Origin of the sequence: uncultured Aliiroseovarius sp., from assembly GCF_947492455.1 — a bacterium.
Lineage (GTDB): Bacteria > Pseudomonadota > Alphaproteobacteria > Rhodobacterales > Rhodobacteraceae > Aliiroseovarius.
In genome coordinates, this window is sequence record NZ_CANLNB010000001.1 from 621,443 (window position 1) to 678,111 (window position 56,669).

Below are 56,669 nucleotides of genomic sequence, written 5' to 3' on the forward strand. Positions count from 1 at the left end.
GTCGCTCTCCGTGGATGGTCAAAGGTGTGATGTGTGACAGGGATCATCGGCCCGATTACAGGCGATGAGCAGCCACCCGTGCGGGTGGCAACAGCTTATAGTCGGGCGAGCACAGCGTTCTGGGCGCCGTAAAAGCGCCACGGCAAGAACGCGTGGTCATCCATGTCAAAAATCCGAGTCATGGCGCTGAGATAACCGTTCCCGCCCTTCAGGGCAAGGGGCGAGGCTCTGGACCTTCCGCATGGGACCATGCCATGCTGCCAAAAAAGGAGAGGGAATGGAGCAGGATCCCACAGCAGAGGTCAAACCAGAGACGCCCGCAGAACCCGCGGACGCGGTTGGGCCGTCCCTGACCGAACAGCTTTGGGCGCTGTGGGAAGACGGCGGCGACTTCGTGATCAGCCTTGGCCAGACATGGCGCTTGTATCAGGTTCTGATCATGTTGGGGCTGGCGGCGACGGCCTATATCATCTCTCGGCTTCTGCTTCCCAAGGTCGAAACATGGCTACGCGCCCGCGAAGGGTGGTCCAAACGCAAGCTGCGCTTTGCCATCCACCTGCGTAATCGCATCGCGATGATGGCCTATATCGTGCTGTCATGGGGCACCGTGTCCGTGATGCGCGAGGTCACATGGCCGTCGCGCAGTTACCTGATTGCGCTTGTGGCAACGATGGTCACCGCGTGGCTGCTGGTTGGCCTTGCCGCCTTTGTCATTGAAAACCGCGTGATACGGCGCATCGCCATGTGGGGCATGTGGGTCTATGTGACGCTCTATTTCCTTGGCATCACCGAAGAAACCGCCAGCGTTCTGGACAACCTCGCACTTGAAGTCGGGGACTTCCGCATTTCGCTTTGGACGATCCTGCGTGTGGCGGTCATCCTTGGCATCCTCTTTGCGTTGGCGCGGATGCTCAGCCGCGGGTCTGCCGCGCGCATTCAGGAAAATGACGACATCTCGCCCTCGATGAAGGTGCTGGCGGTCAAGTTCCTGCAGATGGGGCTTTATGGCGCCGCGTTCTTCATCGCGCTGAAAGCAGTGGGCGTAGATCTGACCGGGCTTGCCTTCCTGTCCGGTGCCATTGGTCTGGGCCTTGGTTTTGGTCTGCAAAAGGTCGTGTCGAACCTTGTGTCCGGGGTGATCATCCTGCTGGACAAGTCGATCAAGCCCGGCGACGTGATCAGCCTTGGCGACACGTTCGGTTGGATCGAGCAACTGGGCGCGCGCTATGTCTCGGTCGTCACGCGCGACGGTCGTGAATACCTGATTCCGAACGAAGACCTGATCACCGGGCAGGTGGTGAACTGGTCGCACACCAATGCCTTCGTGCGCTTGGATATCTTCTTTGGTACGGCCTATGGCGACGATCCCCATGAGGTCCGCCGTATCGCGATTGAGGCCGCCCGCAGCGTGGACCGCGTGCTGAGCTTCCGACCTCCGGTCTGTCATATTGTGGGCTTTGGCGACAGTTCAGTCGACTATATCCTGCGCTTCTGGATCGACGATCCATCCGGCGGGCTGACCAACATTCGTGGCAATGTCTATCTGGCGCTGTGGGATGCGTTCCACGAGTACGGCATCTCGATCCCGTTCCCGCAGCGCGAGGTGCGGATGCTCGAGGATGCAGGCCCTAAAATCGATCCGTGACCTGTTTACACACCCTTCACGTCTCCTTGAAACACTGTGGATTGAGCTTATCTGCTCGCGGTGTTACGATTCTTCTATGCCCAGCACCGGGGCGGAACGGTGTGTAATGTTAGGAGGACAATGTCCTGTCTTTGCAAACAGAGGCTGCATCAGGCGCAGCCGCAGGGGATCCCGAAATGACGGCTAACCCCGGAAAAACCGCCAGCGAGCAGATGCTGGCCCTTGTCCTGAAGTCCCTTGAAGATGACAAAGCCGAAGGCGTTGTGGTGATCAGCCTCAACGGCAAGTCGCAGATGGCCGACAACATGGTCGTGTGCTCGGGCCGTTCGACACGTCAGGTGGCCGCCATTTCCGAAAAGCTGACTGATAAGCTGAAAAAGGAAATGGGCGTCTTCTCGAAACTTGAAGGTAAGGGTCAGGGCGACTGGGTTCTGATCGACGCGGGCGACGTGATCGTCCACGTGTTCCGACCGGAAGTGCGCGAGTTCTATCAACTGGAAAAGATGTGGATGGAACCCGGCGCAGCAGACGCCACGACCTGATCAAGGGGGCGATATTATGCGCGTGCATGTCTGCGCGGTCGGACGGCTGCGCAAATCGCCCGAGCTTGAGCTGATCGACGACTATGCCACCCGGTTCGATCGGACCGGGCGGGCACTGGGCCTCGGACCCCTTTCAATCCACGAAGTCGAAGACAAGAAGGGCGGCGGCATGTCTGCCGAAGCGCCCCTGTTGGAACGTGCCATTCCCAAAGGTGCGCTGATCTGCACCATGGATGAGCGCGGCAAGGTCATGTCCTCGCCCGATTTCGCCAAACTTCTGGGTCGTTGGCGGGACGAAGGGCGTCAGGATGTCGCCTTTGTCATCGGTGGGGCGGACGGCATCGACCCATCCCTGCGCGCCAAAGCGGATGCCAGCCTGTCTTTCGGCAAAATGGTCTGGCCCCACATGCTGGTCCGCGTGATGCTGTCTGAACAGCTCTATCGCGCGGCAAGCATTCTGGCGGGCAGCCCGTATCATCGGGTTTGATCTGGTCCGAAATCCCATAAAATGCGCTGAGGGCATCGCCTGTCCGCGGGCGGAAGCGAAGCGCCCGCCCGTTTTGCCAAAGGCAAACCTATGGTTTGACGGGGCGGACGGGCGCTGCCCGGCGGTGCCGCCGGGCGGTCTGTCATCTGTCCTCCGCTCTTCTATTGCAATCACCTTCCAGTGATCCCGCACCCGCGCCCTTGAACCTTCGGCCAATGCCCCGCACCTTCCTTACAAAGAAGGACCGCGCCCATGCCCCGTTTGCCTGAAAAGCCCGACAGCGATTTCGACGCCCAGACCCGCGCCGCATTTGACCAGATGGCCGCCTATGGCGCGTTCGAGAACTGGTCTCGGGTCGCCGCCCATAACCCGCCCGTGCTGGAACAGGTGGGGGCGATGTTGACCGCGTTGCGCGATGGCACGACCTTGCCTGCGCGTCTGTCCGAGCTGGCGATGGTCACCGTGTCCAAGATCAACGCCTGCGACTATTGCACCACGAACCACGGCCCCAAGCTGCAAGTCACCGGCCTGAGCGCCGAGGGGATCGAGCGACTGCCCGACGTCGAAAACCATCCCGAGCTGACCGCGCTTGAACGCCATGTGGTCCTCTATGCCGAAGCGGTCACCACCCGCCATGGAAAGATGCGGGACGCCGAGGTCGAGGCCCTCCGCGCCCATCTGTCCGACGCTCAGATGGTCGAGCTGACATGGCGCATTGCCCTGACCGGCGCCTTCAACCGGTTCAACGACGCACTGCAGATCGCGCCCGAGCAACGCCGGGCCGCGCCTCAACCGTTGCACCTGCCCCCATGACCCCATAGATAGAAGGCGAGCAGACAGAGGACCTTGCCATGACTACCCCGAAACCCGTTGTTTTGTGCATTCTGGATGGATGGGGTCTGCGCGAGGACACCGCCTTTAACGCGCCCGCGTTGGCGAAGACGCCGAACTTTGATCGGCTGATGGCGACCTGCCCGAACAATACCCTGATCACCCACGGCCCCGATGTGGGTCTGCCCACCGGCCAGATGGGCAATTCCGAGGTCGGCCACACCAATATCGGCGCAGGCCGCGTGGTCGCGATGGATCTGGGGCAGATCGATTTGGCGATCGAGGATGGCAGCTTCTTTAAGAACGACGCGCTGCTGGATTTCGCCGCCAAGGTCAAAGCCGCAGGCGGCACCGCCCACATCGCGGGCCTTGTCAGCCCCGGCGGTGTGCACAGCCACCAAGATCACCTTGTCGCAGCCGCGAAAGCACTGACCGAGGCCGGTCTGACCGTCGCTATTCACGCCATCACCGATGGTCGCGACGTCGCCCCGCAATCCGCCCGCGAACAGCTGGCTGCCTTCCAACAAGACCTGCCCGAGGGCGCGCGGATCGTCACCCTGTCGGGCCGCTATTTCGCGATGGACCGCGACAACCGGTGGGAGCGTGTCTCGCTGGCCTACAAGGCCATCGCGCAAGGTGACGGAAAGATCTTCAGCACGGTCGATGCGGCGATCTCGTCTGCGTATAACAACGAAACCACGGACGAATTCATCCGTCCGGTGATCATTGACGAACATGCCGGTCTGCAAGATGGCGATGGCCTCTTCTTCATCAACTTCCGCGCCGACCGCGCCCGCGAAATCCTGCGCGCCATTGGCGAGCCGGGATTCGCAGAATTCGACGTGGGCACCCGCCCGACCTTGTCCGCTCTGCTGGGCATGGTCGAGTATTCCGACGCACATAACGGCTATATGACCACCTGCTTCCCGAAGCGCGACATCGTGAACACGCTGGCCGAATGGGTCGCCAAGCACGGCAAAACCCAGTTCCACACCGCCGAGACCGAGAAATATCCGCATGTCACCTTCTTCCTGAATGGCGGCAAGGAAGACCCGGTCGAGGGCGAAACCCGCTATATGGCCGCGTCGCCCAAGGTCGCGACCTATGACCTTCAGCCCGAGATGTCGGCCCCCGATGTGACCGAGCATTTCGTGCAGGCGATCCATGACGGCTTTGACCTGATCGTCACCAACTTCGCCAACCCCGACATGGTCGGCCATACCGGGGACCTCGACGCGGCCATCGCGGCTTGTGAAGCGGTTGACGATGGCTTGGGGCAGGTGATTGCGGCTTTGGAAGAGGTCGGCGGCGCGATGATCGTCACAGCCGACCACGGCAATTGCGAGACCATGTGGGATGACGCCACCAACGGCCCGCATACTGCGCACACCACCAACCCGGTGCCCGTTGTTCTGATGGGCGGACCGGAAGGGGCGTCGCTGGCACACGGACGTTTGGCCGATCTGGCCCCCACGGTTCTGGAACTGATGGGGCTTGAGCAACCGGCCGAGATGACCGGCGAAAGCCTGATCCGTTCGTGATCTTGCGCCGCGCCCTCCAGCCCCTTCTGGCGGGCCTTGCCTTGGCCTGCGCGGCCGGGCCGCTGGCGGCGCAATCCGATCCGACCCTGACCGCCCGCGCGGCGATGGTTCAGCTTGAGGTCGCCACCCAAGCCCTGCAAGACGCTGAGAAATCCGGGGATCGCATTTCGGCCCTGACACAAACCGTACAAGCGTATGAGGAAGGCCTGTCCGCCCTGCGCGACGGGCTGCGCCGGATTAACCTGCGCGAGGCAGCGCTGGAAGCGGCGTTCGAGGCCGAGCGCGACCGTCTGGGCCAGCTTCTGGGTGTGCTGCAAACCATCGGAAAAGCACCCGAGCCCGCGCTGTTGATCCACCCCTCTGGCCCCCTTGGCACCGCGCGGTCCGGCATGATCCTGTCCGAGGTGACGCCGGCCCTGCAAGCGCAGGCCGAAGACCTGCGCGCCCGTTTGGAAGAGCAACGCACCCTGCGTGCGCTGCAGGAAAACGCGGTGGAGACGCTGCAAACCGGCCTGACCGGCGTGCAGGAAGCACGGTTCGAGCTGAGCCTTGCGCTGGCCCGCCGCACCGAACTGCCCCGCCGTTTCGTCGCGGACAAGGCGCGGATGAAAACCCTTGTGGAAAGCGCCGACACGCTGGCCAGCTTTGCGCAAGGTCTGATGTCCGACCCGAAAGCCACTGCCAGCGCCACCGCTCTGCCTGATTTCGCATCGGCGCGCGGGCGGCTCGCAATGCCGGTTCTGGGCCGTGTTTTGCGTGGATACGGTGAACGCGACGCGGCAGGCATTCAGCGCCCCGGCTTGATTGTCGCCACGCGCCCCTTGTCGATCGTCACGACACCGTGGCCCGCCACGATCCGGTATCTCGGCCCGCTTCTGGACTATGGTAACGTCGCCATTCTGGAACCCGGTGACGGGTACCTTCTGGTGCTGGCCGGGCTGGGACAGCTGTACGGAGACATTGGTGAGGTACTGGCCCAAGGTGCGCCTGTCGGGCTGATGGGCGGGGCCGATCCGGCGGCCAGTTCAGGCGATGATCAAGCGTTTTTGATCGCTGCGGAGGAAGGAACTGGCGCAGAACGCTCGGAAACGCTTTATATAGAGCTAAGATATGACGGAAAGCCCGTGGATCCCACGACTTGGTTCGCGGCAGGCAAGGAATGATGGAATGAAAAAATTCGTGATGGCCGCGCTGGGCGGAACCTTGGCAGGCGCCATTCTGACCACACAGGTTGCCGGCCCCTTGGTCGCGCAGGACGCCAGCGAAAACGCTTCGGTGTACGAGCAGCTTGACCTGTTTGGCGACATTTTCGAACGCATCCGCGCGCAGTATGTGGAAGAGGTTGAACCCGGCGATCTGATCGAGGCTGCCATCGACGGTATGCTGTCCTCGCTTGATCCGCACTCCAGCTATTTGTCGCCCAAGGATGCTGCCGACATGCGCGTGCAGACCCGTGGGTCGTTCGGCGGTTTGGGCATCGAGGTGACGCAGGAAGAGGGCTTCGTGCGTGTCGTCTCGCCGATGGATGGCACCCCTGCCGATGACGCAGGGATGGAGACCGGCGATTATATCACCCATGTGGATGGCGAAAGCCTGCTGGGTCTGACGCTGGACGAGGCGGTGAACAAGCTGCGCGGTCCGGTCGGGTCCGAGATCATCATCACCGTGGTCCGCGAAGGCGTGGACGAACCCTTTGACGTCTCGATCATCCGCGACACCATCAAGCTGACCGCCGCCACGGCACGCACCGTGGGCAACACGGTTGTGCTGCGTGTCACCACCTTCAACGATCAGACCTATCCCAACATGGCGGACGGTCTGGCCCGCGAGGTCGAAGCGCTGGGTGGCTTTGAGAATGTCGAAGGCGTGGTGCTGGATCTGCGTAACAACCCCGGCGGTCTGCTGACCCAAGCCATCGCCGTGTCCGACGCCTTCCTGAACAGCGGCGAGATCGTCTCGACCCGTGGCCGCACCTTGGAAGAAAGCGAGCGTGTGAACGCGCAAGCCGGCGATCTGGCCGAAGGCAAACCCATCGTGGTGCTGATCAATGGCGGCTCGGCCTCGGCGTCCGAGATCGTCGCCGGTGCCCTTCAGGACCATCGCCGCGCCATTGTCGTGGGCACGAAAAGCTTCGGCAAAGGCTCGGTTCAGACAGTGATGCCCGTGGCATCCGAAGGCGCGATGCGCCTGACCACCGCACGCTACTACACCCCTTCGGGCCGTTCCATTCAAGCGCTGGGGGTGTCGCCCGACATTGTGGTCGAACAGCCCCCCCGTCAGCCTGAAAGCGAAGATGCGGACGAGGATAACGGCCGTCAGCGCAGCGAAGCCGACCTGCGCGGCAGCCTGAACAATGACAGCCTGTCCGATGACGAACGCCGTCAGATCGAAGAAGAACGCGAAGCCGCCGAAGAGGCCGCCAAGCTGCGTGATGAGGACTTCCAACTGTCCTACGCCGTCGATCTGATCAAGGGTTTGGCGACGATCAAGACAGACGACTGATCTCTGTCGCATGAACACCAAGGGCCGCCCTCTCGGGTGGCCCTTTTCCTTTTGCGCGCCTCTCGTTAGGGTCGCAAAAAACGACGAGGCCCCGATGACCCCCGAAGAGATTTTAAAACTTCCGTATCGCCCCTGCGTGGGCATCATGATCCTGAACACAGACGGCAAAGCTTTTGTCGGCCAACGTCTGGACGCGCCCAAGCTGGGCACGCAGACCGCGTGGCAGATGCCTCAGGGCGGGGTGGATGATGGCGAAGACCCCCGCGACGCCGCTCTGCGCGAGCTGTGGGAAGAAACCGGCATCACCTCGGATCTTGTGACGATCGAGGCCGAGCTGGACGACTGGCTGCCCTATGACTTGCCCCATGACATCGTGCCCAAGATCTGGAAGGGACGCTATCGCGGTCAAAAACAGCGCTGGTTCCTTCTGCGCTTCCACGGCGACGACGCGCAGGTGAACATCGAAACCGACCATCCCGAATTCAGCCGTTGGCAATGGATGGCCACAAACGAGGTCGTCGATAATATCGTGCCCTTCAAACGCGAAATCTATGCCAAGGTGATGGAAGGATTTCAGGAGTATCTGTGATGCGTGCTTTGTTCCTGGCGATTGTGATGGCGGTGCCGACCACCGCTTCGGCCCTGTCGTGTCGGCCCTACAACGCCATCGCCGCGTTTAACGATGCGGCAGACTCGGATGACGCCTATGTGGTCGCCCACGGCACGCTGCGCTTCGATGAAAGCAAGCTGCCCAAGGTGGATTGGGACCATCAGGAAGACGTCAAACCCGACAACTTCCTGACCGGACGCATCGACGGCCAAGCCCTGACCCGCGCGGGCTTTACCGCGCAGTTCGTCCGCGACATCAACATCAACGTGATGTGCGCGGGCCCGTGGTGTTCGGGGTTGAGCAATGGGGCAGACTATTTGGTCTATCTGAAGAAAGTGGGCGACGGCTATCTGCTGGAGGTCAATCCATGCGGCGGCTTCGCCTTCCAAGACCCCGACGACGACATCCTGTCCAAAGTCACCGCCTGCATTCAAGGCAAGCGCTGCGACCCGGAATTGCCTTTCCGTTGACCATATCGGGCAAGGCGCGCTTTCACCCTTCGCAAACGCGCGAAACCCTCTATAAGGGCGGCAAATCCATGCTGCCCGGAGGCCCCCATGTCCTTTGATCGTTCCATCAAGATCGCCCCGTCGATCCTTTCTGCTGATTTCGCCAACTTTGGCCAGGAAATCCAAGCCATCGAAGCGCAAGGTGCCGACTGGGTACACGTGGACGTGATGGACGGCCATTTCGTGCCGAACCTGACCTTCGGTCCGCCCGCCGTGAAAGCCTTCCGCCCGCATGTGAAAACCTTCATGGACGTGCACCTGATGATCGCCCCCGTCGATCCCTATATTCAGGCCTATGCCAACGCGGGCGCCGACATGATCGTCGCCCATTACGAGGCCGGCCCCCACCCGCACCGCACCCTGCAGGCCATCAAGGCCACTGGCGCCAAGGCGGGCATCAGCCTGAACCCCGGCACCCCGGCATCCGTGATCGAACACCTTCTGCCGCTTTGTGACATGGTGCTGGTGATGAGCGTGAACCCCGGTTTCGGCGGTCAGAAATTCATCCCGTCCTCGGTCGAGAAAGTGCGCCAAGTGCGCGAGATGATTGGTGACCGTAACATCCACATCCAAGTGGACGGCGGCGTTGATCCCACTACCATCGGCCCGCTGGTCGAAGCCGGCGCGGATTGTTTCGTCGCAGGCTCGGCCGTGTTCAAAGGCGGCTCGGTCGACACACCCGAGGTCTATGGCAACAACATTCGCGCCCTGCGTGACGCCGCTGCGGCCGTGCAAGGCTAAGCTCTTTTTCTTGTCGGAAATATCCCCGCCGGAGGCTTAAAATCCCCCGGCGGGACACGTTCTCTTTTTGCTAGAACAACACATGCGAATGTGACAATCTATCCGGAACTGATTTCCGGAGGATCCCATGTTTCGCATCACCACCGCCATCCTGACCTGTCTTGCCCTGCCTGCGCTGGCGGACGAAGACATCGCCGACCAGTACCCGGACTCGGTCCTGTATGAAAAACCGGTCGAGGTGATCCCGAATGTCTGGTCCGCCATCGGTGCGACCGCGCCGCCCACCTATGAAAACGTGGGTCATAACAACAACTTGTCCTTCATCGTAACCGGTGACGGCGTGATCGTCGTGAACGCGGGCGCGAATTATAAACTGGCCGAGGCGCTGCACACCGAAATCAAAGCCATCACCGACCAGCCCGTGAAGCTTGTGATTAACGAGAACGGGCAGGGCCACGCGATGTTGGGCAACAACTATTGGATCAATCAGGGGGTCGAGGTGCTGGCCCATGTGGACGCAGCCCACGAGTTTGAAGAATACGCGGGGCAGCTGTTTGAAGGCATGAAGCGCTATGCGCAGGAAAACTGGGAAGGCACCGAGCCGATGGGCCCGACCCGCACGTTTGAGGAAAAAGAGGTCATCACGATGGGCGATAAAACCATCGAGGTGCTCTACTCCGGCCCCGCCCACAGCCCGGGTGACATTCAGGTCTGGATCCCCGAAGACAGCCTGATGATCGCGGGCGACATGGCGTTCCACAACCGCATCCCGCCGATTTTCGAAGACACCTGCACCAGCTGCTGGATCGAAACGTGGGAGACCGTTTTTGCCCCCATCGGCGCGACCTATGTGATCCCCGGCCACGGCTATCCGACCAACATGGCGCAGGTTGAGGCGCATACGATCGACTATCTGAAACACCTGCGCGGTGAGGTTGGCAAACTGCTGGACGAGGGCGGCACGCTGGACGAAGCTTATTACGTCGACCAATCCCCTTTCGAGCACCACGATACGTTTGAAGAACTGGCCACCAAGAATGCCGGTCAGGTCTATGCCGAGATGGAATTCGAATAAACGATGCAGGTAAGGGGCTCTGCCCCTCGCGCTGCGCGCTCACCCCGGGATATTTCTGACAAGAAAATGCGGCGATGGATCAGGCGTTTTGGATGAGCCCGTTCATTAAGACGAGCGTCGCAAATCCATCCGGCACTTGCCCATTCGCGCTTTGATAGGCACGGAGTGCTGCACGCGTATTGGGGCCGGTAAAGCCGTCTGCCCCTTGCGTGTCATACCCGGCAGCCGTCAGGTGTGTCTGAAGCTCGGCCATTTGGCTGCGTGTCAGGGGCGTCAGGCCCTCGGGGCAGGGGGTGATCTTGTCCCGCGATCCGGCCAGACGGTCGGACAGGTGCCCGACGGCAATGCCATAGGCCTCGGCCCGGTTATAGGTCAGGATCACGTGGAAGTTGTGGTTGACCAGAAACGCCGGACCCGCTGCGCCCGAGGGGCACAGCACCGAGGCATCTCCGTAATCCGGCAGCGCGGTTCCTTCCATCGTGCGCACTCCGAAGCCATTCCAATCGGCAATGGGCAGGCGGTGTTCGGGACCGGTCTGTGTGAAATCAAACCCGTCGGGCAACAGGACCTCGATCCCCCAAGGCTGGCTTTCATGCCAGTCATGCTGGGCAAGGTAATTCGCGATCGAGGCCAGCCCGTCGGTCGGATCGTTCGACCAGATGTCACGCTTGCCGTCCTGATCGTGATCCACTGCGAAGTTCAGGAAGCTTGAGGGCATGAACTGCCCATGCCCCATCGCCCCGGCCCAAGATCCGAGCATCGCATCGGCACCCACATGGCCCCCATCGATGATCGACAGGGCGGTGGTCAGCTCGGTTTCAAAGAAATCTGCGCGATGGCCGTTATGGGCTAGATTGCCCAAGGCGGTCAGAACGGAATGTTCGCCTCGCACGAGGCCATAGTTGGTCTCGACCCCCCAGATCGCCAGAATGACCTGAGGGTCCACGCGGTACGCTTCGGCGATGTCGTTCAAGATTTGCCGCTTGTTGCGGAACGTGGCGCGGCCTTTGCTGACCCGATCCAGAGTGACGACGCGATCAAGATATTGGGTGATGTTCAGCGCGAATTCAGCTTGATTGGATTGTTGTTCGTGAATGCTGGGATCCAACACCAGATAGGGTTTCGCGCGCTCAAGCGTCTCTTGTGAGATCCCCGATTGCGTTGCCTTTACGATGTAGCCATCCCGCCACTGATCAAATCGCTTTTCCGCGTCACCCACTACGTCCGTCACAATCGTCCTCGCCATCCCAACCGGCGTCACCGCCGGGATCGTTTCACCTTTCGATTGAGTTTGGCTTTTTTCCGCGCATTGTTCACGGGTTTTCTGCGTCCAGATTTCCCCCCCTTGCGGGCGGATGTGCGGGGCAGTTTGCGGCCTTCTACTTCCAGCAGTTCCAGTGCCAGCCCGCCGGTGGTGGGGATCGCCTCGGTCAGGCGCACGACGACGCGTTGGCCCAGTCCAAGGGTGAAGTTCGAGCGCTCGCCGGTCAGGGTCTGATCGTCGGCGTTGTAGCGGAAGTATTCGTTGCCCAGCGTGCTGAGAGGTACCAGCCCATCCGCGCCGCTTTCATCCAGCTTCACGAACAGTCCAAACCGCGCAATGCCAGACACGCGGCCAGTGAACTCGCCGCCCACGCGTTCGGACAGATAGGCCGCCAGATAGCGGTCGGTCGTGTCACGTTCCGCCAGCATCGAGCGGCGCTCGGTTTCCGAGATATGCTTGGCCGTGTCTTCCAGCCCGGAAATATCCTGCGGCGACAGTCCGTCATCGCCCCAGCCATGGCCGGACACCAGCGCGCGGTGCACGATCAGGTCGGAATAGCGCCGGATGGGTGATGTGAAATGTGCGTAGGATTTCAGCGACAGCCCGAAATGCCCGAAGTTTTCGGGGTAGTAATAGGCTTGCGTCATCGACCGCAGGGTTGAGATGTTGATCAGTTCGTCAAATTCGCTACCCTCGGCCTGCGCCAGCAGGTTGTTCAGGTGCCGTGTCTGCAAAACCTGCCCCTTGGCCAGCGTAAAGCCGGATGCCTGTGCAACCTCGCGCAGGGCCTCCAGTTTCTCGGGGCTGGGTTCCTCGTGCACACGGAACAAAAGCGGGCGCTGCAGGCGCATCAGCTCTTCCGCGGCCGAGACATTGGCAAGGATCATGAACTCTTCGATCAGCTTATGCGCGTCGAAGCGGTCGGCGAAGTCGATCGAGGCAACCTTGCCGTCCTCGCCCAGCACGATCTTGCGTTCGGGCAAGTCCAGATCCAGCGGCTGCCGTGCCTCGCGGGCCAGCTTGGCGGACCGGTAGGCGGCGTAGAGCGGCGCAATGACGTCGTCCATCAGGGGGGCGCATTTTTCGTTCGGTGCGCCGTCTTGGGCGGCCTGCACCTCGGCATAATTCAAGGACGCATGCGATTGCATCAGCCCGCGAATGAAGCTGTGGCTTTTCTTGTTGCCCTGCGCGTCCAGCACCATACGCACCGCCAGACAAGCGCGCGGGACGCCTTCGTGCAGGCTGCATAGATCGCCTGACAAACGGTCGGGCAGCATCGGCACCACGCGGTCAGGGAAATAGCTGGAGTTGCCACGCTTGCGGGCCTCGTTATCCAGCGCGGAGCCGGGCGTTACATAGTGCGCGACGTCGGCAATGGCGACCCAGACCACGTGCCCACCGGGGTTCTTCGGGTTGTCGTCGGCATGGGCATAGACCGCGTCATCGTGGTCGCGTGCGTCCGCTGGGTCGATGGTGATCAGGGGCAGGCGGCGCAGATCCTCGCGCCCTTTCAGGCCTGCGGGTTTCTGCGCGTCGGCTTCTTCGATCACGCGGTCGGGGAAGGCGTCAGGAATGCCGTGCTGGTGGATCGCGATCAGGCTGACCGCCTTGGGCGCGGTCGGATCACCCAGACGAGCCACAACGCGTGCGCGGGGCAGGCCCATGCGTGCCTTGGGGCCCGAGCGCTGCGCCTCGACCAACTCGCCATCCTTGGCGCCGTCTTCCGCGCCGGGAGCAACGATCCATTCCTTGTCGGCACCTTTGTCGATGGGCACGATGCGCCCCCCTTCCGAGCCTTTGCGGAAGATGCCGAGAATGCGTTGGGGATTGGTGCCGATGCGGCGGATCAGGCGACCCTCATAGGCGTGATGCTCGTCCTTTACCTCGGTCAGGCGAGCGAGGATGCGTTCGCCTTGCGCCAGTGCGGGGTCGCCATCCTTGGCCACCAAAAGTACGCGGGGTGCTGCGCCTTCGCCAGTCCATTCGGTCGGGTAGGCGAACAGATCGCCGTCCGCGTCCGGCCCTTCGACGCGCAAAACAGACACGGGCGGCAGCTTGTCCGCATCGCGATAGGTCTTCTTGCGTTTCTGTAGATGCCCCTCGGCCTCGAGTTCCTTCAGGATGCGCTTCAGGTCGATCCGGGCCGCGCCGCGAATGCCAAACGCCCGCGCGATGTCGCGCTTGGCGGTTTGGGTCGGGTTCTCGGAAATCCAGTCCAGAATGGCCTTCTTGGTGGGCAGTTTGCTCATGCGAAATAGTCCTGGATGATGCGGCTGTAGATGGATTTGAGCTGCGGGATCAGGGCGACTTCGACCCGTTCGTCCACCGCATGCATGGTTTTCCCGACAAGGCCGAACTCGACCACAGGGCAGTGATATTGCACGAAGCGTGCGTCTGACGTGCCGCCCGATGTGGACGCCTCGGGCACCAGCCCCGTTTCGGCTTGTACGGCGTTCGAGATTAAGTCTGACAACTCACCCGGAGGCGTCACGAAGCTTTCGCCCGAGACCTTCACGACCATCTCGATATCCACGCCCGTGTCCTTGCCGACGCGCTCGGCTTCGGCCTGCAACCACTTGGTCAGGCTGTCCGAGCTATGCGCGTCGTTGAAGCGGATGTTCACTGTGGCGCGGCTTTCGGCGGGGATCACGTTGGTGGCTGGGTTGCCAGTGTCGATGGTGGTCACGGCCAGCGTCGAGGCGTCGAAGTGATCGGTGCCTTTGTCCAGCTCATGCGCGGCCAGATCGGCCATCAGGCGGGCCAGCGCGGGCACTGGGTTCAGCGCGCGATGCGGATAGGCCGCGTGGCCTTGCACACCGCGTGCGGTGAAGTACGCAGTCATGGACCCGCGCCGCCCGATCTTCATCATCTCGCCCATCTCATTCGGGCAGGTGGGTTCGCCGACGACGCAATCGGTCATCTTCTCGCCCTGCGCTTCCATCCAGTCCAGAATGGCGACGGTGCCGTCGGTGGCTGGACCTTCCTCGTCCCCGGTGATGGTGATGACGAGCGATGCATCCTCGGGCGCATGGCGGGTGAAATCAACGGCGGCGGCCACCCAAGCGGCCACGCCCGATTTCATGTCGGTTGCCCCCCGGCCATAGAGGTATCCGTCGCGGATCTCGGCCCCAAATGGATCAACACTCCACGCGTCGACATCGCCCACAGGGACCACATCGGTGTGGCCGTTGAAGCCCAGCGTGCGCGCGTTCTTGGACCCCCAACGGGCAAACAGGTTGGACACCTCGCCCCGGTCCACGCGGGTGCAGGTGAAGCCCGCGCCGGTCAGAATGCCCTCTAGCAGCGTCAAAGCTCCGCCTTCGTCCGGCGTGACCGACGCGCAGCGCACAAGTCGTTGGGTCAGGTCCACGGGATCAAGCGGGGCAGGTTGGGTCGTCGTCATCACATTCTCCATTCCACCCACCCTTAACAGGTGCCGCGACCGGTGGAAACGGCCCTTGCCCGCGAAACCCCGCCCGTGAAGGGCCAATGCGCGCTGTCACGCTGGACCCTGCGCCACGTGGCCGCTAACCTGCCTGCATATTGCAACCCCTGATTGGAGCGCCCCATGCGTAAACTCCTGTTCCTTCTATGCCTTTTGCCGCTGTCTGCCTGTGTTGACATGGATTTGACCCTGAAGATCGATGGCGACAACGCGACCGTCTCGTCCACGGTGACGATGGGGCCTGAGGGGTATCAGATGATGGCCTCGAGCGGCGAGGACATGTGCGAGGACGGTGTCGCAACGACGTTGGACAATGGCGACTATCAGTGCACGACCGAGATGACCGGCACGATCGACGAAATGATCGCTGAGTTGGAAGCCGCGGAAGAGGGTATGGACCCCGACCAGACCGCCAAGATCGAGAAGCTGGAGGACGGGAATGTGCGCGTCTCCTTCGATCTGGCCGAGATGAAGGCAAGCGTGGCCGAAGGCGGGATGGATCCCGGCATGCTGCTGATGATGCAGCAGATGTTGGTGGGGCGGAACCTGACCTTTACGATCGAAGGTCAAATCGTCGAAACGAATGGCACGCTGTCGGACAGTGGCGATATGGCGACACTGATCATTCCCTTGGACAAGTTCGCGATGCAGGATCCGTCGATCCCGGACAGCTTTGTCACGATCGTAACGCCCTGAGGCGTTAGCCGATCAGCGACGCAATGACGCCCGGCAATTCGTCGGGCGTTTTCACGTGGGCATCCGCGTCCGACATATCGTCCTGCCCGCCATAGCCCCAATCCACCGCGATGAACGCCATGTTGTTGGCGCGGGCGGCCTTCAGGTCATAGTGCCGGTCCCCGATCATCACGCAGCGCGCAGGGTCGTCGCCGATGATCGTCAGGGCGTGGGCCAGCAGCTCGGCCTTGTCATTGCGCGTGCCGTCCATCTCGGGTCCGAACTCGTGCGCCATGTGTTTGGACAGCCCGAAATGCGCGGTGATCTTGCGGGCATAGGCATGGGGCTTCGCGGTGGCGATGCTCATCTCGTGGCGCGTCGACAGATCGTCCAGCACGGGCAGAATGCCGTCATAGACGGTGCAATCATACATGCCGCCGCCGTGATTATAGTACTTGCGGTAAGCCTCGAGCGCCGCGTCCGGGTCGGGGGCGCCGAGCTTTTCAAAGCTCCACAAAAGCGCGGGGCCAATGACCCATTCCAGATCATCTGCGCTTGGCGCGGGCAGGCCAAGATCCTGCAGCGCCTTGATCACGCTGCCGGTGATGCCCGGCTTGGGATCCGTCAGCGTGCCATCCAGATCCCAAAAGATCATTGCAGGGGCCTTTTCTCGTCATCAAAGAACGGGGTCATCTGGGCGACGATCACGCTGTTCTCAGCCAACGCGCGGCCCATCAGTTTGCGTTCCTCGGCGGGGATGTCGTGGCCCTCGGCCAGACGGTCATCCAGAGATCCGTATCCGCTGACATCCAGCGGGGCCAAATCGGCCTGCTTCAGAATGGCGACGGTCTCGCGTACGGCTTCGGCTTCGTCCACGCCGGAGGCATAGCACACCAGCGCAGCCCCCGTTGCGCCCTCGGGCAGGCCGTCATCGTCTTTCCGTCCCACCTCAACCAGCAGTGTATACACTTTGTGAGGCTTCTTGGTTTTGGTTGTCTTGGTCATGAAAAAAGGGGTGCCAGAACGCCACGGAAAGCACAAGTGTCAAACGCTAACAGTTGGCACGTTGCGCCGGTCGCGGTATGTGGGAAGTATAGTTTTGGGGAAAGCGCGATGATTGCACAAAGGCTCCGCCACTTGGCCGCTGTGTGTCTGGCAACGATCTGTATGGCCACAGTGTCATATGCTCAGGCAACTGATCTTGAATTTGTGACGGTCGAGAGGCCTCCTTTCGCGATGTCCGGAGAGGACGCGCCGACGGGCTTTGCCATCGACCTGATGACCGAGATTGCCGCCGAAATGGGGCAGATCGTGAGCTTCGAGGTCGTCGACAGCTTCCCTAAGATGTTGCAGATGGTCGAAACTGCGCAGGTCGATGGGGCAATTGCCAATATCTCGATCACGCGCGACCGGGAAAGCCGTATGGATTTCTCGCAGCCGATCTATCATGGCGGCCTGCGCATCATGGTGCCGCGCGATCAAGACGGGGTCAGCATCTGGTCGACCCTGATCAGTCTTGATCTGGCGCTGGCCATTCTGGCCGCTTTTGCGCTGCTTCTGGGTGGCGGGATGCTGATGTGGTTCTTTGAACGCGATAAGCAACCCTATTTTGAAGGCAACGCCAAACAGGCCATGTTTCCTGCGTTCTGGTGGGCGCTGAATCTGGTGGTGAATGGCGGCTTTGAAGAGCGTATGCCGCGGTCCATCTTTGGGCGGCTCTTTGGCACGTTCCTTGTGATCTCAAGCCTGTTCGTCGTGTCGGTCTTTGTGGCACATATCACCGCGTCGATCACGGTCAGCGCGATTTCGGGGTCGATCCATTCGGTGACGGATCTGGACGGTAAGCGCGTGGGCACGACCGATGGCTCTACCGCGTCGATCTTCCTTGAGGATCGCGGCATGGTCTATTCGGGCTATGACTCGCTGGACACGCTGCTGGGCGACTTTGAACAGGGCGAGCTGGACGCCGTCATCTTCGACGGTCCCATTCTGGCCCACTACGCCCAGAATGAAGGCGCCCGTTATGGCGAGGTGCTGGACAGCGTGTTCCGTCCGGAAAGCTATGGCATTGCCCTGCCCACAGGCAGCCCGTTGCGCGAAGACATCAACGTCGCGCTGCTGCGCCTGATCGAAACCGGCGTCTATTCGGATCTGTCCGTAAAGTGGTTCGGCGGCCCGCGATAATCATCGCATGACCGCCGAATGAAGCTGTCCGGCCCAGCAAGGTGCGGGCCGGATTATGTGTCAGATCAATCGCGCAGCAGGTCGTTGATCGAGGTCTTCGAGCGGGTCTTGGCATCCACGCGCTTGACGATCACGGCGCAGTAGAGGTTGATGCCGTTCTTCGAGGGCATCGAGCCCGCAACCACAACCGAACCAGCAGGTACTTCGCCATACATCACTTCGCCGGTCTCGCGGTCGACGATCTTGGTCGACTGGCCGATGAACACGCCCATGCCCAGAACCGAGCCTTCGCGCACGATGCAGCCTTCAACGACTTCCGAACGCGCGCCGATAAAGCAGTTGTCTTCGATGATGGTCGGGCCGGCCTGCATGGGCTCCAGCACGCCACCGATGCCAACGCCACCCGACAGGTGCACGTTTTTACCGATCTGAGCACACGAACCAACGGTGGCCCAGGTGTCGACCATGGTGCCTTCGTCAACATAGGCGCCAAGGTTTACGAAGGACGGCATCAGAACCGCGCCGGGGGCGATATAGGCCGACTTACGGACGATACAGTTGGGCACGGCGCGGAAGCCTGCCTCGGTCCATTCAGCGTCACCCCAGCCTTTGAACTTGCTGTCGACCTTGTCCCACCAGTGACCACCCTGCGGGCCGCCATCCTGCTGTTCCATGTCTTTCAGGCGGAAGCCAAGCAGCACGGCTTTCTTCGCCCACTGGTTCACGTGCCAGTCACCGCTGTCCTGCTTCTCAGCAACGCGCAGTTTGCCGCTGTCCAAAGCGTTCAGCGTTGCTTCGATGGCTTCACGAGTTTCACCGCCGGTGGACGGGGTGATGGTATCGCGTGCCTCCCAGGCGGCTTCGATGGCGGCTTCCAATTGGGCGTTCGACATGTCGGTATCTCCGTAGGCGCGTAAATGTTCCACATGGCCTATAAGGCCCACGACCCTTTTTCGCAACGATGATTGGGCCGGGTGCGCTCATCTGCGGCGACAAGCGCCCCCCAAGCGACGTTTTCATCGCGCGAAGGTGACCATCCGGCACTGGTCCTTGCGGCGTAAAGCCGCTACGCCTTGGGGTAGAGACGCAAACTGTGACAGGACCAGTGCCATGAAAGACGACCGCAACCACCCGCTTCGTGACAGTCATCAGGACCGCGAAGCCGCCAGCCATACGCCGGATACGCCGCAGACCCGCGCGCCTGCCTATAAGCTGGCCTATGACGATCTGGATTTCATGTGCCGGGACGAACTGCGCCCGGTGCGCCTTCAGCTGGAGCTTCTGAAGCCCGAGCTGATGATGCAGGAATATGGCGTGGAAAGCACCGTGGTGCTGTTCGGTGGCGCGCGCATTCCCGAGCCTGCGAAGAAGGACGATGCCCGGACCAAAACACTGGCCGACCTGTCCAAGTTCTATGACGAAGCGCGCGAGTTTGCGCGTCTGCTGACTCTGCGCTCGAAGGTGAATAATCACCGCGAGAATGTCGTTGTCACCGGCGGCGGCCCCGGCGTGATGGAGGCCGGCAACCGCGGCGCAGAAGACGCGGGCGGTGTGTCCATCGGTCTGAACATCGTGCTGCCGCATGAACAGGCACCGAACGAATACGTGACGCCCGATCTGTGCTTCAACTTCCACTATTTCGCCATCCGCAAGATGCATTTCCTGATGCGCGCCGAGGCGATTGCCATCTTCCCCGGTGGCTTCGGCACGCTGGACGAGCTGTTCGAAAGCCTGACCCTGATCCAGACCGGGCGCATGAAGAAAGTCCCGATCCTTCTGTTTGGTCGCGAGTTTTGGACCAAGATCGTCAATTGGGAGGCCCTGTCCGACGCCGGCACCATCAGCGCTGAGGATTTGGACCTGTTCAAATTCGTCGAAACAGCGCAGGAAGCCGTGGACGCGATCGACAACTGGCCAAGCCGCGACGCGCGCGAGGAGCTGCCGGGTCGGTAAGTGCAAGCACGAGATGACACATGACGTTCGATAGCTGGACCCTCTATATCGGAACGGTGTTGGCACTGATGATCACGCCGGGTCCTAGTCAGCTGTTGATGATGTCAAACAGCGGCGCGCATGGCTTTCGGCGCGCCTTGTCTACCGCGTCCGGGGACCTCTTTGCCAATGCGCTGCAAATGCTGGCGGCGGGGCTTGGACTGGCGGTCCTGATCGCGGCGTCCGCCACTGCGCTGACCGTCATAAAATGGGCCGGTGTGGCTTATCTTATATGGCTCGGCATGCGCATGATCCTGCGGGCGAAACCGGGCGGGGCGGGGATGCAGGACACGCATAGTTCCGTGTCGCTCTATGCGCTTTGGATGCAAGGGTTCCTGACATCGGCCGCAAATCCGAAAGCCGTTGTGTTCTTTGCGGCGCTGTTTCCGCAGTTCATTTCGGTAGACGGAGCCTTTTGGCCGCAATTCCTGATTCTGTCGGCGACCTATATCATCATGGACGGGATGTTCCTGTCCGCCTATGGGCTGGGTGCAAGCTGGATCGCGTCGCGTTTCAAAGGGTCGGCAAAACTGTGGATCGACCGGATTGGCGGCGGCTTCATGGTTTTGGCGGCTATTCTTCTTGGCTTGAAATCTGTAGTGCAGCAATAGGCACCTCATTAGCAGCGCGCAGTCGTCTTTCCAGCAAATACCAGAGGCTCAGTTCCGATGTCGAATGAAGACCAGAAAGCACATCCCCCATTTAACATTGATGAGGAGCGCCCCTCGGATTGGTTCGAGCCCCTTTATTCCAACGCCGACCAGCAGGGTAACGGTGTGCCTTGGGCCAACATGGCGACCCATCCATCCTTTGCGCGCTGGCTGAAGGGGCAATCAGTTTCTGGGGGTGGTCGGACTGCGCTGGTGGTTGGCTGCGGTATGGGCGACGATGCCATCACGCTTGAGGATCTTGGCTTTGCGGTCACGGCGTTTGATGTCTCGGCCACCGCGATTGAGTACTGCAAGACGCGATTTCCTGAGTCGAATGTGAACTTCTTGCAGGCGGACCTGCTGGAAGATCAGCCCGATTGGCGAGGTGCTTTTGATTTCGTGCTCGAGATTTTCACGGTGCAGGCGTTGCCACCGAAATACGAAGCGCAGCTGATCAAAAGCATCTCGGATTTCGTCGCACCCGGTGGTACGCTGCTTGTGGTCGCCGAAGTCAGCGACGCGCCGCGTGATTTTGCGAAAGGCCCGCCGTGGGTGCTGACCCCCGATCACGTTGAGGCATTTGTCGCTTGCGGGCTGGAACTAGTTGATACGACAACCGAAACCCGCAGCGCGCATGTGGGCAAGGCGACGTATGTGAGTGAGTTTAGAAGGCGGTAAGCCATCGCGGGACTGACCGTGTGGACCGTTAACCGCTGATCAGCTCTTTCGCGTTCTTGATATGCCGTTCGATCATGCGCTTGATCTTTGTGTTGGACGGCACCAAGGCCGCTGGGCCTTGTTGAGCGATCCGTTCCAGCACCTCGGGGAATAGGGTCTCGATTTCCTCGACCGCCTCGGGTGACAGGGATTTCAGCGCCTCCGGCCCGGTAAATAGGCTTTCGGCAGGGGCGCCATTTGCCAGCAGGATCTCGTGCTCATCCAGAAGAATGTGGAAATACTCCAGCGCGCGGGGCTGCTCTTCAACCTCGATGCCCGTGCAGCCGACAAGTTTGATGGCGGGGATCAGCACCTCTTTCGTGCCAAACATGCGCTCGGCGACCTTGGATCGGATCAGGATCCGGTGCTGACGGCTGACCAACAGGTCGCGTTCCGGCAGCTGGTGGCCCAAGGCGCCAGCGCGAATGCGAACCGGGCAAAGCTTAGGCGCAAGGAGCAGTTCAAACTGAGACACCTGACGGCGCCCAATCCAACGGATCGTACGGCTTTCGCCCTTGTCCGTCAGAACCTGATCCCCTTCGTTGAGGGTCTCAATCGGTTGTTGGCCATTGGGTGTTGCTATCAATGTTCCATTCGCAAAGCACACAACCGCCGACACATCCCCTTCGAAATGGTTCGACATGCCCGCGCGAATGTCTGTGACGTTCTGACCAACGGTGAATGTCGTCGTTCCATCCGTGGAGTAAAGGACGCCTGACGTTCCCCCATCTTGATACAAGTAGGTGGTATCGCCGATATCATTGCCGTCCCCAGATACGGCTGCATCCCATTCGTCATTCGAAATAAATCCGTCACCGTCCAAATCATCGACGGTAATGACCACCTCGGTGGTGTTGACAGAATCTACATACCAATCACCGGTTGACTTAGAAACATATGCAACAGTCCCCGGCGGAAACGTAAGCGTTAATAACGCCATGTTTATACCCCGCACACACACACTCTCTCTGGGATTGAGCCCACCTCTCCCCAGCACTCAGAAAGTCGTTATATTTAGCCAATTGGATTTGAGTCTGTCAAATTTCCCTTAAAAATAAGCTAATGTGCGTAGGGAACTCGCGAAACGAGATTGGTTTTGGGTGCGTTCTGTTGGGCGCGACTGCGTACATAACGCACGCCCGAAACGCACAAAGCGCAGGACCTGCCCGCGCTCTGCCATGTGCCTATGATGCTTGATTATCGGTCCTGTCAGCCGGCCAGCTCGATACAGGATCCGTGGTCGGTGTCGTTTACCAGCCCTTTGACAAACATTTCATAGGTCAGTTTCCCGAAGTCGATCGTGAAGGTCAGCACTGTGTCATCGTCGATCACCAGAAAGGTCTCGGCGGCAAGATCGTCGTTCTTGTCGTGCAACCCGTGCAGCACCTGTGCGTCCTTGGATAGGACGGGGGTGTCCAGATGGCCGTGGCGTCCTTCTTCGTCCTGCCACAGCTTGATCACGCTGCCATCTTCAACCGAGGTGCATTCGAACTTGCGGCCCGCGGCAAAGGCGTGGCTGGCGGTCAGAAGGATCAGGCTGCAAAAAACAGAGGTTTTCATCAGATTTTCCATGGGATTGGTGCAGGCATATGGGGTCGGACGCCAAGGGGCGTCGCGACGGGCATGCAGGTGGTGTCAGTTTATGTGTTCGCGTTTCTCAGGCGCATGCGCGCCCGATACTTGAGACCGTTAAATATCCCAAGTCGCGGCAAGTCAACTGCAGGCTGTGTAAAAATTCTGCAAACAACCTTGAGAGGGGAGTTACCCTCTCAGACCGGCCTCGGCCTCGATCTGCTTGCGTGATTTTCGGGCGCGTTCCGTGGCTGATTTCAGCTGACCACAGGCGGCCATGATGTCCTCGCCTCGCGTCTTGCGGATCGGGCTGGCGTAACCGGCCTGATAGATGATGTTCGCGAAGGCGCGGATGCGGTTGTTCGACGAGCGCTTATACGGCGCGCCGGGCCATTCGTTGAACGGGATCAGGTTGATCTTGGCCGGGATGTTGTGGCGCTTGATGTGCTCGATCAAGCGATGCGCGTCTTCGTCACTGTCGTTCACGCCATCCAGCATCACGTACTCAAAGGTGATCCGTTCGCTGTTCGAGGCTTTCGGATATGCGGCCAGTGCGCCCAACAACTCTTCGATATTCCAGCGCTTGTTGATCGGGACCAGCACGTCGCGGGTTTCGTCTGTGGTGGCGTGGAAGCTGATCGCCAGCAAGCAGCCGATTTCCTGCGCCGTGCGGGCGATTTCAGGGACAACGCCAGACGTGGACAGAGTGATCCGGCGGCGTGACAGCTGGATGCCCTCGGCGTCCATCGCGATCTTCATCGCGTCGCGCACGTTGTCGAAGTTATACAGCGGCTCGCCCATGCCCATCAGAACGATGTTGGACAGCAGGCGCGTTTCGTCTTTCGGCGCGCCGGGAACGGGCCATTCGTCGAGATCGTCGCGGGCCATCATGACCTGCCCGATGATTTCACCTGCGGTCAGGTTGCGCACCAGTTTCTGCGTGCCGGTGTGGCAGAAGGAACAGGTCAGGGTGCAGCCAACTTGGCTGGAAATGCACAGCGTGCCACGGCCCTCTTCGGGGATATAGACGACCTCGACCTCATGCCCACCAGCGATGCGGCAGAGGTATTTGCGGGTGCCGTCCTCAGAGACCTGACGCGTCACGACCTCGGGGATTTCAATGACGAAATGCTCGGCCAGTTGGGCGCGATAGGCCTTGGCCAGGTTGGTCATATCCGCGAAGTCGCGTTTGCCCCACTGATAGATCCACTGCCAGATTTGGCCGGTGCGCATCTTGGCTTGCTTTTCGGGCGTTCCCATATCGATCAGCGCGTCGCGCATCTGGTCGCGCGTCAGCCCCACGAGGTTGCGCTTGCCACCTTCGTTGGTCTTGCGGGGGATGGTCATTACATCCTGAGTGATCGGGGCCTTGGGGTCCATGTCGCGTTCCTTACCGTGCAGGGCGGCAGTCTATAGGGCAACATATATAGCTTGTCACGCGAAGGTTTTCACCCCCGCGTGACAGATCGCTTTAATCGGTCGCGATTAGTTGGCGCAGCGCTTGCCCGCTTCATCCACAGCGGCGGTGAAGCCCAGCAGGCTGAACGTGTCTTCGGTTTTGGTCCCGCGCGAGGATTGCGCCGACAGAACAGCCTTCGCGCCACCCTTCATCGACTTGATGATCTTCGCGTCATCGGCGGGGCTGGCGGCCCACGCCCATTCGCCGTCAGTGAACAGCTGATAGCTGTTGCTGCCGATGGTCATATCCACGGTCGAGCCGGGCGCGAACGGGTAGCCGCCGGTGAACGACACTTCGCCCTTCACGTTGCTGCCGGGGCGATAGCTGACGAACAACAGGATATCGCTGCGTTTCACCGCAACGGCACGGCCGTTCTTGGTGTTCACGGTTTCCTTCGGGCTGGAGACGCTCCAGCACTCGGTCGGGTTATTTTCGACGAAAACGCTCCAATCGGTGTTTGCCGACACCCGGTTCGAGCTTTCTTGTGCCATGACACCTGTCGCTGCCATCGACAGGCCAATGGCACCAATTGCACCCAAGATCAAACGGTTCATGTCTAATACAGCCTCCGCTGCCTCTGCCTCGGACCGTTGCGCTGTCCCGGCCATCTTAAGTGGCTCTTGACCAAACCGCTCAGGTCGTTTCCATGTCTGCACGCGCAGTCTAGCGCCAAAGGACAGGGTAATGAAAGCCCCGGTGGCGGATTTCCGCGTGTTTCCCGGGTGAAGGAGAACGATATGAGCAACGCAGAACGTCTGGTCGAGGTCTGGCGCGGCGACATTCTGGAAAGCCAGCACCGGGGACATGCGGTTGTGGTCGATAAAACCGGCGCGATTGTGCATGCGTGGGGCGATCCTGATCAGGTGATTTTGCCGCGCTCGTCTGCCAAGATGTTGCAGGCGCTGCCGCTGGTGGAAAGTGGGGCGGCGGACGCGGCTGGGCTGACGACCGAACAGTTGGCCCTGTCTTGCGCCAGCCACCAAGGTGCCGCTATTCACACCGTCCGCGTATCGCGCTGGTTGGCGGATATGGGGCTGGGCAATGACGACCTGCGCTGCGGCCCGCAATGGCCTGCCGACAAACCTGCCAAGGTGGGGTTGATCAAGACCGATGACAGCCCCTGCCGCATTCACAACAACTGCTCGGGCAAGCACGCGGGGTTCTTGACGCTGAGCCGCCACATGGGTGTAAGCGATCCTGAATATGTCGAGGTCGACCACCCCATTCAGGTGGCGATCAAGCAGGCCTTTGAAGAGGTCACGGGTGAGGTCAGCCCGGGCTATGGCATCGACGGCTGTTCCGCGCCGAACCACGCCAGCACCCTTCTGGGGATGGGTCGTGCGATGGCGGGATTTGCGAGCGCGACCGAGGGTGGCGACGCGCGTCAGAAGGCCTCGGTCCGTCTGCGCGAGGCGATGATGTTGCATCCCGAGCTTGTGGCTGGCGAAACCCGCGCCTGTACCGAGCTGATGCGTTCTGCCCCCGGCAAGGTGGCCCTGAAAACCGGGGCCGAGGCGTTCTTTGTCGCAATCATCCCCGAGCTTGAGATGGGCGTTGCGTTGAAGATCGAGGACGGCTCGACCCGTGCGTCCGAATGCGCGATTGCGGCGATCTTGGTGAAACTGGGCGTGCTCGATCCGGCGCATCCGGATGTGAAGAAGCGTCTGAACCCGGATGTGCTGAACTTCGCAGGATTGAACACGGGCTTCATCCGGCCGAGTGCGGCTGTCTTGGCTGTGTAAGGGGCTTTGCCCCCGCGTGAAGCCCGTGCGGGCTTCACGCTCCCCCAGGATATTTGGGACAAGAAAAAGCTAGAGAAGGTCGGTGATCAGCTTCAACGCCATGGCGGATGAGGCGATCACCAGAAGCGGCTTGATCAGGCGCGCGCCGATGCGGGACGCCAGGGAGGAGCCTACGTAAGCGCCTGCCATCTGTGCCGCGCCCATGGCTAATCCGATCATCCAAAGCGGTGACAGCACCAGCAGGAACCCGGCCAGCCCGCCCACGTTCGAGGCGAAGTTAAGCAGTTTCGTATGCGCCGTCGCTTTCAGGATCCCGTGGCCCGCCATGGCCACAAAGGCCAGCATGTAGAAGGCACCTGCGCCCGGTCCCAGCAGGCCGTCATAAAAGGCGACAAGCGGAACGAAAGTCAGCGCGAACAGAGCTGGTGTCAGCCTTTGGTGACGATCCACGTCGTCCAAGCCGGGCTTTAGCGCGAAGAAGAGTGCGATTGCCACCAGCAAAACGGGCAGTACCATGCGGATCAGCTCGGTCGGCAGGGCGTTGACGGACAGTGCGCCCAGAAGGGCGGCGACAAAGGCAATGAGGGCGGATTTCGCCTGCCTGCGCAGGTTCACATGGCCTTTGCGGGCATAGGTCACCGCTGCCATGCCCGCGCCGAACAGCCCCTGCACTTTGTTGGTGGCCAGCGCCGTCACAGGCGGTACGCCAGCGATCAAAAGGGCAGGGAGGGTGATCAGGCCGCCTCCGCCTGCGATGCTGTCTATGAACCCGGCCACGAATCCAGCGGCCAGAAGGAAGAGCAAGATTTCCGTTGAAAACTCAGCCATCTACGAAGTCTGACTGCGCGTATCCTTGGATATACAGAAGCGCGGTCAGGTCGCCGTGGTTGATGCGAATATCGCATTCTGCCGCGACTGACGGTTTGGCGTGCAGCGCCACGCCCGCGCCCGCCAGACCCAGCATGCCGAGGTCATTGGCGCCGTCACCCACGGCCATCACGTCGTCATGGGACAGGCCAAGGCGGGCGGTGATCTCTTTCAACGCCTGCACTTTGGCTTCGCGACCCAGAATGGGCATGCCTACGGTGCCGGTCAGTGCGCCACCCTCGACGTTCAGCGTGTTGGCGCGGTTTTCGTCAAAGCCCAGCGTGGCGGCGACATGGGCGGTGAAGGCAGTGAAGCCGCCGGACACCAACGCCGCATAGGCGCCATTTGCTTTCATCGTCGCCAGCAACGCCTTACCACCGGGCATCAAGGTGATGCGATTGGCCAGCACGTCGCCGATGACGCTTTCCGGCAGACCTTTCAGAAGGCCGACGCGTTCGGTCAGGGCACCTTCGAAGTCCAGCTCGCCATTCATGGCGCGGGCGGTGATGTCTTTCACGCGCTCGCCGACGCCTGCTTCGTCTGCCAGTTCGTCGATGCATTCCTGCTGGATCATGGTCGAGTCCATATCCGCCAGCAGCATCTTCTTTTTGCGCCCTTCGGCAGGCAGCACGATCAGGTCGACGCCCATTTTCTGCAGATCATCCCACACGTCCCACTGATTGTCGGGCAGCGCGTCCAGCGAAAATTCGGCCGCTTCGTCCGGGGCCAGCCACTCGGCGTCCCCACCACCCCACGCGTTGCGCAGGTTTTCGACCAAAGCGGGCTCGAGGTTGCGGGCAGAGGGCGATGCGATCAGCGTGGCGATGTACATGGGCGGGCCTTTGTTGGGCAAATTGAAGCTGTCCGTTTCATGCGGCAGATCGCGCCTGTTTCACAAGGCCGAATCCATAAAATTGGCGATCTGATGGCGCGAATTCCCAGTCTCCGGACGCGACGCAAGTTTCCGATAGTGGTCATTTTGCGCCCGTTTTCGACCCATCGAATGTCAATTCCGACGCTTTTTTGCTTGTGCAGCATCAAAACGCGCCTTACTTCGGTCAGTGGGACACCCCTCCCCAACGAGGGGCGATTTATCTGGAAGGGTAGCATCGATGGCTATTTCGAAACCGGCAACGCGGCCGGCTAACCCGCGTTTTTCCTCTGGCCCCTGCGCCAAACCCCCCACATGGAACCTTGATGCCCTGGCCGACGCCGCCTTGGGTCGCTCGCACCGTGCCGCCATCGGCAAGGACAAGCTGAAAGCGGCCATTGAAGGCACGCGCGAAGTGCTGGGCATCCCCGCTGACTACAAGATCGGCATCGTTCCCGCGTCGGACACTGGCGCGGTTGAAATGGCACTGTGGTCGCTTCTGGGCGCCCGCGGGGTCGAGATGCTGGCTTGGGAATCCTTTGGATCTGGCTGGGTCACCGATGTTGTGAAACAGCTGAAGCTGGACGCCGTCGCCAAGACCGCTGATTACGGCCAACTGCCTGATCTGGCATCCGTCGATTTCACCAATGACGTTGTCTTTACCTGGAACGGCACCACCTCGGGCGTGCGCGTTCCGAACGGTGACTGGATTGCCGATGACCGTGAAGGTTTGACCATCTGTGATGCGACTTCGGCCGCGTTTGCGATGGACCTGCCGTGGGACAAGCTGGATGTGACCACCTTCTCTTGGCAGAAAGTTCTGGGCGGTGAAGCCGCGCACGGCATTCTGATCCTGAGCCCGCGTGCCGTTGAGCGTCTGGAAAGCTACACCCCCACATGGCCGCTGCCGAAGATCTTCCGCCTGACCAAAGGCGGCAAGCTGATCGAGGGCATCTTCACCGGCGCGACGATCAACACGCCGTCGATGCTGGCGGTTGAGGACTATCTGTTCGCCCTCGATTGGGCGCGTTCGGTTGGCGGGCTGGAAGGTCTGATCCACCGTGCAGACGCCAACACCAAGGCCGTCGCTGATTTCGTCGAGATGCGTGACTGGGTCGACTTCCTTGCCGAGGACGCGACCACGCTGTCGAACACCTCGGTCTGCCTGAAGTTCACCGACGACCGCATCAAAGATGGCGCAAGTTTCGCCAAGGCCGTGGCCAAGCGTCTGGAAGCCGAAGGCGTGGCACTGGATGTTGGCGCCTATCGTGACGCCCCTGCCGGTCTGCGCATCTGGTGTGGCGGCACGGTCGAGACGTCGGACGTCGAGGCCCTGATGCCGTGGCTGGATTGGGCGTTCAACTCCGAAATCGAAGCTCAAGCCTAAGAGACTGTATCGCCCGGCGGACACGCCGGGCAGCGCCCGACCCTCCCCACGGGAGGGCGCTTCGCACCCACCCAGGGTCAGGCGCAGCCCTATCCAATCTTCGGCCCCTCGTGGCCCCCGACATAAAGGACCAAACACATGGCCCCCAAAGTACTCGTATCCGACAAGCTTTCGGAAACCGCCGTTCAGATCTTCCGCGACCGTGGCATCGAAGTCGATTTTGAGCCCAACCTTGGTAAAGACAAGGACGCTCTGGCTGCCAAGATCGGCGACTATGACGGTCTGGCAATCCGCTCGGCCACCAAAGTGACCGAGAAAATCCTTGAAGCTGCGACCAACCTGAAGGTTGTTGCGCGCGCCGGCATCGGTACCGACAACGTCGACAAAGTTGCTGCCTCGAAAGCCGGTGTGATCGTGATGAACACGCCGTTTGGCAACATGATCACCACCGCCGAGCACGCCATCGCGATGATGTTCGCTGTGGCGCGCCAGATCCCCGAAGCATCGGCCTCGACCCACGCGGGTAAGTGGGAAAAGTCGAAATTCATGGGTGTTGAACTGACCAACAAGACGCTGGGCGTCATTGGCGCAGGCAACATCGGTGGCATCGTCTGCGACCGTGCGCTGGGTCTGAAGATGAAAGTGGTCGCCTATGACCCCTTCCTGTCGGAAGAGAAAGCCGCCAGCATGGGCGTTGAAAAGGTCGAGCTGGACGAGCTTCTGGCCCGCGCTGATTTCATCACCCTGCACGTGCCGCTGATCGACGCGACCCGCAACATTCTGAGCCGCGAGAACCTGCTGAAAACCAAAGCTGGCGTGCGCATTATCAACTGTGCCCGCGGTGGTCTGGTGGATGAAGAGGCTCTGGCCGACCTGCTGAAATCGGGTCACGTGGCCGGGGCTGCCTTCGACGTGTTCGCCGAAGAGCCCGCAACTGAGAACCCGCTCTTCAACTTGCCCAACGTCGTCTGCACCCCGCACCTTGGCGCGGCAACGACCGAAGCACAGGAAAACGTGGCGCTGCAGGTGGCGGAACAGATGTCGGATTACCTGCTGACCGGTGCCGTTCAGAACGCCCTGAACATGCCGTCCGTCACCGCTGAAGAAGCCAAAGTTATGGGCCCGTGGATCAAACTGGCCGAGCATCTGGGTGCGTTCGTGGGTCAGATGACTGACGAGCCGATCAAGGCCGTGAACATCCTTTATGATGGTGTTGCGTCGGAAATGAACCTGAAGGCGCTGGACTGTGCCGTCATTGCTGGCCTGATGAAGCCGCAGACCCCGGACGTGAACATGGTGTCGGCACCTGTTGTTGCGGCAGATCGCGGCATCAAGACCTCGACCACCACGCAAGCCAAGGGTGGTGCGTTTGACGGTTACATCAAGGTGACCGTTGTGACCGAAAACCGCGAGCGTTCGATCGCTGGTACGGTCTTCTCGGACGGCAAGCCGCGCTTCATCCAGATCAAAGGCATCAACATCGACGCCGAGATCGGCAGCCACATGCTCTATACCACCAACGAAGACGTGCCGGGCATCATTGGTACACTGGGTAAAACCATGGGCGAAAACGGCGTGAACATCGCGAACTTTACCCTGGGCCGTAAGGAAACCGGTGGTGACGCCATTGCGCTTCTGTACGTGGATCACCGCATCTCGGACGACGTGCTGAACACGCTGCGTGATACTGGCCTGTTCAACTCGGTCAGCCCGCTTGAGTTCGACGTTTAAGCGTCAATCAGACAACGGAAAGCCCCGGTCCTTCGCCGGGGCTTTTCTTTTTGGGCCATATGCCTAGGGTGGCCGCAGAAGAAGGAGCACCCGCCATGCGCGCCTATGCGATCGGAGACATTCACGGCCATCTGGACAAACTGGGAGCCGCCCACGCGCTGATCGCCGAAGACCGCGCGCGCTGTGGCGATACGGATGCGCCCGTTGTGCATATCGGAGACCTCGTCGACCGTGGCCCCAACAGCCCCGGCGTGATCCAGTTCCTGATCGACGGACGGGCGCGTGGGGAAAACTGGGTGGTGCTGAAGGGCAATCACGACCGCATGATGGAGATGTTCCTGCGCGAACAGCCCATGGTCGATACCCAGCTTTTGTATGACTACAACTGGCTACACGCGCGGATCGGCGGGATCGAGACGCTCGCCAGCTATGGGGTCGAGGTGCCAGATGGCATCCGCACCTATCAACTGCACCCCAAGGCACGCGTAGCTGTGCCGGAAAGCCATCGGAACTATTTGGCGAACCTACCGTCACACTACCGTCTGGGCGACCTGTATTTTGCCCATGCAGGCATCCGTCCGGGCGTGCCCTTGGATCAACAGACCGAGGACGACCTGTGCTGGATTCGCAAGGAGTTCCATCAGTCCACCGCCGACCACGGCCCACTCATCGTGCATGGCCACACGCCAGTGGACGCGGTCACGCATTACGGCAACCGCCTGAACATCGACACCGGCGCCGGACACGGCAAAGCCATCTCGGCCGTGGTGATCGAGGGGCGGGATGCGTGGGTGTTGACGGGTGAGGGGCGGGACAAGGCCGTGCGCGAGGCGCCCTTGTTCCGGTTTTAGGTGGAATTTCTGACCAGTTCTAACAGGGGCTCAAACGCATACATTGCGGGTCGCCGCCCCGCAGATGGGACAATCGTTCTAAGCAATCCGTGCTCTACCAAACTGCGCGTGAAACGGTTTGCAGTCGGCGCGGGAATACCGCTGGTGCTGGTGAAGACGTTGTTGCGGAAATACGGGTTTGCGAAGGCGAAATCCAACGCATGGTTGGACCATTGGGATTTCAGAACTTCTCGGAATTCTTCCCGCATTTTCTCGTACAGCGCCTGAATTGCTTCAGCCGTTTCCAAGTTCTCAAGCGCCTGCGCGTTCAGTGCTTTCAGGAAGAACACCGCCCATTCGGTCCAATCTCCATCAGCGGAAACGGCGCGCATGCGTTCTATGTACTCATCCTTGTTTTGTTCGAAGTAGCCACTGACATAGAAATGGGGTTGGCTGATCAGGCCGAGCTTCCAGAGCATCAGGGTGATGAGCATTCTTCCGACACGGCCATTCCCATCCTCGAACGGGTGCAGGGCTTCGAACTCGACATGTGCAAGTGCAGTGCGCAGAAGTGGGATCTGTTTGTCGGAGGCAATGAACGAGATAAGTGCTTCCATCCCGCCGGGAAGGCTTTGCGGACTGATCGGGATGAATTGAATCCTCCGCGTGCCTCGGTCCCCGATATAGTTTTGTTCGGTTTTGTAGGATCCGGGATGCTTTGAGGCCCCACGCCCGAACGCAAGCAAAGTTTGATGCGCCGTCCGAAGCAGGTGTTCAGAGATGGGCCTGCCTTCGCTAAGCGCTTGCTGCGATTGCCTGAGCGCACGCGCGTATAGAGAGACTTCAATGGTCTCACTGCGTGCCAGCCTATGGGCATCGGCCTCTCCTGATTGGGCGTCCGCTTCAAGCTGCATCACCTCGTCAATGGTCGAGATAGTTCCTTCCATGCGTGACGAAACAACAGCATCTCTGGTACGCAATGGTGCGAGGAGGATTTCTGAATTCAGCATTCCGGCCAACATTTGATCGTATCTGGCGAGGGATGCTGTGGCTTCGGTGAGTGGTTGAAGAAGCTTCTGCAGATCTAAGTCCTGAGGGGGGAACTGATCATAGTGGTATTCGACTGCGTCGCTTAGTTCGATTGCGGCTTTGTCGATCATTTTCTAAATTCCATGACGCTCAATCTGCTTTGATGTAAACGTATGAGGCGAAATTGGCTTAGTCAATCAATATTCGCACTCTGTGATCGGCAAGATGTGTTGTCGCGCACAAACGATGTTCAAATAAGTTTGTTCGTCACTAAGCGGGAAAAATGACTCACAAAAAAGCCCCGGTGTTTACACCGGGGCTTTCTGTGTCGAAAGACGAAAATTTACTCTTCGTCTTTTTTCTTTTTCGGCTCAGGAGCAACCTCTTCGCCGGTTTCCTGATCGACAACTTTCATCGACAGGCGAACTTTGCCGCGGTCATCGAAGCCAAGCAGTTTGACTTTGACTTCCTGGCCTTCCTTCAGAACGTCCGACGGATGGTTCAGGCGGCGGTTTTCGATCTGGCTGACGTGCACCAGGCCGTCGCGCTTACCGAAGAAGTTCACGAAGGCGCCGAAGTCGACGATCTTCACAACTTTACCGGTGTAGATCGCGCCTTCTTCCGGCTCGGCGACGATCGCGTGGATCATCTCGTACGCCTTGGCGATGGCGTCGCCGTTCGGCGATGCGATCTTGATCACGCCGTCGTCGTTGATGTCGACCTTGGCGCCCGACACTTCAACGATCTCGCGGATGACCTTACCGCCCGAGCCGATCACTTCACGGATCTTGTCGGTCGGGATGTTCATGGTCTCGATGCGCGGAGCGTGAGCCGAGAATTCCTGACGGCCTTCGGTCAGGGCTTTGCCCATCTCGTTTAGGATGTGCATACGGCCATCCTTGGCTTGTGCCAGGGCTTTCTCCATGATCTCGGGCGTGATGCCTGCGACCTTGATGTCCATCTGCAGCGAGGTGATGCCGTTTTCGGTACCAGCCACTTTGAAGTCCATGTCACCCAGGTGATCTTCGTCACCCAGAATGTCGGTCAGAACAGCATACGAACCGTCATCTTCCAGGATCAGACCCATGGCCACACCTGCAACCGGCGCTTTCAGCGGAACAGCGGCGTCCATCATGGACAGCGAGCCACCACAAACCGACGCCATCGAGGACGAGCCGTTCGATTCAGTGATCTCTGACACCAGACGGATGGTGTAGGGGAAGTCGGTTGCCGACGGCAGAACAGCCTGCAGCGCACGCCATGCCAGCTTGCCGTGACCGATTTCACGACGGCCCGGAGGGCCAAAGCGGCCAACTTCACCAACCGAATACGGAGGGAAGTTGTAGTGCAGCAGGAAGTTCGACTTGTAGGTGCCGGTCAGCGCGTCGATCATCTGTTCGTCGTCGCCGGTGCCCAGAGTGGTCACAACCAGACCTTGGGTCTCGCCGCGGGTGAACAGGGCCGAACCGTGCGTACGCGGTAGGATGCCAACCGAGCTGTCGATGGCGCGGACAGTGTCCAGTGCGCGACCGTCGATACGCTTGCCGGTTTTCACAACGTCGCCACGCACAACAGCCGATTCCAGCTTCTTCAGAGCGGTGCCGAGGTTTGCGTCCTCTTGCTGCTCTTCGGTCAGCGATGCGATGATTTCTTCCTTGGCGGCAGCAACAGCAGCAACGCGTTCCTGCTTGTCGGTGTTGCCATATGCAGCGCGGATCTTGTCTTCGCCAGCGGCTTTGACAGCCTCGTACAGCTCCGAGTAGTCAGCAGGCTGGAAGTCGAACGGTTCGTTCGCGGCTTCTTCGGCCAGTTCGATGATCAGGTCGATCACCGGCTGGATCTGCTCGTGGGCGAACTTCACGGCGCCCAGCATTTCGGCTTCCGACAGTTCGTAGGCTTCCGATTCCACCATCATCACGGCGTCTTTGGTGCCGGCGACAACAAGGTCCAGACGCTGGTCCGGGTTGTTGCGCAGATCGTGCATGTCGTCGCAGGTCGGGTTCAGGATGTATTCGCCATCTTCGAAACCAACGCGGCAAGCGCCGATCGGGCCCATGAACGGAGCGCCCGAAATGGTCAGAGCAGCCGAGGCAGCGATCATCGCAACCATGTCGGGGTCGTTAACCAGGTCGTGCGACAGCACGGTGCAGATCACCAGAACTTCGTTTTTGAAGCCGGGAACGAACAGCGGGCGGATCGGACGGTCGATCAGGCGCGAGGTCAGCGTCTCTTTTTCGGTCGGACGGGCTTCACGCTTGAAGAAACCACCGGGGATTTTACCAGCAGCATAGTATTTTTCGTTGTAGTGAACCGTCAGCGGGAAGAAGTCCTGACCGGGCTTCTGCTGGCGCGCGAAGGTCACGTTGGCCATAACGGAAGTCTCGCCCAGAGTGGCGATGACCGAACCGTCGGCCTGACGGGCAACCTTACCCGTTTCCAGAGTGAGGGTTTCTTCGCCCCACTCCATCGATTTTTTAGTTACGTCAAACATCATGTTTTCCTAGTTGGAAGCACTCCCGGCCCTCCGGGTCTTCCGTTTTCATGGTGGCCCCATTGCCACCGACCCCTCTACCTTTTTCATGCGCCGGGGTCGAAGCGTCACGTCTCAGATGCGTGCGCCTTACAGGAAAACAAGGGGTTTGGAAAGCAAAACCGTTAGCGCTGCTGCGCCCTAGCTGTGGCGGCGGCGCGGGTGCTTGGTGATGCCAAAGGCCTTGCGGGCGGTGACAAGGCGCAGATCCTCGGGGTCCATGCCCATCGACAGGATGGTTTCACGGTCAAAGCGTTCGCGCGCGACCTGCGCGTCGTGCTTGGTGCCGAACAACCGGTCGATCCAGTTCATGCCAAAGCTGACATGGAAGGTGGCCTCGTGATCTTGAAAGTGATGCGCCAGATGGGTGCGCGTCACGCGTTGTCCGAACCAGCCTTTCGGCACGTTCAGATGCGCCAGCGTGTGACAGTATTCATAGAAGGTGAAAGCGCTGACCGAGCCGACAAACAGCGCCACATAGGCAAACAGCGCCGCCGGTCCCAGCCCCAGAACGGGCCACAGGACAAGCGTGTGCAGAACGAACGAGATCGTGCCGAAGCGCAGGGGGTACCAGTGATCGCCGCCGGTGAAGAACTCGGGATCGTTCGGGAACTCGTGGTGGCCGATATGGCTGCGGTAAAGCTCATTGAACACGCCCTGATCGGTGGGCGGCTCGCGATGCAGCAGAAAACGGTGCATGGCGTATTCGACAAAGAACTGCGCCAGAACGCCATAGGCGATGGCCAGCAGAAGCCATGGCGTGAACCAGATCCCCAGCACAATCAGGCCCGAAAGCCAGAACGGAAACAGCCGTTGCAAGCTTCCCATGTTCATCAGGACGCGGATGGTTTCTTTCATCGTTTTCTCCTCACCTGACATAAGGTGAGCGATGACCGCCGGTCATTTCAAGCCAGACCACACGTAAAGCAGGAAGTGTGTTTGGGGCGGACCCTCAAAAGAAAACGCCCGCCTTTTGCAAGACGGGCGCTTCTGTCCAAATGGATCCGGTCTTAGCGACGCAGACCCAGACGCTTGATCAGGTCCTGATAGCGTGCTTCGTCTTTCGCACGGGTGTAGTCCAGCAGCTTACGACGCTGGGCAACCATTTTCAGAAGACCACGGCGACCGTGGTTGTCTTTCTTGTGCGTTTTGAAGTGCTCGGTCAGGGTCGCGATGCGCGACGACAGGATGGCAACCTGAACTTCGGGCGAACCGGTGTCGCCTTCTTTGGTGCCGAATTCCTTGATCAGGCGGTTCTTTTCTTCAGCAGTAATCGACATCGGGGTCTCCTTCATAGGTTAGAGTGGATGGCGCAGGCCGGGATGTCGTCCAGCAAGGCCCATGGAGATACCCGCCATTTTCAGGCGGATGGGGGCGTATAGAAGGATTCTGCCCTAAACGCAAAGGAAATCGCCAAGACCCTTATTCTGCGGGTGGGGCGACCTGAATTTCTTCGATGATCTGGCTAGCCCAGTCGCCCAGAACGGGGATGAAGTCGATCGAGCCCAGCATATAGATCACCCAAGACACAAGGATCGTGGCGCCCAGCACGGACCCCAGGCCAAAGGCCAGTCCGCGATACAGTTGAAACATGCCCAGTTTGAACAGGCTGTCATGCAGGCGAATGAAGCGGTGGTTGTTCATGCGCTCGACCTCGGCCCGAAGCGCGCGCACCTCAAGCGAGAGCTGTTCCTCACGCTGGGTCAGCGGGTCGGTCGCGTCACTGTCCTTTTCTTGCATCACTAGTTCCTTGTTTTGCGCAGCGGCGCAGTCGTTAACACTTTGTTAACTTTGGGTTTGAATAAACTTGTCCGCAAATACCCGCCAAAGAATGCGTGGTGTTTCATACATTCGCAAGCGGTGATCGTCATGATTGTGATGATTGTTAAGCGGGCAAGGAAAAACGGGCGGCGTATCGAATGCTATTTGGGTTATTGTTTCTCAGCCTCCTACCGGTGGTAGTTCTGGCGGACAGCTTCACCGATGACATAAACAACGATCCCGAAGGAAACGGGGGCGGTGATGACCTCGTGGGCGAAGTGGGGGGTGCAATGTCATCTGCGGCCAGCGACGCTCTGACACCCAATGACGGTTTGGGGGATGGCGACAGCCCCGACAAAGATCAGACCTTATTGGATCAACTTCTTGGCTCTGAGACTGATGCCCATTACGGGCGCGAGAATCTGGACAGCTTTGTGTCCGAAACGACCGAGCATATGCTGACCGCCGGGGACGATGACGTGACCCTTGGCACATCTGGTGCCGGGGCCGATCCAGGCGCAATCACAACCTTCCGCGGCACGCCTGTCATAACCGGCGATGGCCCGGTCGACGTGGTTGATGCGGGTGCGGGCGATGACACGGTCCGGGCGGGCGATGACGCGGCCTATGTGTTTGGCAATGACGGGGACGATACGATCATTGCGGGTGGCGGTGCGCTTGCAGCCTTTGGCGGGCAGGGTAACGACACTCTGGACGGATCAGGCAGTATCGACAGCTATCTGGATGGCGGGTCGGGCGACGATGTTCTGACTGGTGGCACCGGGGATGACCAGCTGTTTGGTGGCGGTCATGAACATGAGCTATTGGGCGATCTGGACACCACGGATAACGACATTCTGGATGGCGGTGACGGAGATGACGTCCTGAAGGGCGGGCTTGGCGCCGATTGGCTGATCGGTGATGACGGCGACGACGTGATTGATCACTTCGGCCACGCGATGGAAGAAAGCGGTGCCGAGCAGCACGACTATGCTTGGCACAATGACCATGCATCTGATGTGTTGGACGGAGGCGACGGGAACGACACCTTGATCTTCGGGGCCTCGGATGTGGCAACCGGCGGTGACGGCAACGATATCTTTTGGCTGTATCCCGATGGTGAAGATGGAATGCCGGTGGCTCAGGTGACCGATTTCGAAACGGGACGCGATTTCCTGCGCATCTCATTGGACGAAGAAGAGGGACACGCGGATCTGACCTGCGAGGTGCGCCCGTCGGATGATGGAAATGACGGCGTGGTCACGGTTGGTGGTCAGGTGGTTGCCATCCTTCAAGGCGCTCCGGATGCGACCGTGCACGACGTCTATGTCGAAGTCCGCGAAAATATTTTCGCTTAAGCTGCGCGGTTAGAACCAGCGTTCCGGTTTTTGGGCATAGGCGATGTAGAGCGGGTGCTTCGGGTGCCCATCCTTGGTTAGACCCAAATGAAATGTCGGTTGGCTGGCTTGCCGAAGAAGCGCCTCAACTTCCGGCCCGCGCGACAGATGTGCGCCATGGGTGCCCCAGCCACAGATAACCTGATCGGCCCAGGGGCAACTGTTCAGAATGGCGGCGTCATTCGCCGGACCTATAGGATCCGCTGCCGCCCGCATCTTGCGCGGATCTGTGTCACGCCATGCGAAAATATTGGTCACCCGAAACGCCCCAAATCCCAGTGTGCGGGCACGGCGTTCGCAGCGCTCGACCGTCGGGTCGTTCTGCACTTCGGTTGCGGTTGATGGGTTCAACATGATGAACAGCGCCTTGCGCCCGGCGGGCTCCCACACACGCGTCAGCGTATAGCGGTATTTTTCGCAATCCGAGTAAACGGCCGTGGAATGGGCGTCGCCCTTTTGAAATTCGCGCGTGATCATAGATGCTTTCTGCGGTCATAGCTGACCCTTGGCAACCCCTTGCGTCGCCGCAAATTTGGGCGGAAGGTGAAAGAAAACGGAGCAGACCATGCTGATATCCGAAGTGATCCGTAAGAAACGCGACGGCCAGATCCTGAGCGACGCCGACATCACCGCGATGGTCGACGGTATCGCCGGGGGCGGGGCCAGCGACGCGCAAGTTGCAGCCTTCGCGATGGCCTCTTGGCTGAAGGGCTTGTCACCGGACGAAACCGCCGCACTGACCTTGGCGATGCGCGACAGTGGTGATGTGTTCAGCTGGCCAGATATGCCCGGTCCGGTGGTGGATAAGCATTCGACCGGGGGCGTCGGCGACAATGTCAGCTTGATGCTTGCCCCGATACTGGCCGCCTGCGGGGCCTACGTGCCAATGATTTCGGGTCGCGGGTTGGGGCACACGGGCGGCACGCTCGACAAGATGGACGCCATCCCCGGCTATACCTCGCAGCCGGACAATGCGTTGTTTGATCGGGTGGTGCGTGATGTGGGCTGTGCCATTATTGGCCAAACCGGAGACCTCGCCCCCGCCGACAAACGCCTTTATGCAATCCGGGATGTGACGGCGACGGTGGAAAGCATTCCGCTGATCACCGCCTCGATCCTATCGAAGAAACTGGCGGCGGGGCTGGAATCGCTGGTGATGGATGTGAAATTCGGCAACGGCGCGTTTATGTCGAATTTCGACGATGCGCGCGATCTGGCCGCGTCCATCCAGCGTGTGGCGCAATTGGCGGGGCTCAAATGCCATGCGCTATTGACCGATATGAACGAACCGCTGGCGGACGCCGCGGGCAATGCCGTCGAGACCTTGAATGCGATTGACTTCCTGACCGGGGCACGTCGCACCCCTCGGCTGGAAGACGCCGTTACCGCCCTGTGTGCGCAGATGCTGGTTGCGTCTGGTGCCGAAACGGACGGGGCTACAGCCAAGAAACGCGTGCGCGATGCGCTTGAAAGCGGTCGTGCCGCCGAGAAATTCGGGCAGATGGTGGCCGCGCTGGGTGGTCCTTCGGATATTATCAAACGCCCCGAAGCGCATCTGGCAACAGCGCCGGTGATCACCGAGCTAAGTGCGACGGAAGCGGGATATGTCAGCGTCATCGATACTCGTGAGGTTGGTTTGTGTGTGGTCGAACTTGGCGGGGGCCGCCGCCGCGCAGCTGACAAGATTGACCCGGCAGTGGGCCTGACGCGGTTGGCACCTCTTGGGGCGAAACTGGAAAAAGGCGATCCGATTGCAGTGATCCATGCGGCCTCGGACACGGATGCCGAGGCAGCGAAGGCGCAACTGTTGGCGGCCTATAACATCGGCGACGCGCCGACGCCCGGACCTGTGGTGGCCGAGATCCTGACCTAAGCGCCGCCCGTGCCGCAGGCACGGGCCACCCCCAACCAGCACGGCCCGACAGGGCTGGTGCTGGGCGGGAGTGCTATGTCACGAAGCTACAGGCCCAGAACGTCCAACATATTGTATTCACCGGGCTTTTTGTCTTGCCCCCACAGGGCAGCTTTCACGGCACCACGGGCAAAAATGGCGCGGTCGGTGGCCAGATGGCGCAGCACGATGCGCTCGCCGGGGGCGGCAAACATTACGTCATGTTCGCCTACGATGTCGCCACCGCGCACCGCGTGAAAGCCAATGTCGCCGCGTTTGCGGGCGCCGGTGATCCCGTCACGGCCACGGTCCGAGACCTCGGCCAGATCCACACCGCGCCCTTCGGCGGCAGCTTCACCCAACATCAAAGCAGTACCCGAGGGCGCGTCGACCTTGTGGTGATGGTGGGCCTCGATGATCTCGATGTCGAAATCCTCGTCCAATGCGGCGGCAACCTTTTTGGTCAGCAGTGTCAGAAGGTTTACACCAAGGCTCATATTGCCAGCGCGCACGATGGTGGCATGACGTCCGGCCAGAGCGACCTTTTCCAAATCTTCGTCGGTCAGGCCAGTGGTGCCGATCACGTGGACGGCGCGGGCTTGGGCGGCGATTTCGGCCATGTCCACGGTCGCCGCAGGTGCAGTGAAGTCGATCACCGCCTGCGCCTTGGCCATGGTTTCCAGCGCATCATCTGTGACGGCGACACCCACGGGCTGGCCGCCCATGCATTCGCCCACGTCGCGTCCGACCCAGTCATGGCCGGGGCGTTCCAGTGCGCCCACAAGGCGTGCCTTGTCATTGGCCAGCACCTCTTTGATCAGCATTTGGCCCATGCGGCCTGATGCGCCCATCACTACAATGCCCGGCAAATCGCTCATGTCTGGTCTCCGAATTTCGTTTGGGGCTGTCTAACCCGAGTGCGCCCGCTTGGCAAAGCCCTGTTGCGCCCAAGCGCATCAAGGAATACATGGCGGATATGGCAAAGAACCGTTTTGAAGACCAACGTGGCCCCAACCAGCGCCAGCTGCGCGTGGCTGAACTGATCCGCCGGACCCTGTCCGAAGCCCTGATGCGTGGCGATGTGCACGACCCTGACCTGTCGCGCATGTCCATCACCATCGGCGAGGTGCGGGTGACTGCGGACCTGTCGATTGCGACCGTCTATGCGCTGCCTTTGGGTGGCAAAGGTGGGGACGAGGCTGTGAAGGCTTTGGCCCGCAACAAAGGCGAACTGCGCCGCATCGTCGGTCGCGCGATCAAGATCAAGCACACGCCGGAACTGCGCTTCATGGTGGACGAGACCTTCGACCAGATGGATCACACCCACCGCCTGTTGCAGCAGGAAGATGTGCAGCGTGATCTGCGCAAATCAGACGATGAGGCCGGAGAAGACTGATGGGACGCCGCAAGAAGGGGCGCGATATCCACGGCTGGCTGGTCGTGGACAAGCCCGCTGGTTTCAGCTCGAACGCTGTTGTGAACAAGGTGCGCTGGGCGATGGATGCCAAAAAGGCGGGCCATGCGGGCACGCTTGACCCGGAAGCGACCGGCGTGCTGGCCGTGGCTTTGGGCGAGGCGACGAAGACCGTCCCCTATATCACCGACGCGCTGAAGGCGTATGAGTTCACCGTGCGTTTGGGCCAAGCGACCAACACCGATGACGCCGAGGGCGAGGTGATTGCCGAAAGCGACGCGCGCCCCTCGGACGAGGATATTCAGGCCGCGCTGGATCAGTTCACCGGCGACATCATGCAAGTGCCGCCGAAGTTTTCCGCCGTAAAGATTGATGGCGAGCGGGCCTATAAGCTGGCCCGCGATGGCGAGGATGTGGAAATTGCTGCGCGCCCGTTGTGGGTCGAAGAGCTGGTGATGGTGTCTCGCCCGGATGCCGATCACGTCACGCTGGAAATGACCTGCGGTAAGGGCGGATACGTCCGCTCGATCGCCCGTGATCTGGGCGAGGCGCTGGGCTGTCATGGGCACGTGCGCAATCTGCGCCGGATCTGGTCGGGGCCGTTTGACGCGGAAGATGGTGTGAGTATCGAGCTGATCGAAGAGCTGGCCAAAACCGGAGAGTTGGACGCCTATCTGCGCCCGCTTGAGGAAGGTTTGCAGGATCTGCCCGAGCTGAAAGCCAGCGCCGAGGGTGCGACGCGTTTGAAGCATGGCAATCCCGGCATGGTTCTGGCGTCAGACGTGGAGTATGGCGACGAAGCCTGGGCGTCTTACGAAGGCAAAGCGGTTGCCGTCGGCACCTATCGGTCTGGCGAGTTGCACCCCAGCCGCGTATTCAACCAGTAGCGCTCCCGCGCCTTTGTGACCTGACGGTCAACAGGCTTGGGGGTGGCCGCGCTGACGCGCGGCGGATTTCATGCCTTCGGCGAGGATATTTCTGACAAGAAAATGCGGGCGAGAGGCCATCGATCAAAAGTCGATGGCGATGCCTTTCTTTTCCCAATCTCCGAAACGGACGGGTTCGGGGCCGTCACGGCCTCCGTATTCCTTGGGTTGGGCTTTGGCCTCGGCTTCCGCTTTCTTGCGGCGCTCTTCAGCTTCGGCCAGCGCGCGGATGGCGGCGGGGGGAAGCTCGCGCTTTGGGGTCTCGGGCGCAGCTTCTTTCGATTGGTCGGCCTTGGGGCTATCGTCTGACATGCGGCGCTCCTTGTTTCGGTGTTGGGGATGATATAGGGCGCATTGCAGCGAAACGCAAAGGACGTGAGATGAGCAACCCGAAAGACGTGCGGCATGTGGTGGTGGACCTTCTGGATGATGTTGCCGTGGAAAAGCGGCTGTTGTCCGAGGCCTTGCCGAAGCGTCTGGCGAAGCTTCCTGCCGAAGATCGCGCACGTGCGCAGCGTCTGGTGATGCAGACCCTGCGGGGCATGGATCGCTGCGACCGGATGCTTGGGCCGTTTTTGCGCCAACGTCCTGTGCCACGTGTGTTGAACATTCTGCGGTTGGGTGTGTCTGAGATTTGCAATGGCGGCGCTGCGCATGGGGTGGTGAATGCCTGTGTGGAGATCGCAAAGGCGCAGTCCGAGACGGAGCATGCACGCGGTTTGGTGAACGCTGTTCTGCGCAAGATTGATCGCGAGAAGGCCAAGTGGGACACGCTGCCCATTCCGCGTCTGCCCAAGTGGCTGCGTAAGCCGTTGTTGGCAGATTTCGGGAAAGAGGCGGTGGCCGCGATGGAGGCTGCGCAGTTTGCAGGCGCTCCGGTAGATTTGACGGCGAAGGGTGATGCTGCCGCGCTGGCTGGGGCCGTGACGGGCGAGATGTTGCCAATGGGGTCGGTGCGTTTGGCGGAGGCCGGGCAGATCACCAACCTTCCGGGCTATGCCAAAGGCGATTGGTGGGTGCAGGACGTTGCCGCCACCTTGCCCGCCAAGGTGTTGGCTGCGCAGACAGGCGAAACGGTTTTGGACATGTGCGCCGCGCCTGGTGGTAAAACCATGCAACTGGCGGCGGCGGGAGCGAATGTCACCGCCTTGGATGTGTCCGAAGGCCGGATGAAGCGGGTGGAAGAGAACTTGGCCCGTACCAAGCTGGCGGCGGAACTTGTCACCGGGGACGCGCTGGAATTCGAAGGTGGGCCGTTTGATGCGATCCTGCTGGATGCACCCTGTACCGCCACCGGCACCATTCGCCGTCACCCCGATTTGCCTTACGCCAAGGATGGCAGCGAGTTTCCGGGGCTGTTCGAGCTTCAGGAATACATGATCGACCGGGCGCTGGGGCTTTTAAAGCCGGGCGGACGTTTGGTCTATTGCACCTGTAGTCTGCTGATTGATGAAGGCGAGGAACAGGTGCGCGACGCTTTGGCCCGCCACGAGGGGTTGGAGGTCGATCTGGAGGCGTTGCGTCTGCCGGGCGTGGACCCCGACTGGATCGGCCCCGAAGGGCTGCGCCTGTTCCCGCATTACATGGCGGATCAGGGCGGCATGGATGGGTTCTTTATCACCTGCCTGCGCCGGAAATAATCACACGCCCATGATTTCGTCATGACAGGCGCGGGTCGCCTTGGTATGCTTTGCCAAAGCCCACTTAGAGGGGCAGGTCGAAACGACCACGAGCAAATGACATGAGGCGAGGCGCGCTGTGGCTCCACAGATCGGTTCTTCCGGGTTAGGCACCCGATTTTCAAATCGTTGGCACGCAAAACGGGCGGCGCGGGCGCGGCCTGCGGCGGGATTTGTGTCGCAACCCGAACCGCGCACGATCGGATCGTTTGCGCGCGGTAAGCAGCTTTTGGCGGGGAATTTCTTGTTCGCGGGGCATCTGGTGAATGCGCCGGATCACATGTTGTGGGACATTCCTCCGCCCAATCCTGCCTTCATCGAAGAAACTCAAGGCTTTGCGTGGCTGGATGATCTGGCCAGCGTGGGCGACGCCGAAGCGCGGGAGCGCGCGCAAGAGTGGGTGTTTGGCTGGATTGACGCCTATGGCAATGGACGCGGTGAAGGGTGGACACCGGATCTGACCGGGCGGCGTCTGATCCGCTGGATCAACCACGCACTGTTTCTGATGCGGGGCATGACGTCCGAGCAAAGCAAGTGGTTCTTCCGATCCCTTGGACAACAAACCCTGTTTCTGGCGCGCCGTTGGCATGGTGCCACACCCGGTCTGCCCCGGTTCGAGGCGCTGACAGGTTTGATCTATGCCGGGTTCAGTCTGACCGGCGTCGATGTCCATGTGGATGGTGCCATTCGCGCTTTGGCGAAGGAGTGCGCCGATCAGATTGATGATCAGGGCGGTATCCCGACCCGGAACCCTGAAGAACTGCTGGAAGTCTTCACCCTTCTGAACTGGGCCGCGCTGGCCTTGCGCGAAAGTGATCGCGAACCTGAACCCGCCCATCTGGAAGCGATCAACAGGATTGCCCCCACCTTGCGCGCGCTGCGGCATGCGGATGGCGGGCTGGCGCGCTTTCACGGCGGTGGGCGCGGGCTGGACGGCCGTTTGGATCACGCGCTGGCGAGTTCAGGCGTGCGGGCTGGCGTGAACGAGGGGTTGGCGATGGGCTATGCCCGTCTATCCGCCGGGCGTACCAGTGTAATCATGGACGGCGCGCCGCCGCCTGCCGGGAATGCCTCGGCCAATGGCCACGCGTCGACCTTGGCGTTCGAGATGACCTCGGGTCGGCGCCCGGTGATTGTGAACTGCGGAACCGGTGTGCAATTTGGGCCGGAATGGCACAAGGCGGGGCGCGCCACGCCGTCGCATTCTGTGTTGGGTGTGACGGGCATGTCGTCCTCGCGGCTGTCTGCGCCACAAGTTCTGGACGGGATCGAGCGGACCTTCCTGGCGCAAACCCCAAAGCAAGTGCCGCTGGAACCTGTGGTCGGTGTCGGAACGAATGGCGTTGTTGCCGCGCATGACGGCTATGTCGCGTCTCACGGCCTGACCCATATGCGCACGTTGGAGCTGAACGTGTCAGGGCGCGAGCTGTCGGGCGAAGACACGCTGGCTGCGGTCACGGATGCGGATCAGGAGGCCTTCGACACCGCATTGGACGATACCTCGCTGCAAGGTGTGCCGTTCACGGTGCGATTCCACCTGCATCCCGAGGTTGACGCGACCCTTGATATGGGCGGTACGGCGGTGTCCTTGGCGCTGCGATCCGGCGAGATTTGGGTGTTCCGCTTCGAAGGGCGGGGTGAACTGATGCTGCAAAGCAGCATTTATTTGGAAAAGTCGCGCCTGAAGCCCCGAAAAACAAAACAAGTGGTTCTCTCGGGCGTCGCAATGGACTATGCGACACGCATCCGCTGGACGCTAGCCAAGGCGCAAGACACCCCAACGGTTTTGCGTGACCTTGAAACGGGCGACCGGGCGGAGCTGCCAAGTTAACAGACTTCAGGCCTTGGGGGGCCAACTGACATGACTGACCTTCATCCGGTGCGCCGTGCGCTGATTTCCGTATCCGACAAGACCGGCCTGATCGAATTGGGCCAGGCGCTGGAAGCCCGCGGGGTCGAGATCCTGTCGACCGGCGGCTCTGCCAAAGCCCTGCGCGACGCTGGCGTCGCCGTGAAAGACGTGGCCGAGGTCACCGGCTTCCCCGAGATGATGGACGGTCGTGTAAAGACGCTGCACCCGATGGTACATGGTGGCCTGCTGGCGCTGCGTGACAACGACGCGCATGTCGCCTCGATGCAGGAACACGGCATCGGTGCGATCGACCTGTTGGTGGTGAACCTCTATCCGTTCGAGGAAACCGTCGCCAAGGGTGCTGACTATGACACCTGCATCGAGAACATCGACATTGGTGGCCCGGCGATGATCCGCGCAGCGGCCAAGAACCATGCGTTTGTGAACGTGGTTGTAGATGTGCAGGACTATGACAAACTGCTGGGCGACATGGATCAGCACGGTGGTGCAACCTGCCCGAAATTCCGCCGCAAGCTGGCTCAGACCGCTTACGCCCGTACTGCTGCCTATGACGCAGCCGTCTCGACTTGGCTGGCTGGCGCGCTGGAACTGGAAGCCCCGCGTCGCCGCGCCTTTGCGGGCGAGCTGAAGCAGACCCTGCGCTATGGCGAAAACAGCCACCAGAAAGCGGCCTTCTATACCGACGGGTCAAACCGTCCCGGTGTTGCGACTGCAACCCAGCTGCAGGGCAAGGAACTGTCCTACAACAACATCAACGACACCGACGCCGCGTTTGAACTCGTCGCCGAGTTTGACCCTGCTGTCAGCCCCGCCGTTGCCATCATCAAGCACGCGAACCCCTGTGGTGTGGCCCAGGGTGCGACGCTGGTCGAGGCCTATCAGAAGGCATTTGACTGCGACCGCACCTCGGCCTTTGGCGGCATCGTTGCGCTGAATCAGCCGCTGGACGCCGAAACCGCCACCAAGATTGTCGAGATCTTTACCGAGGTCGTGATCGCCCCCGGTGCGTCTGATGAAGCCAAGGAAATCTTCGCGGCCAAAAAGAACCTGCGTCTCTTGCTGACCGACGGACTGCCCGACACCCGTGCGCCTCTGACCGCTTATAAACAGGTCGCTGGCGGTGTTCTGGTGCAGGACAAAGACGTGGGCTATGTCGGCATGGACGACCTGAAAGTGGTGACCGAGAAAGCGCCGAGCGACGAACAGATGAAAGACCTTCTGTTCGCGTGGAAAGTTGCCAAACACGTCAAGTCGAACGCCATCGTTTACGTGAAGGACCAAGCCACCGTGGGTGTCGGTGCGGGCCAGATGAGCCGTCTGGACAGTGCCAACGTCGCCGCCTCGAAGGCCGAGCGTATGGCAGCCGAACTGGGTCTGGACGAAAGCCTTGCGAAAGGCTCGGCCGTCGCATCGGATGCGTTCTTCCCGTTCCCCGACGGTTTGTTGGAAGCGGCTGCCGCAGGTGGCACCTGCGTGATCCAGCCCGGTGGCTCGATGCGCGATCAGGAAGTGATCGACGCGGCGAACGAAGCTGGTTTGGCCATGGTCTTCACCGGCATGCGCCACTTCCGGCACTAAGCCCATGATGCGCGTGATTGGCATATCCGCACTGGTTGCGTTCCTGCTGGATCAGCTGACCAAGTATCACGCGTTGTATGTTTTGGATCTGGACCGCGTTGGCGTGGTCCAGATCTGGCCGCCTTATCTGGTCTATCAAATGGGCTGGAACACCGGCATTAACTTTGGCCTCTTTGGCGGTTCGGACCCAAGCGTCACCCGCTGGATCCTGATCGCAATCGCTGTGATCATCGCAGTTTGGGTCGTCTGGTGGGTCGTGAAAGAGCAGGTCGGCAAACTGGGCCAGATCTCGGCCGGGTTGTTGGTGGGCGGCGCGCTGGGTAATGTTTTGGACCGCATCTATTACGGCGCGGTCGTCGACTTTCTGAACACGTCGTGCTGCGGAATCCAGAACCCCTATTCCTTTAATGTCGCGGATATTTTCGTCTTCGCGGGCGCCATCGGACTGGTTCTTTTCGCCTCGTCTAACAAGACCCCGTGACGCGGCTTTCCGAATGGGCTAATAAACCCATAGATTACCTTGGGGATTGGACGTGGAATGCGTGTTTCGTCTGTTAAATTTCTGACTATTGGCGCCATGATTGTTGGGCTGGCCGCCTGTTCCAAAGGCGAACCGTCGCTGATGAACCTGCGTGCAACGCAAGATGGCCCGGACGAGTTCGCGATTCTGCCGACGAAACCCTTGGAAGAACCGAAGAACTATACCGATCTGCCCACGCCCACTCCGGGTCAGTCGAACCTGACCGATCCGACACCGCAGGCAGATGCGATTGCAGCGCTGGGCGGCAATCTGGGGTCGGGTAAGTTGCGCCGCGGAGAAGGCGCGCTAGTTAGCGCGGCCAGCCGTTACGGCGTGTCGGCAAATATCCGCGAGGTTCTGGCTGCAGCAGATCTGGAATGGCGCAAGGACAACAAGGGCCGCGTGCTTGAACGTCTGTTCAACGTGAACGTCTATTATCGTGCCTATGAGGCGATGCATTTGAACCAGCATCTGGAGCTTGAGCGCCTGCGCCGTCTGGGCATCTGGACCCCGGCCGCCCCGCCCGAGGTGGTGACCGATCGCTAATCCACGACAGAATGGGGCCTTCGGGCCCTTTTTTTGTTCTGGACCGGTCGCTGGGTTAACCTTGATCACATGTTCGTTGCCAAGGCTTGAAGCAGGGGCTGGGGTGGATCATTTTAATCCGACATGGAAGGAGCATTACATGCGTTTCATTCTTGCAGGATTGCTGGCGATTGGGCTGGTTGCGCCGGCGTCGGCGAAAGATGATGTCAGCCATTTCACACTGGATAACGGGCTTGAGGTCGTCGTGATCGAAGACCACCGCGCGCCAGTTGTGGTCCACATGCTGTGGTATCGCGCAGGTGCTGCAGACGAGGCGCCCGGCGTCTCGGGCGTGGCGCATTTTCTGGAACACCTTCTGTTCAAAGAGACCAAGAACTTCGAGGCCGGCGCGCTCAGCCGAGCGGTGGCCGAAAACGGCGGGTCGGACAATGCGTTTACCTCGCAGGATTATACGGCTTATTTCCAACGCGTCGCCGCGGACCGTCTGGGCCTGATGATGGAGATGGAATCAGATCGCGTACGCAACCTGATCCTGTCCGAAGATGACATCGCCACCGAGCGTGACGTGATTTTGGAAGAACGCGCGCAGCGGACCGATAGCGATCCAAGCGCCCTGTTTCGAGAGCAGCTGAATGCCGCCGCCCATCTGAACCACCCCTATGGCATCCCGGTCATTGGCTGGCGCCACGAGATGGAGAGCCTGTCGCGAGCCGATGCTCTGGCCTTCTATGAAAAGTTTTATGCGCCCAACAATGCCATACTGGTCGTCGCTGGTGATGTCGTGCCAGAAGAAGTTCTGGAACTGGCCAAGACACACTACGGCCCGTTGGCACCTACGCGTGATCTGGGCGAACGCGTGCGCGTACAGGAACCCCCGCAACTGGCCGAACGCCGTATTCGCTTTGCCGATCCGCGTGTCGCGCAACCCTATGTCCTGCGCCGCTATCAGGCGCCCGAGCGTGACCCTGGTGCGCAGGAAGAGGCCGCCGCGCTGGTCTATCTGGCCGAGATCCTTGGCGGCAATGGCGCGACCTCGGTCCTTGGACGGGCGCTGCAGTTTGATGAACAGATCGCAGTTTATGCAGGGGCGGGATATCGCTCGGTCTCGTTGGATGACACCAGTTTCTCGTTGATCGTCGTGCCCACCCCGGATGTGTCTTTGAAAGACGCCGAAGCCGCCTTGGATCGCGAGATCGCCGCGTTTCTTGATAACGGCATCGACCTCGAGCAATTTGAGCGGGTGAAGTTCCAGATTCGCGCTGATGATGTCTATTCGCAGGATGATGTGTACGCACGGGCAGAGCGGTACGGCGAGGCGCTGACCTCGGGGCTGACGATTGAAGATGTGCAGGCGTGGCCCGACGTGCTTCAAGCGGTCACGCCGGAAGACGTGATGGCCGCTGCGCGCGCGGTGTTTGATGATCGCAGGGCTGTCACCGGATGGCTGGTTCCCGAAGGCGGAGAGGACATGTAATGAAACGGATTGTTCTTGTTTTAGCAGGGTTGATTGCCCTGACCTTTCCCGCCCGCGCCGAGGTCGCCATTCAGGAAGTCACCTCGGATAACGGCCATGTGGCGTGGCTGGTCAACGAACCGGCCCTTCCCTTCACTGCGCTGGAAATCCGCTTTCGTGGCGGAACGGTATTGGATCGCCCGGGCAAACGTGGGGCCGTGAATTTGATGGTCGGCCTTTTGGAAGAAGGGGCTGGTGATATGGACGCGCAGGGCTTCGCCGAAGCGCGTGAAGCTTTGGCGGCGTCGTATGGATTCGATGCTGGGGAAGACAGCATCGGGATCTCGGCACAGTTTCTGACCGAAAACCGCGATCAGGCCGTTGCATTGCTGCACGAGGCGCTGACTGCCCCACGGTTTGATGACACGGCGGTTGACCGGGTGCGTGGGCAGGTTCTGTCGCATCTCGCGTCCCGTGCGACCGAGCCGCGCTCGCTTGCCGCAGATGCGTTTGATGCAGCGGCGTATGGGGATCATCCCTATGGCAGCTATGATGGCGGAACGGTCGATAGCGTCACGGCGTTGACGCGCGAGGACATCGTGAACGCCTATCGCGACACGATTGCGCTGGACCGCATCTATGTGGCCGCTGTGGGCGACATCACCGCAGAAGAACTTGGCCCGCTTCTTGATCAGCTGTTTGACGGCTTGCCCCAAATGGGTGCCACCATGCCGGATCGGGTCGCGTTTGGCCTGCCCGGCGGTACCACTGTCGTGCCCTTTGACACGCCGCAATCCGTCGCATTGTTCGGCCATACTGGTATCAAACGCGACGATCCCGATTTCTTCGCTGCCTATATCGTGAACACGCTTCTAGGCGGGCCAAGTTCTCTGTCCCGCTTGATGCATCAGGTCCGGGAAGAGCGCGGGCTGACCTATGGGATCGGCTCGTATCTGGTGCCCGTCGACTGGACCGAAAGCGTGCTTGGGCAGTTTTCCAGCCAGAACGCCGTCATAGGAGAGGCCATCGACGTGGTGCGTGATGAATGGGCGAAGATCGCCCGCGACGGCATCACACAAGAAGAGCTGACCGCCGCCCAGACCTATCTGACCGGATCGTATCCGTTGCGGTTTGACGGCAATGCCAACATCGCCAACATCATGGTGGCGATGCAGATGGAAGGGCTGCCAATCGACTATATCGCGACCCGGAATGACCAGGTCATGGCCGTCACGTTGGACGAGGCAAACCGCGTCGCATCCGAGCTGTATCAGCCCGATGCGCTGCACTTTGTGGTAGTCGGTCAGCCCGAAGGTGTCGTGTCGAATTAAGCCGATTTGCGCAATGGTCGAATCGGGCGCGCATATGCTAGTTCTTGTGGTATGCCCGGAGATAGCCCCCATATAAGCTCGGATCAGCCGGTCCGCCGCCCCGTTATCCGCCAGCTGGATGACGCTGCAATCAACCGGATTGCGGCGGGCGAAGTGGTGGAACGTCCGGCCTCGGCGGTAAAGGAACTGGTGGAAAACGCCATCGATGCAGGCGCCACACGGATCGAGGTCGCCTATGCCGATGGCGGCAAGACGCTGATCCGTGTGACAGATGATGGCTGTGGCATCGCGCCCGATGATCTGGCGCTGGCCATGTCGCGCCATGCGACCTCGAAAATCGACGGGTCGGACCTGTTGGACATCCACACCTTTGGCTTCCGGGGCGAGGCGCTGCCTTCGCTTGGTGCCGTTGGTCGCCTGACCATCACCTCGCGCGCGCAGGGCTTTGACGCGGCGGTGATCCGCGTGGCGGGCGGGCAGATGGACCCGGTGAAACCGGCGGCCCTGTCCGGTGGCACGGTGGTCGAGCTACGCGACCTGTTCTACGCCACGCCCGCGCGTCTGAAGTTCCTGCGTACCGACCGGGCCGAGGCGCAGGCGATCTCCGACGTGGTCAAGCGCCTTGCGATGGCCGAGCCGCAGATCGGCTTCATCTTGCGAGACGTGTCCGGTGGCGGCGAAGGTCGTGTCACCTTCCGCGCGGACCCGGAAACCGGTGATATGTTTGATGCGCTGTCGGGCCGTTTGGCGACCATTCTGGGCCGCGATTTCGCCGAGAACGCCATCCCGATAGATGCCGAGCGCGACGGGCTACGGCTGGCTGGTTTCGCCGCCCTGCCAACCTATTCTCGCGGCGCTGCCGTGGCGCAGTTCCTGTTCGTGAATGGCCGCCCGGTGAAAGACAAATTGCTGACGGGTGCGCTTCGGGCAGCCTATTTCGATTTCCTGTCGCGTGACCGCCACCCGGCGGCGGCGCTCTTTGTCAGTTGCGATCCGCATCTGGTCGACGTGAACGTCCACCCCGCAAAATCCGAGGTCCGTTTCCGCGAACCCGGCACTGCGCGCGGGCTGATCGTGTCGGGCTTGCGACATGCTTTGGCCAACGCCGGCCACCGCGCGTCCACGACTGTGGCCGGCGCGACCTTGGGTGCCATGCGCCCCGAGCCGACCGAACCCCGTGTCTATCAGATGGACCGCCCCAGCCTTGGCGCGATGCGGTCCTCCTATCAAGCGCAGATGCCCGCGCCGGACACGCCGGGCTTTGCCGAGATGTCCGCGCCCTCGGCCCGGTTCGATCCGGTGGTCGAGCCCGAACAAGACGCCCCGCAAGAGGCGCTGCCCTTGGGGGCTGCCCGCGCGCAGGTGCACGAAAACTACATCATCGCCCAGACAGAAACGGGCATGGTGATCGTCGACCAGCACGCGGCGCATGAACGTTTGGTTTATGAGAAACTCAAACGCCAGATGGCGGAAAACGGCGTCGCCCGTCAGGCCCTTCTGATCCCCGAGATCGTCGAACTGTCGGCGGGCGATGTAGCGCGTTTGCTTGAGGTCGCAGACAACCTCGCAACCATGGGTCTGGTCATCGAACCCTTCGGCGGGGACGCCGTCGCCGTGCGCGAAACCCCCGCCATTCTGGGCGAAATCAATGCCACCGCGATGATCAAGGACGTGCTGGATGAACTCACCGATCTGGGCGACAGCAACATGGTGCAGGCCAAGATCGAGGCTGTGCTGTCTCGCGTCGCCTGCCACGGCTCGATCCGGTCCGGCCGCTGGATGCGCCCCGAAGAAATGAACGCCCTGCTGCGCGAGATGGAGGCCACGCCCCATTCCGGCCAGTGCAACCACGGGCGCCCCACTTATGTCGAGCTGAAGCTCGCTGATATCGAAAGGCTGTTTGGACGCACATGATCCAGATCGGTGACACGACATATGACCTCTCTGACCCGCTGGTGTTGTTGACGCTGGGCGGCATCGCGCTTGCGGTTCTGATGTTCATCCTGCTGGTGGTGGTCTTGCGCCGCGCTGGCCGTTCGACCCGCGTGGCCGAGGATCTGGCGCTGCAGATGGGCGGTCTGGGGCAGGCCGTGCAGGTGCTGGGCGCCGGGCAGGATCAGCTGTCTGGTGGGCTGCGCACCGTGTCGGACGCGCAGGCCTCGGGCCAAGCGCAGGTGCTGCAAGCGATGGAGGCCCGCTTGGCCCATGTGCAGCAGCAGATGAATGATCGGCTGCATGACAACGCGATGAAATCTGCGCGCGCGATGTCCGAGTTGCAAGACCGGATGAAGGAAAGCTTGCAGGGCAATACGGTGAAGACCACCGAAAGCCTGACGCAGCTGCAGGAACGGCTGAAAGTGATCGATAAGGCGCAGGACAACATCACCCGCTTGTCGGGCGACGTGTTAAGCCTTCAGGACATCCTGTCAAACAAGCAAACCCGCGGCGCGTTTGGGGAAATCCAACTGACCGACATCGTGTCGAAGGCGCTACCGAAGGACAGCTATGACCTGCAGGCCACGCTGTCGAACGGCAAACGGGCAGACTGTCTGATCCACCTGCCGAACCCGCCCGGTCCCATCGTGATCGACTCGAAATTCCCGCTGGAAGCCTACGAGGCGCTGCGCCGAGCAGAAACGCAGGAGGCGCTGACGCTCGCTGCCCGCGCGATGAAAACCGCCGTGCGCGCGCATATCAAAGCGATCTCGGAAAAGTACATCATCGAGGGCGAAACCGCCGACGGCGCGCTGATGTTCCTGCCGTCCGAGGCCGTCTATGCCGAGCTACACGCCAATTTCTCGGAGGTGGTTCGCGAAGGTTTCGAGGCCCGCGTCTGGATCGTCTCGCCCACCACCTGCATGGCGACCCTGAACACCATGCGCGCGATCCTGAAAGACGCGCGGATGCGCGAACAGGCCGGCGCGATCCGCAAAGAGCTGCACCTGCTGTCTGCCGATGTCGGGCGACTGGGCGACCGTGTCGCGAACCTCGACCGGCATTTCCACCAAGCCGCGAAAGACATCTCCGAGATCAAGATCTCGGCCGAGAAAGCAGGCAACCGCGCCAAACGGCTGGATAATTTCGATTTCGAAGAGGTCACCGACGAGGACCAGAATGTGGTGCCGATTGGGAAGGGATAGTGACTTAGCATTGCAAAAAAGACAAAACCCGCCGCATTGCGACGGGTTTATCTTTCTTTATGCGATGAGGGGAGGCATAGTGCCCGCAATCTCAAAGCTCATGCTGTATATACAGCTGCGTATATTAACTGTCAATGTATCCACCGTTCACACCTGACGAAGAACATCACCTGCCGAATGTGCTTTCAGCTCCTAGATTTGCCACCTATCTGAGAGCAACTGGGAATGACAGAACGCAGGCCTTAAGCTTATACCACTGGAATTTACAGATTTCTGCTGCGTTTCTAGTACCTTTGCATGTTCTGGAGGTCACATTGCGTAATGCAATAGTTGAGGCCATCGAGAACGTTCACGGCGGAACTTGGCCGTGGACGCAAGGTTTCATCCGCTCACTTAAGAGCCCTCCTCCTCCCGCATATAGTCCGAAACGTGATCTCTTATTATGTGCGGAGCATCAGCAAACAGCAGGCAAAGTCGTGGCTGAACTCAAGTTCGTTTTCTGGGAGAGGATGCTAACGAAGAGTCATCAAAGTAGGATATGGGAAACGCAGTTTTTCCATGTATTTCCCGATGCGCCGCGGGGAGTCGCTTCGGCAAGGCGACGATCAGAACTCAGAACCGATATAGAAGAAATAAGGAAGCTCAGAAATCGTATAGCTCACCATGAGCCAATATTCCCGCGTGCGCTTAACGAAGATTTTGGGCGCATCATGCGTTGTATTCACTGGAGGTGCGAAACAACTGCTCGTTGGGTCAAAGAGGTGCAAAACGTGAGCTCCTTTTTGAGTATAAGACCCGAGTTCTAACTATCGGGAAGTTCTCCTATACAACGCGCCAGCCACACCAACCTTGACGGATCACTAAACAGATGCTGGTCTACTCCCAACGGATAGGACACGGACCGCATGACTGACCGCCCCTCTTTTGACGCCTACAAACCCGCCGAGATTGCCGAGTTGATCGAGACGGCTGGGGTGGCGAAAGCTCATCTTCCGTGGAAGCAGATGTTGGTTCTGGCGATGCTGGCCGGGGCGTTTATTGGGTTCGGGGCCGCGGCTTACACGATGGTGATGACTGGGGTGGACGCGAGTTATGGTCCGGCGCGGTTCTTAGGCGGGGTGGTGTTTTGCCTTGGGCTGATCCTTGTGATCGTCGGCGGGGCTGAGCTGTTTACCGGCAATGCGTTGATGATCATGGCGACGGTGGACGGCAAGATCTCGGTCCATGAACTGTTGCGGAACTGGGGCGTGGTCTATGTCGGCAACCTAATCGGGGCCGTGGGGTTGGCGGTCGCATTCGGCCTGTCGGGGCTGCTGGATGCGCCGATGGGCGCGACGGCGGTTAAACTGGCCGAGGCGAAGGCGAATCTGCCGTTTTTCGAGGGCATCATGCGCGGCGCGTTGTGTAATGCGCTGGTCTGTTTGGCGGTTTGGCTGACCTTTGCCGCGCGTACCGCGGCAGGGAAGATCCTTGCAATTATCTGGCCCATTTCCGGTTTCGTCCTGCTGGGGCTCGAGCATTCGGTCGCCAACATGTACTTCTTCCCGCAAGGCTGGGCGGCAGGGGCCGAGGTGAATATCGGCGGCGCCTTGTCCAACATGATCAGCGTGACGATCGGGAATATCCTGGGCGGCGGCGCGGGTGTCGCGCTGGCCTATCAGTTCGCGTTCCACGGGCCGAAGTCGGGCTGAAAACCAAGCAGCTACTTGTCCTTGGAGTCCAGCGGATCGGC

55 protein-coding genes (1 of these 55 cut by a window edge) are annotated in these 56,669 nt (G+C 60.5%); 34 read left to right on the top strand and 21 right to left on the bottom strand.

Translation table 11 applies throughout. The features are described 5' to 3' along the window. The first annotated feature begins 439 nt into the window (after positions 1–439). The 11 genes from Q0677_RS02975 to Q0677_RS03025 all read left to right on the top strand — a co-directional run bounded on the left by Q0677_RS02975 (position 440) and on the right by Q0677_RS03025 (position 10,483). A complete protein-coding gene (locus tag Q0677_RS02975; RefSeq protein ID WP_298905802.1) occupies positions 440–1,645 on the top strand; it encodes a mechanosensitive ion channel domain-containing protein in 1,206 nt (401 codons plus the stop codon). A gap of 176 nt (positions 1,646–1,821) precedes the next feature. Beyond that, positions 1,822–2,187: a ribosome silencing factor gene (rsfS, locus tag Q0677_RS02980; RefSeq protein ID WP_298905636.1), complete on the top strand. Its 366-nt coding sequence runs from the start codon at positions 1,822–1,824 to the stop codon at positions 2,185–2,187. 16 nt (positions 2,188–2,203) lie between these two features. After that, entirely contained in the window at positions 2,204–2,674 is a 471-nt protein-coding gene (gene rlmH, locus Q0677_RS02985) for a 23S rRNA (pseudouridine(1915)-N(3))-methyltransferase RlmH (RefSeq protein ID WP_282181864.1), read from the top strand. Between the two features lie 252 nt (positions 2,675–2,926). Then, positions 2,927–3,487 carry a carboxymuconolactone decarboxylase family protein gene (locus tag Q0677_RS02990; protein ID WP_298905637.1) on the top strand — a complete coding sequence of 187 codons (561 nt, stop codon included), beginning with the start codon at positions 2,927–2,929 and terminating at the stop codon, positions 3,485–3,487. A 38-nt stretch (positions 3,488–3,525) separates the two neighbouring features. Then, positions 3,526–5,046 carry a 2,3-bisphosphoglycerate-independent phosphoglycerate mutase gene (gpmI, locus tag Q0677_RS02995; protein ID WP_298905638.1) on the top strand — a complete coding sequence of 507 codons (1,521 nt, stop codon included), beginning with the start codon at positions 3,526–3,528 and terminating at the stop codon, positions 5,044–5,046. After that, positions 5,046–6,209 (top strand): peptidase M23, encoded by a 1,164-nt coding sequence (locus tag Q0677_RS03000; RefSeq protein WP_298905805.1) that lies wholly within the window; start codon positions 5,046–5,048, stop codon positions 6,207–6,209. Before gpmI ends, Q0677_RS03000 begins: the two co-directional genes overlap by 1 nt. A gap of 4 nt (positions 6,210–6,213) precedes the next feature. After that, positions 6,214–7,548 carry a S41 family peptidase gene (locus tag Q0677_RS03005; RefSeq protein WP_298905639.1) on the top strand — a complete coding sequence of 445 codons (1,335 nt, stop codon included), beginning with the start codon at positions 6,214–6,216 and terminating at the stop codon, positions 7,546–7,548. 94 nt (positions 7,549–7,642) lie between these two features. Continuing rightward, positions 7,643–8,137, top strand: a complete 495-nt coding sequence (locus Q0677_RS03010) for an RNA pyrophosphohydrolase (RefSeq protein ID WP_298905640.1) — start codon at positions 7,643–7,645, stop codon at positions 8,135–8,137. Then, positions 8,137–8,628, top strand: a complete 492-nt coding sequence (locus Q0677_RS03015) for a hypothetical protein (RefSeq protein ID WP_298905641.1) — start codon at positions 8,137–8,139, stop codon at positions 8,626–8,628. Before Q0677_RS03010 ends, Q0677_RS03015 begins: the two co-directional genes overlap by 1 nt. A gap of 87 nt (positions 8,629–8,715) precedes the next feature. After that, positions 8,716–9,408: a ribulose-phosphate 3-epimerase gene (rpe, locus tag Q0677_RS03020; RefSeq protein WP_298905642.1), complete on the top strand. Its 693-nt coding sequence runs from the start codon at positions 8,716–8,718 to the stop codon at positions 9,406–9,408. Positions 9,409–9,535: 127 nt separating this feature from the next. Beyond that, positions 9,536–10,483 carry an MBL fold metallo-hydrolase gene (locus tag Q0677_RS03025; RefSeq protein WP_298905643.1) on the top strand — a complete coding sequence of 316 codons (948 nt, stop codon included), beginning with the start codon at positions 9,536–9,538 and terminating at the stop codon, positions 10,481–10,483. Positions 10,484–10,562: 79 nt separating this feature from the next. Here Q0677_RS03025 and Q0677_RS03030 read toward each other — a convergent pair whose 3' ends face one another. The 3 genes from Q0677_RS03030 to dapE are packed head-to-tail and all read right to left on the bottom strand — an operon-like array spanning position 10,563 to position 15,150. Next, positions 10,563–11,714 carry a lytic murein transglycosylase gene (locus Q0677_RS03030; protein WP_298905644.1) on the bottom strand — a complete coding sequence of 384 codons (1,152 nt, stop codon included), beginning with the start codon at positions 11,712–11,714 and terminating at the stop codon, positions 10,563–10,565. 26 nt (positions 11,715–11,740) lie between these two features. Continuing rightward, positions 11,741–13,996, bottom strand: a complete 2,256-nt coding sequence (rnr, locus tag Q0677_RS03035) for a ribonuclease R (RefSeq protein ID WP_298905645.1) — start codon at positions 13,994–13,996, stop codon at positions 11,741–11,743. Continuing rightward, positions 13,993–15,150 carry a succinyl-diaminopimelate desuccinylase gene (gene dapE, locus Q0677_RS03040; RefSeq protein ID WP_298905646.1) on the bottom strand — a complete coding sequence of 386 codons (1,158 nt, stop codon included), beginning with the start codon at positions 15,148–15,150 and terminating at the stop codon, positions 13,993–13,995. Before dapE ends, rnr begins: the two co-directional genes overlap by 4 nt. Positions 15,151–15,315: 165 nt before the next feature. Here dapE and Q0677_RS03045 point away from each other — a divergent pair, with 165 nt between their 5' ends. Continuing rightward, a complete protein-coding gene (locus Q0677_RS03045) occupies positions 15,316–15,888 on the top strand; it encodes a hypothetical protein (RefSeq protein WP_298905647.1) in 573 nt (190 codons plus the stop codon). A 4-nt stretch (positions 15,889–15,892) separates the two neighbouring features. Here Q0677_RS03045 and Q0677_RS03050 read toward each other — a convergent pair whose 3' ends face one another. Both Q0677_RS03050 and Q0677_RS03055 read right to left on the bottom strand, forming a co-directional pair. Continuing rightward, on the bottom strand, positions 15,893–16,522 hold the full coding sequence (locus Q0677_RS03050) for an HAD hydrolase-like protein (protein WP_298905648.1): 630 nt from the start codon (positions 16,520–16,522) through the stop codon (positions 15,893–15,895). Beyond that, positions 16,519–16,872, bottom strand: coding sequence for a hypothetical protein (locus tag Q0677_RS03055; protein ID WP_133485042.1), 354 nt, complete (start codon positions 16,870–16,872; stop codon positions 16,519–16,521). The genes Q0677_RS03050 and Q0677_RS03055 overlap by 4 nt, the downstream gene beginning before the upstream one ends. 162 nt (positions 16,873–17,034) lie before the next feature. Between Q0677_RS03055 and Q0677_RS03060 the strand changes: the two genes are divergently transcribed. Continuing rightward, positions 17,035–18,051, top strand: a complete 1,017-nt coding sequence (locus Q0677_RS03060) for a transporter substrate-binding domain-containing protein (protein WP_298905649.1) — start codon at positions 17,035–17,037, stop codon at positions 18,049–18,051. 65 nt (positions 18,052–18,116) lie between these two features. On the opposite strand, the gene dapD is transcribed toward Q0677_RS03060, so the two are convergent. Continuing rightward, positions 18,117–18,944 carry a 2,3,4,5-tetrahydropyridine-2,6-dicarboxylate N-succinyltransferase gene (gene dapD, locus Q0677_RS03065; RefSeq protein WP_133485039.1) on the bottom strand — a complete coding sequence of 276 codons (828 nt, stop codon included), beginning with the start codon at positions 18,942–18,944 and terminating at the stop codon, positions 18,117–18,119. Positions 18,945–19,161: 217 nt separating this feature from the next. Between dapD and Q0677_RS03070 the strand changes: the two genes are divergently transcribed. From Q0677_RS03070 to Q0677_RS03080, 3 genes are read left to right on the top strand one after another with little or no spacing between them, the layout of a single operon-like run. Further along, entirely contained in the window at positions 19,162–20,004 is an 843-nt protein-coding gene (locus tag Q0677_RS03070) for a TIGR00730 family Rossman fold protein (protein ID WP_298905650.1), read from the top strand. 20 nt (positions 20,005–20,024) lie between these two features. After that, complete coding sequence (locus Q0677_RS03075; protein WP_298905651.1) at positions 20,025–20,654, top strand: LysE family translocator; 630 nt, start codon at positions 20,025–20,027, stop codon at positions 20,652–20,654. 57 nt (positions 20,655–20,711) lie between these two features. After that, the gene (locus Q0677_RS03080) at positions 20,712–21,371 is read left to right on the top strand and encodes a bifunctional 2-polyprenyl-6-hydroxyphenol methylase/3-demethylubiquinol 3-O-methyltransferase UbiG (RefSeq protein WP_298905652.1); all 660 of its coding nucleotides are present in this window, start codon (positions 20,712–20,714) and stop codon (positions 21,369–21,371) included. Between the two features lie 28 nt (positions 21,372–21,399). On the opposite strand, the gene Q0677_RS03085 is transcribed toward Q0677_RS03080, so the two are convergent. The 4 genes from Q0677_RS03085 to Q0677_RS03100 form a co-directional block, all read right to left on the bottom strand. After that, positions 21,400–22,254 carry a Hint domain-containing protein gene (locus Q0677_RS03085; protein WP_298905653.1) on the bottom strand — a complete coding sequence of 285 codons (855 nt, stop codon included), beginning with the start codon at positions 22,252–22,254 and terminating at the stop codon, positions 21,400–21,402. A 365-nt stretch (positions 22,255–22,619) separates the two neighbouring features. After that, positions 22,620–22,970, bottom strand: coding sequence for a hypothetical protein (locus Q0677_RS03090; RefSeq protein WP_298905654.1), 351 nt, complete (start codon positions 22,968–22,970; stop codon positions 22,620–22,622). A gap of 201 nt (positions 22,971–23,171) precedes the next feature. Then, a complete protein-coding gene (rlmN, locus tag Q0677_RS03095; protein ID WP_298905655.1) occupies positions 23,172–24,362 on the bottom strand; it encodes a 23S rRNA (adenine(2503)-C(2))-methyltransferase RlmN in 1,191 nt (396 codons plus the stop codon). 105 nt (positions 24,363–24,467) lie between these two features. Next, the gene (locus Q0677_RS03100) at positions 24,468–24,995 is read right to left on the bottom strand and encodes an invasion associated locus B family protein (protein ID WP_298905656.1); all 528 of its coding nucleotides are present in this window, start codon (positions 24,993–24,995) and stop codon (positions 24,468–24,470) included. A 183-nt stretch (positions 24,996–25,178) separates the two neighbouring features. Here Q0677_RS03100 and Q0677_RS03105 point away from each other — a divergent pair, with 183 nt between their 5' ends. Further along, positions 25,179–26,183 carry an asparaginase gene (locus Q0677_RS03105; protein WP_298905657.1) on the top strand — a complete coding sequence of 335 codons (1,005 nt, stop codon included), beginning with the start codon at positions 25,179–25,181 and terminating at the stop codon, positions 26,181–26,183. A gap of 69 nt (positions 26,184–26,252) precedes the next feature. On the opposite strand, the gene Q0677_RS03110 is transcribed toward Q0677_RS03105, so the two are convergent. Beyond that, complete coding sequence (locus tag Q0677_RS03110; RefSeq protein WP_298905658.1) at positions 26,253–27,011, bottom strand: TSUP family transporter; 759 nt, start codon at positions 27,009–27,011, stop codon at positions 26,253–26,255. Beyond that, entirely contained in the window at positions 27,004–27,882 is an 879-nt protein-coding gene (gene serB / locus Q0677_RS03115; RefSeq protein WP_298905659.1) for a phosphoserine phosphatase SerB, read from the bottom strand. Before serB ends, Q0677_RS03110 begins: the two co-directional genes overlap by 8 nt. A 280-nt stretch (positions 27,883–28,162) precedes the next feature. On the opposite strand from serB, the gene Q0677_RS03120 reads away from it, so the two are divergent. The 3 genes from Q0677_RS03120 to Q0677_RS03130 all read left to right on the top strand — a co-directional run bounded on the left by Q0677_RS03120 (position 28,163) and on the right by Q0677_RS03130 (position 31,890). Beyond that, on the top strand, positions 28,163–29,308 hold the full coding sequence (locus Q0677_RS03120) for a phosphoserine transaminase (RefSeq protein ID WP_298905660.1): 1,146 nt from the start codon (positions 28,163–28,165) through the stop codon (positions 29,306–29,308). A 138-nt stretch (positions 29,309–29,446) separates the two neighbouring features. Continuing rightward, positions 29,447–31,039, top strand: coding sequence for a phosphoglycerate dehydrogenase (serA, locus tag Q0677_RS03125; RefSeq protein WP_298905661.1), 1,593 nt, complete (start codon positions 29,447–29,449; stop codon positions 31,037–31,039). A gap of 95 nt (positions 31,040–31,134) precedes the next feature. Beyond that, positions 31,135–31,890: a metallophosphoesterase gene (locus Q0677_RS03130; protein ID WP_298905662.1), complete on the top strand. Its 756-nt coding sequence runs from the start codon at positions 31,135–31,137 to the stop codon at positions 31,888–31,890. On the opposite strand, the gene Q0677_RS03135 is transcribed toward Q0677_RS03130, so the two are convergent. The 5 genes from Q0677_RS03135 to Q0677_RS03155 form a co-directional block, all read right to left on the bottom strand. Then, positions 31,887–33,029 carry a Fic family protein gene (locus tag Q0677_RS03135; RefSeq protein ID WP_298905663.1) on the bottom strand — a complete coding sequence of 381 codons (1,143 nt, stop codon included), beginning with the start codon at positions 33,027–33,029 and terminating at the stop codon, positions 31,887–31,889. The two genes, Q0677_RS03130 and Q0677_RS03135, sit on opposite strands and share 4 nt — an antisense overlap. Positions 33,030–33,241: 212 nt before the next feature. Next, a complete protein-coding gene (pnp, locus tag Q0677_RS03140) occupies positions 33,242–35,389 on the bottom strand; it encodes a polyribonucleotide nucleotidyltransferase (protein ID WP_298905664.1) in 2,148 nt (715 codons plus the stop codon). Between the two features lie 180 nt (positions 35,390–35,569). Next, positions 35,570–36,286: a sterol desaturase family protein gene (locus tag Q0677_RS03145; protein WP_298905665.1), complete on the bottom strand. Its 717-nt coding sequence runs from the start codon at positions 36,284–36,286 to the stop codon at positions 35,570–35,572. 152 nt (positions 36,287–36,438) lie between these two features. Next, entirely contained in the window at positions 36,439–36,708 is a 270-nt protein-coding gene (rpsO, locus tag Q0677_RS03150) for a 30S ribosomal protein S15 (RefSeq protein WP_133485011.1), read from the bottom strand. Positions 36,709–36,850: 142 nt separating this feature from the next. After that, entirely contained in the window at positions 36,851–37,168 is a 318-nt protein-coding gene (locus Q0677_RS03155) for a DUF5665 domain-containing protein (protein ID WP_298905669.1), read from the bottom strand. Positions 37,169–37,383: 215 nt separating this feature from the next. On the opposite strand from Q0677_RS03155, the gene Q0677_RS03160 reads away from it, so the two are divergent. Continuing rightward, complete coding sequence (locus tag Q0677_RS03160; RefSeq protein ID WP_298905670.1) at positions 37,384–38,547, top strand: hypothetical protein; 1,164 nt, start codon at positions 37,384–37,386, stop codon at positions 38,545–38,547. Between the two features lie 9 nt (positions 38,548–38,556). Here Q0677_RS03160 and Q0677_RS03165 read toward each other — a convergent pair whose 3' ends face one another. Then, positions 38,557–39,063 carry a DUF1643 domain-containing protein gene (locus Q0677_RS03165; protein WP_298905671.1) on the bottom strand — a complete coding sequence of 169 codons (507 nt, stop codon included), beginning with the start codon at positions 39,061–39,063 and terminating at the stop codon, positions 38,557–38,559. Between the two features lie 88 nt (positions 39,064–39,151). On the opposite strand from Q0677_RS03165, the gene deoA reads away from it, so the two are divergent. Further along, on the top strand, positions 39,152–40,459 hold the full coding sequence (gene deoA, locus Q0677_RS03170) for a thymidine phosphorylase (protein ID WP_298905672.1): 1,308 nt from the start codon (positions 39,152–39,154) through the stop codon (positions 40,457–40,459). Between the two features lie 86 nt (positions 40,460–40,545). On the opposite strand, the gene dapB is transcribed toward deoA, so the two are convergent. After that, positions 40,546–41,355: a 4-hydroxy-tetrahydrodipicolinate reductase gene (gene dapB / locus Q0677_RS03175; RefSeq protein WP_298905673.1), complete on the bottom strand. Its 810-nt coding sequence runs from the start codon at positions 41,353–41,355 to the stop codon at positions 40,546–40,548. Between the two features lie 98 nt (positions 41,356–41,453). Between dapB and rbfA the strand changes: the two genes are divergently transcribed. Both rbfA and truB read left to right on the top strand, forming a co-directional pair. Beyond that, positions 41,454–41,873: a 30S ribosome-binding factor RbfA gene (gene rbfA / locus Q0677_RS03180; RefSeq protein WP_133485006.1), complete on the top strand. Its 420-nt coding sequence runs from the start codon at positions 41,454–41,456 to the stop codon at positions 41,871–41,873. Next, a complete protein-coding gene (gene truB / locus Q0677_RS03185) occupies positions 41,873–42,778 on the top strand; it encodes a tRNA pseudouridine(55) synthase TruB (protein WP_298905674.1) in 906 nt (301 codons plus the stop codon). Before rbfA ends, truB begins: the two co-directional genes overlap by 1 nt. 123 nt (positions 42,779–42,901) lie before the next feature. Here the strand turns inward: truB and Q0677_RS03190 are convergent, their stop codons facing one another. Next, positions 42,902–43,129 (bottom strand): DUF1674 domain-containing protein, encoded by a 228-nt coding sequence (locus tag Q0677_RS03190; RefSeq protein WP_133485004.1) that lies wholly within the window; start codon positions 43,127–43,129, stop codon positions 42,902–42,904. A gap of 68 nt (positions 43,130–43,197) precedes the next feature. On the opposite strand from Q0677_RS03190, the gene Q0677_RS03195 reads away from it, so the two are divergent. The 10 genes from Q0677_RS03195 to Q0677_RS03240 all read left to right on the top strand — a co-directional run bounded on the left by Q0677_RS03195 (position 43,198) and on the right by Q0677_RS03240 (position 56,628). Continuing rightward, positions 43,198–44,457 (top strand): RsmB/NOP family class I SAM-dependent RNA methyltransferase, encoded by a 1,260-nt coding sequence (locus tag Q0677_RS03195; protein ID WP_298905675.1) that lies wholly within the window; start codon positions 43,198–43,200, stop codon positions 44,455–44,457. 118 nt (positions 44,458–44,575) lie between these two features. Then, positions 44,576–46,327 (top strand): heparinase II/III family protein, encoded by a 1,752-nt coding sequence (locus Q0677_RS03200; protein ID WP_298905676.1) that lies wholly within the window; start codon positions 44,576–44,578, stop codon positions 46,325–46,327. A 30-nt stretch (positions 46,328–46,357) separates the two neighbouring features. Further along, positions 46,358–47,947, top strand: coding sequence for a bifunctional phosphoribosylaminoimidazolecarboxamide formyltransferase/IMP cyclohydrolase (purH, locus tag Q0677_RS03205; protein WP_298905678.1), 1,590 nt, complete (start codon positions 46,358–46,360; stop codon positions 47,945–47,947). A 4-nt stretch (positions 47,948–47,951) separates the two neighbouring features. Continuing rightward, complete coding sequence (gene lspA, locus Q0677_RS03210) at positions 47,952–48,428, top strand: signal peptidase II (RefSeq protein ID WP_366940941.1); 477 nt, start codon at positions 47,952–47,954, stop codon at positions 48,426–48,428. A gap of 96 nt (positions 48,429–48,524) precedes the next feature. Continuing rightward, positions 48,525–49,013 carry a DUF3035 domain-containing protein gene (locus tag Q0677_RS03215; RefSeq protein WP_298905679.1) on the top strand — a complete coding sequence of 163 codons (489 nt, stop codon included), beginning with the start codon at positions 48,525–48,527 and terminating at the stop codon, positions 49,011–49,013. A 139-nt stretch (positions 49,014–49,152) separates the two neighbouring features. Next, entirely contained in the window at positions 49,153–50,487 is a 1,335-nt protein-coding gene (locus Q0677_RS03220; RefSeq protein WP_298905680.1) for a pitrilysin family protein, read from the top strand. Beyond that, entirely contained in the window at positions 50,487–51,797 is a 1,311-nt protein-coding gene (locus Q0677_RS03225; RefSeq protein WP_298905681.1) for a pitrilysin family protein, read from the top strand. The genes Q0677_RS03220 and Q0677_RS03225 overlap by 1 nt, the downstream gene beginning before the upstream one ends. 51 nt (positions 51,798–51,848) lie before the next feature. Beyond that, positions 51,849–53,711, top strand: a complete 1,863-nt coding sequence (mutL, locus tag Q0677_RS03230; protein WP_298905682.1) for a DNA mismatch repair endonuclease MutL — start codon at positions 51,849–51,851, stop codon at positions 53,709–53,711. After that, on the top strand, positions 53,708–54,937 hold the full coding sequence (rmuC, locus tag Q0677_RS03235; RefSeq protein WP_298905684.1) for a DNA recombination protein RmuC: 1,230 nt from the start codon (positions 53,708–53,710) through the stop codon (positions 54,935–54,937). Before mutL ends, rmuC begins: the two co-directional genes overlap by 4 nt. 905 nt (positions 54,938–55,842) lie before the next feature. Beyond that, positions 55,843–56,628, top strand: coding sequence for a formate/nitrite transporter family protein (locus tag Q0677_RS03240; protein WP_298905685.1), 786 nt, complete (start codon positions 55,843–55,845; stop codon positions 56,626–56,628). Between the two features lie 11 nt (positions 56,629–56,639). Here the strand turns inward: Q0677_RS03240 and Q0677_RS03245 are convergent, their stop codons facing one another. Beyond that, positions 56,640–56,669 carry the final stretch of a DUF6782 family putative metallopeptidase gene (locus Q0677_RS03245; protein ID WP_298905686.1) on the bottom strand. The gene runs 747 nt beyond the window's last position, so 30 of the gene's 777 nt are visible here — the last part of the coding sequence; the start codon falls outside the window, past its right edge; it ends in the stop codon at positions 56,640–56,642.

Coding starts and splice junctions, on each gene's coding strand:
- rlmN (WP_298905655.1), bottom strand. CDS start 24,362: ATGGACCCCAAGGCCCCGATCACTCAGGATGTAATGACCATCCCCCGC.
- deoA (WP_298905672.1), top strand. CDS start 39,152: ATGCTGATATCCGAAGTGATCCGTAAGAAACGCGACGGCCAGATCCTG.
- dapD (WP_133485039.1), bottom strand. CDS start 18,944: ATGTCGAACGCCCAATTGGAAGCCGCCATCGAAGCCGCCTGGGAGGCA.
- serB (WP_298905659.1), bottom strand. CDS start 27,882: ATGTACATCGCCACGCTGATCGCATCGCCCTCTGCCCGCAACCTCGAG.
- truB (WP_298905674.1), top strand. CDS start 41,873: ATGGGACGCCGCAAGAAGGGGCGCGATATCCACGGCTGGCTGGTCGTG.
- rpe (WP_298905642.1), top strand. CDS start 8,716: ATGTCCTTTGATCGTTCCATCAAGATCGCCCCGTCGATCCTTTCTGCT.
- Q0677_RS03215 (WP_298905679.1), top strand. CDS start 48,525: ATGATTGTTGGGCTGGCCGCCTGTTCCAAAGGCGAACCGTCGCTGATG.
- rpsO (WP_133485011.1), bottom strand. CDS start 36,708: ATGTCGATTACTGCTGAAGAAAAGAACCGCCTGATCAAGGAATTCGGC.
- Q0677_RS03225 (WP_298905681.1), top strand. CDS start 50,487: ATGAAACGGATTGTTCTTGTTTTAGCAGGGTTGATTGCCCTGACCTTT.
- gpmI (WP_298905638.1), top strand. CDS start 3,526: ATGACTACCCCGAAACCCGTTGTTTTGTGCATTCTGGATGGATGGGGT.
- Q0677_RS03220 (WP_298905680.1), top strand. CDS start 49,153: ATGCGTTTCATTCTTGCAGGATTGCTGGCGATTGGGCTGGTTGCGCCG.
- dapB (WP_298905673.1), bottom strand. CDS start 41,355: ATGAGCGATTTGCCGGGCATTGTAGTGATGGGCGCATCAGGCCGCATG.
- Q0677_RS02975 (WP_298905802.1), top strand. CDS start 440: ATGTTGGGGCTGGCGGCGACGGCCTATATCATCTCTCGGCTTCTGCTT.
- Q0677_RS03135 (WP_298905663.1), bottom strand. CDS start 33,029: ATGATCGACAAAGCCGCAATCGAACTAAGCGACGCAGTCGAATACCAC.
- Q0677_RS03110 (WP_298905658.1), bottom strand. CDS start 27,011: ATGGCTGAGTTTTCAACGGAAATCTTGCTCTTCCTTCTGGCCGCTGGA.
- Q0677_RS03240 (WP_298905685.1), top strand. CDS start 55,843: ATGACTGACCGCCCCTCTTTTGACGCCTACAAACCCGCCGAGATTGCC.
- dapE (WP_298905646.1), bottom strand. CDS start 15,150: ATGACGACGACCCAACCTGCCCCGCTTGATCCCGTGGACCTGACCCAA.
- Q0677_RS02990 (WP_298905637.1), top strand. CDS start 2,927: ATGCCCCGTTTGCCTGAAAAGCCCGACAGCGATTTCGACGCCCAGACC.
- Q0677_RS03010 (WP_298905640.1), top strand. CDS start 7,643: ATGACCCCCGAAGAGATTTTAAAACTTCCGTATCGCCCCTGCGTGGGC.
- rlmH (WP_282181864.1), top strand. CDS start 2,204: ATGCGCGTGCATGTCTGCGCGGTCGGACGGCTGCGCAAATCGCCCGAG.
- rnr (WP_298905645.1), bottom strand. CDS start 13,996: ATGAGCAAACTGCCCACCAAGAAGGCCATTCTGGACTGGATTTCCGAG.
- Q0677_RS03025 (WP_298905643.1), top strand. CDS start 9,536: ATGTTTCGCATCACCACCGCCATCCTGACCTGTCTTGCCCTGCCTGCG.
- Q0677_RS03060 (WP_298905649.1), top strand. CDS start 17,035: ATGGCCACAGTGTCATATGCTCAGGCAACTGATCTTGAATTTGTGACG.
- Q0677_RS03045 (WP_298905647.1), top strand. CDS start 15,316: ATGCGTAAACTCCTGTTCCTTCTATGCCTTTTGCCGCTGTCTGCCTGT.
- pnp (WP_298905664.1), bottom strand. CDS start 35,389: ATGTTTGACGTAACTAAAAAATCGATGGAGTGGGGCGAAGAAACCCTC.
- Q0677_RS03155 (WP_298905669.1), bottom strand. CDS start 37,168: ATGCAAGAAAAGGACAGTGACGCGACCGACCCGCTGACCCAGCGTGAG.
- Q0677_RS03055 (WP_133485042.1), bottom strand. CDS start 16,872: ATGACCAAGACAACCAAAACCAAGAAGCCTCACAAAGTGTATACACTG.
- Q0677_RS03015 (WP_298905641.1), top strand. CDS start 8,137: ATGCGTGCTTTGTTCCTGGCGATTGTGATGGCGGTGCCGACCACCGCT.
- lspA (WP_366940941.1), top strand. CDS start 47,952: ATGATGCGCGTGATTGGCATATCCGCACTGGTTGCGTTCCTGCTGGAT.
- Q0677_RS03075 (WP_298905651.1), top strand. CDS start 20,025: ATGACGTTCGATAGCTGGACCCTCTATATCGGAACGGTGTTGGCACTG.
- Q0677_RS03105 (WP_298905657.1), top strand. CDS start 25,179: ATGAGCAACGCAGAACGTCTGGTCGAGGTCTGGCGCGGCGACATTCTG.
- Q0677_RS03080 (WP_298905652.1), top strand. CDS start 20,712: ATGTCGAATGAAGACCAGAAAGCACATCCCCCATTTAACATTGATGAG.
- Q0677_RS03120 (WP_298905660.1), top strand. CDS start 28,163: ATGGCTATTTCGAAACCGGCAACGCGGCCGGCTAACCCGCGTTTTTCC.
- Q0677_RS03145 (WP_298905665.1), bottom strand. CDS start 36,286: ATGAAAGAAACCATCCGCGTCCTGATGAACATGGGAAGCTTGCAACGG.
- Q0677_RS03190 (WP_133485004.1), bottom strand. CDS start 43,129: ATGTCAGACGATAGCCCCAAGGCCGACCAATCGAAAGAAGCTGCGCCC.
- Q0677_RS03005 (WP_298905639.1), top strand. CDS start 6,214: ATGAAAAAATTCGTGATGGCCGCGCTGGGCGGAACCTTGGCAGGCGCC.
- serA (WP_298905661.1), top strand. CDS start 29,447: ATGGCCCCCAAAGTACTCGTATCCGACAAGCTTTCGGAAACCGCCGTT.
- Q0677_RS03130 (WP_298905662.1), top strand. CDS start 31,135: ATGCGCGCCTATGCGATCGGAGACATTCACGGCCATCTGGACAAACTG.
- rsfS (WP_298905636.1), top strand. CDS start 1,822: ATGACGGCTAACCCCGGAAAAACCGCCAGCGAGCAGATGCTGGCCCTT.
- Q0677_RS03050 (WP_298905648.1), bottom strand. CDS start 16,522: ATGATCTTTTGGGATCTGGATGGCACGCTGACGGATCCCAAGCCGGGC.
- rbfA (WP_133485006.1), top strand. CDS start 41,454: ATGGCAAAGAACCGTTTTGAAGACCAACGTGGCCCCAACCAGCGCCAG.
- Q0677_RS03090 (WP_298905654.1), bottom strand. CDS start 22,970: ATGAAAACCTCTGTTTTTTGCAGCCTGATCCTTCTGACCGCCAGCCAC.
- Q0677_RS03070 (WP_298905650.1), top strand. CDS start 19,162: ATGAAAGACGACCGCAACCACCCGCTTCGTGACAGTCATCAGGACCGC.
- rmuC (WP_298905684.1), top strand. CDS start 53,708: ATGATCCAGATCGGTGACACGACATATGACCTCTCTGACCCGCTGGTG.
- Q0677_RS03165 (WP_298905671.1), bottom strand. CDS start 39,063: ATGATCACGCGCGAATTTCAAAAGGGCGACGCCCATTCCACGGCCGTT.
- mutL (WP_298905682.1), top strand. CDS start 51,849: ATGCCCGGAGATAGCCCCCATATAAGCTCGGATCAGCCGGTCCGCCGC.
- purH (WP_298905678.1), top strand. CDS start 46,358: ATGACTGACCTTCATCCGGTGCGCCGTGCGCTGATTTCCGTATCCGAC.
- Q0677_RS03100 (WP_298905656.1), bottom strand. CDS start 24,995: ATGAACCGTTTGATCTTGGGTGCAATTGGTGCCATTGGCCTGTCGATG.
- Q0677_RS03195 (WP_298905675.1), top strand. CDS start 43,198: ATGAGCAACCCGAAAGACGTGCGGCATGTGGTGGTGGACCTTCTGGAT.